43 protein-coding genes and 1 tRNA gene are annotated in these 48,069 nt (G+C 37.9%); 38 read left to right on the top strand and 6 right to left on the bottom strand.

All coding sequences use genetic code 11. From position 1 onward, the window contains the following. Nucleotides 1-127 precede the first annotated feature (127 nt). A tRNA-Thr gene (locus tag J3U50_RS04945) sits at nt 128-200 on the top strand. 44 nt (nt 201-244) lie between these two features. Here J3U50_RS04945 and helD read toward each other — a convergent pair. Beyond that, on the bottom strand, nt 245-2,551 hold the full coding sequence (gene helD / locus J3U50_RS04940) for an RNA polymerase recycling motor HelD (protein WP_301945703.1): 2,307 nt from the start codon (nt 2,549-2,551) through the stop codon (nt 245-247). Between the two features lie 330 nt (nt 2,552-2,881). Here helD and trpS point away from each other — a divergent pair, with 330 nt between their 5' ends. From trpS to J3U50_RS04860, 16 genes are all read left to right on the top strand, one after another. Then, on the top strand, nt 2,882-3,901 hold the full coding sequence (gene trpS, locus J3U50_RS04935; RefSeq protein ID WP_301945702.1) for a tryptophan--tRNA ligase: 1,020 nt from the start codon (nt 2,882-2,884) through the stop codon (nt 3,899-3,901). A gap of 30 nt (nt 3,902-3,931) precedes the next feature. Then, nucleotides 3,932-4,864 (top strand): Ppx/GppA family phosphatase, encoded by a 933-nt coding sequence (locus J3U50_RS04930; protein WP_034532451.1) that lies wholly within the window; start codon nt 3,932-3,934, stop codon nt 4,862-4,864. Between the two features lie 107 nt (nt 4,865-4,971). Beyond that, nucleotides 4,972-6,237, top strand: a complete 1,266-nt coding sequence (locus tag J3U50_RS04925) for a hydroxymethylglutaryl-CoA reductase, degradative (RefSeq protein WP_301945701.1) — start codon at nt 4,972-4,974, stop codon at nt 6,235-6,237. Continuing rightward, nucleotides 6,237-7,199 (top strand): hypothetical protein, encoded by a 963-nt coding sequence (locus J3U50_RS04920; protein ID WP_041152447.1) that lies wholly within the window; start codon nt 6,237-6,239, stop codon nt 7,197-7,199. Before J3U50_RS04925 ends, J3U50_RS04920 begins: the two co-directional genes overlap by 1 nt. Nucleotides 7,200-7,215: 16 nt before the next feature. Further along, a complete protein-coding gene (locus tag J3U50_RS04915; protein WP_301568701.1) occupies nt 7,216-7,920 on the top strand; it encodes an NAD-dependent protein deacylase in 705 nt (234 codons plus the stop codon). A 19-nt stretch (nt 7,921-7,939) separates the two neighbouring features. Beyond that, complete coding sequence (locus J3U50_RS04910) at nt 7,940-8,791, top strand: DUF72 domain-containing protein (protein WP_301945700.1); 852 nt, start codon at nt 7,940-7,942, stop codon at nt 8,789-8,791. A 74-nt stretch (nt 8,792-8,865) separates the two neighbouring features. Then, entirely contained in the window at nt 8,866-10,902 is a 2,037-nt protein-coding gene (metG, locus tag J3U50_RS04905) for a methionine--tRNA ligase (RefSeq protein WP_301945699.1), read from the top strand. A 77-nt stretch (nt 10,903-10,979) separates the two neighbouring features. Further along, on the top strand, nt 10,980-11,747 hold the full coding sequence (locus J3U50_RS04900; RefSeq protein ID WP_301945698.1) for a TatD family hydrolase: 768 nt from the start codon (nt 10,980-10,982) through the stop codon (nt 11,745-11,747). After that, complete coding sequence (gene rnmV, locus J3U50_RS04895) at nt 11,747-12,298, top strand: ribonuclease M5 (protein WP_034532461.1); 552 nt, start codon at nt 11,747-11,749, stop codon at nt 12,296-12,298. The genes J3U50_RS04900 and rnmV overlap by 1 nt, the downstream gene beginning before the upstream one ends. 3 nt (nt 12,299-12,301) lie before the next feature. Continuing rightward, entirely contained in the window at nt 12,302-13,189 is an 888-nt protein-coding gene (gene rsmA, locus J3U50_RS04890; protein WP_301945697.1) for a 16S rRNA (adenine(1518)-N(6)/adenine(1519)-N(6))-dimethyltransferase RsmA, read from the top strand. A gap of 89 nt (nt 13,190-13,278) precedes the next feature. After that, entirely contained in the window at nt 13,279-13,530 is a 252-nt protein-coding gene (locus J3U50_RS04885) for a Veg family protein (RefSeq protein WP_054607916.1), read from the top strand. A gap of 133 nt (nt 13,531-13,663) precedes the next feature. Next, nucleotides 13,664-14,512: a 4-(cytidine 5'-diphospho)-2-C-methyl-D-erythritol kinase gene (gene ispE / locus J3U50_RS04880; RefSeq protein WP_301945696.1), complete on the top strand. Its 849-nt coding sequence runs from the start codon at nt 13,664-13,666 to the stop codon at nt 14,510-14,512. 120 nt (nt 14,513-14,632) lie between these two features. Next, a complete protein-coding gene (gene purR / locus J3U50_RS04875; protein WP_054607918.1) occupies nt 14,633-15,478 on the top strand; it encodes a pur operon repressor in 846 nt (281 codons plus the stop codon). Next, the gene (gene glmU, locus J3U50_RS04870) at nt 15,478-16,851 is read left to right on the top strand and encodes a bifunctional UDP-N-acetylglucosamine diphosphorylase/glucosamine-1-phosphate N-acetyltransferase GlmU (protein ID WP_301945695.1); all 1,374 of its coding nucleotides are present in this window, start codon (nt 15,478-15,480) and stop codon (nt 16,849-16,851) included. Before purR ends, glmU begins: the two co-directional genes overlap by 1 nt. A 133-nt stretch (nt 16,852-16,984) precedes the next feature. Continuing rightward, a complete protein-coding gene (locus J3U50_RS04865) occupies nt 16,985-17,965 on the top strand; it encodes a ribose-phosphate diphosphokinase (RefSeq protein ID WP_034532467.1) in 981 nt (326 codons plus the stop codon). Beyond that, nucleotides 17,965-18,315, top strand: coding sequence for a DUF3899 domain-containing protein (locus J3U50_RS04860; protein ID WP_054607920.1), 351 nt, complete (start codon nt 17,965-17,967; stop codon nt 18,313-18,315). Before J3U50_RS04865 ends, J3U50_RS04860 begins: the two co-directional genes overlap by 1 nt. Before the next feature lie 47 nt (nt 18,316-18,362). Here J3U50_RS04860 and yidA read toward each other — a convergent pair whose 3' ends face one another. Further along, nucleotides 18,363-19,175 carry a sugar-phosphatase gene (gene yidA / locus J3U50_RS04855; protein ID WP_054607921.1) on the bottom strand — a complete coding sequence of 271 codons (813 nt, stop codon included), beginning with the start codon at nt 19,173-19,175 and terminating at the stop codon, nt 18,363-18,365. Nucleotides 19,176-19,188: 13 nt separating this feature from the next. After that, nucleotides 19,189-20,535, bottom strand: coding sequence for an HD domain-containing protein (locus J3U50_RS04850; RefSeq protein ID WP_301945694.1), 1,347 nt, complete (start codon nt 20,533-20,535; stop codon nt 19,189-19,191). A gap of 163 nt (nt 20,536-20,698) precedes the next feature. Here J3U50_RS04850 and J3U50_RS04845 point away from each other — a divergent pair, with 163 nt between their 5' ends. The 5 genes from J3U50_RS04845 to J3U50_RS04825 all read left to right on the top strand — a co-directional run bounded on the left by J3U50_RS04845 (nt 20,699) and on the right by J3U50_RS04825 (nt 25,355). Beyond that, nucleotides 20,699-21,139: a DUF1934 domain-containing protein gene (locus J3U50_RS04845; protein WP_051592206.1), complete on the top strand. Its 441-nt coding sequence runs from the start codon at nt 20,699-20,701 to the stop codon at nt 21,137-21,139. Between the two features lie 43 nt (nt 21,140-21,182). Further along, nucleotides 21,183-21,764, top strand: a complete 582-nt coding sequence (gene rpoE, locus J3U50_RS04840; RefSeq protein ID WP_301945693.1) for a DNA-directed RNA polymerase subunit delta — start codon at nt 21,183-21,185, stop codon at nt 21,762-21,764. 188 nt (nt 21,765-21,952) lie between these two features. Next, on the top strand, nt 21,953-23,569 hold the full coding sequence (locus J3U50_RS04835; RefSeq protein ID WP_053791506.1) for a CTP synthase: 1,617 nt from the start codon (nt 21,953-21,955) through the stop codon (nt 23,567-23,569). A gap of 163 nt (nt 23,570-23,732) precedes the next feature. Then, on the top strand, nt 23,733-25,007 hold the full coding sequence (locus tag J3U50_RS04830) for a UDP-N-acetylglucosamine 1-carboxyvinyltransferase (protein ID WP_053791507.1): 1,275 nt from the start codon (nt 23,733-23,735) through the stop codon (nt 25,005-25,007). Nucleotides 25,008-25,109: 102 nt separating this feature from the next. After that, nucleotides 25,110-25,355, top strand: a complete 246-nt coding sequence (locus J3U50_RS04825) for a type B 50S ribosomal protein L31 (protein ID WP_053791508.1) — start codon at nt 25,110-25,112, stop codon at nt 25,353-25,355. Between the two features lie 40 nt (nt 25,356-25,395). Here the strand turns inward: J3U50_RS04825 and J3U50_RS04820 are convergent, their stop codons facing one another. Beyond that, nucleotides 25,396-25,857 carry a low molecular weight protein-tyrosine-phosphatase gene (locus J3U50_RS04820; RefSeq protein ID WP_301945692.1) on the bottom strand — a complete coding sequence of 154 codons (462 nt, stop codon included), beginning with the start codon at nt 25,855-25,857 and terminating at the stop codon, nt 25,396-25,398. A 201-nt stretch (nt 25,858-26,058) separates the two neighbouring features. Here J3U50_RS04820 and murF point away from each other — a divergent pair, with 201 nt between their 5' ends. The 4 genes from murF to J3U50_RS04800 all read left to right on the top strand — a co-directional run bounded on the left by murF (nt 26,059) and on the right by J3U50_RS04800 (nt 31,014). Continuing rightward, nucleotides 26,059-27,429 (top strand): UDP-N-acetylmuramoyl-tripeptide--D-alanyl-D-alanine ligase, encoded by a 1,371-nt coding sequence (murF, locus tag J3U50_RS04815; protein ID WP_301945691.1) that lies wholly within the window; start codon nt 26,059-26,061, stop codon nt 27,427-27,429. A 168-nt stretch (nt 27,430-27,597) separates the two neighbouring features. Then, on the top strand, nt 27,598-29,124 hold the full coding sequence (locus J3U50_RS04810) for a DEAD/DEAH box helicase (protein ID WP_034532475.1): 1,527 nt from the start codon (nt 27,598-27,600) through the stop codon (nt 29,122-29,124). Between the two features lie 102 nt (nt 29,125-29,226). After that, a complete protein-coding gene (gene alr, locus J3U50_RS04805; RefSeq protein ID WP_301945690.1) occupies nt 29,227-30,345 on the top strand; it encodes an alanine racemase in 1,119 nt (372 codons plus the stop codon). A gap of 315 nt (nt 30,346-30,660) precedes the next feature. After that, nucleotides 30,661-31,014 (top strand): type II toxin-antitoxin system PemK/MazF family toxin, encoded by a 354-nt coding sequence (locus J3U50_RS04800; protein ID WP_034532478.1) that lies wholly within the window; start codon nt 30,661-30,663, stop codon nt 31,012-31,014. Between the two features lie 57 nt (nt 31,015-31,071). Here the strand turns inward: J3U50_RS04800 and cbpA are convergent, their stop codons facing one another. Both cbpA and J3U50_RS04790 read right to left on the bottom strand, forming a co-directional pair. Continuing rightward, nucleotides 31,072-31,713, bottom strand: a complete 642-nt coding sequence (gene cbpA, locus J3U50_RS04795; RefSeq protein ID WP_054607928.1) for a cyclic di-AMP binding protein CbpA — start codon at nt 31,711-31,713, stop codon at nt 31,072-31,074. A gap of 151 nt (nt 31,714-31,864) precedes the next feature. Continuing rightward, nucleotides 31,865-32,815, bottom strand: a complete 951-nt coding sequence (locus tag J3U50_RS04790) for an L-lactate dehydrogenase (protein WP_053791515.1) — start codon at nt 32,813-32,815, stop codon at nt 31,865-31,867. A 190-nt stretch (nt 32,816-33,005) separates the two neighbouring features. Between J3U50_RS04790 and pth the strand changes: the two genes are divergently transcribed. The 12 genes from pth (at nt 33,006) to lysS (ending at nt 47,699) form a co-directional block, all read left to right on the top strand. Continuing rightward, nucleotides 33,006-33,563: an aminoacyl-tRNA hydrolase gene (pth, locus tag J3U50_RS04785; protein WP_034532481.1), complete on the top strand. Its 558-nt coding sequence runs from the start codon at nt 33,006-33,008 to the stop codon at nt 33,561-33,563. A 21-nt stretch (nt 33,564-33,584) separates the two neighbouring features. After that, nucleotides 33,585-37,112, top strand: a complete 3,528-nt coding sequence (gene mfd / locus J3U50_RS04780; RefSeq protein WP_301945689.1) for a transcription-repair coupling factor — start codon at nt 33,585-33,587, stop codon at nt 37,110-37,112. After that, nucleotides 37,102-38,679: an oligosaccharide flippase family protein gene (locus tag J3U50_RS04775; RefSeq protein WP_301945688.1), complete on the top strand. Its 1,578-nt coding sequence runs from the start codon at nt 37,102-37,104 to the stop codon at nt 38,677-38,679. The genes mfd and J3U50_RS04775 overlap by 11 nt, the downstream gene beginning before the upstream one ends. Beyond that, complete coding sequence (locus tag J3U50_RS04770) at nt 38,676-38,948, top strand: RNA-binding S4 domain-containing protein (RefSeq protein ID WP_041152425.1); 273 nt, start codon at nt 38,676-38,678, stop codon at nt 38,946-38,948. The genes J3U50_RS04775 and J3U50_RS04770 overlap by 4 nt, the downstream gene beginning before the upstream one ends. Nucleotides 38,949-39,035: 87 nt before the next feature. After that, nucleotides 39,036-39,413 (top strand): septum formation initiator family protein, encoded by a 378-nt coding sequence (locus tag J3U50_RS04765; RefSeq protein ID WP_054607930.1) that lies wholly within the window; start codon nt 39,036-39,038, stop codon nt 39,411-39,413. 95 nt (nt 39,414-39,508) lie between these two features. After that, complete coding sequence (locus J3U50_RS04760; protein WP_041152424.1) at nt 39,509-39,967, top strand: S1 domain-containing RNA-binding protein; 459 nt, start codon at nt 39,509-39,511, stop codon at nt 39,965-39,967. A 79-nt stretch (nt 39,968-40,046) separates the two neighbouring features. Continuing rightward, nucleotides 40,047-41,414: a tRNA lysidine(34) synthetase TilS gene (gene tilS, locus J3U50_RS04755; RefSeq protein WP_301945687.1), complete on the top strand. Its 1,368-nt coding sequence runs from the start codon at nt 40,047-40,049 to the stop codon at nt 41,412-41,414. A gap of 21 nt (nt 41,415-41,435) precedes the next feature. Then, nucleotides 41,436-41,978: a hypoxanthine phosphoribosyltransferase gene (gene hpt / locus J3U50_RS04750; protein WP_041152423.1), complete on the top strand. Its 543-nt coding sequence runs from the start codon at nt 41,436-41,438 to the stop codon at nt 41,976-41,978. 117 nt (nt 41,979-42,095) lie between these two features. Beyond that, nucleotides 42,096-44,084: an ATP-dependent zinc metalloprotease FtsH gene (ftsH, locus tag J3U50_RS04745; protein WP_301945686.1), complete on the top strand. Its 1,989-nt coding sequence runs from the start codon at nt 42,096-42,098 to the stop codon at nt 44,082-44,084. Nucleotides 44,085-44,149: 65 nt separating this feature from the next. Beyond that, nucleotides 44,150-45,040: an Hsp33 family molecular chaperone HslO gene (hslO, locus tag J3U50_RS04740; protein WP_054607932.1), complete on the top strand. Its 891-nt coding sequence runs from the start codon at nt 44,150-44,152 to the stop codon at nt 45,038-45,040. Between the two features lie 75 nt (nt 45,041-45,115). Beyond that, complete coding sequence (dusB, locus tag J3U50_RS04735; RefSeq protein ID WP_301945685.1) at nt 45,116-46,126, top strand: tRNA dihydrouridine synthase DusB; 1,011 nt, start codon at nt 45,116-45,118, stop codon at nt 46,124-46,126. A gap of 64 nt (nt 46,127-46,190) precedes the next feature. Further along, on the top strand, nt 46,191-47,699 hold the full coding sequence (lysS, locus tag J3U50_RS04730) for a lysine--tRNA ligase (RefSeq protein WP_034532490.1): 1,509 nt from the start codon (nt 46,191-46,193) through the stop codon (nt 47,697-47,699). Nucleotides 47,700-48,069 lie beyond the last annotated feature (370 nt).

Below are 48,069 nucleotides of genomic sequence, written 5' to 3'. Positions count from 1 at the left end.
ATGCCGAACACAGAAGTTAAGCTTCTAAACGCCGATAGTAGTTGAGGGATCGCCCTCTGCAAGGGTAGGAAGTCGCCGCGCGAATAAAAAAGTCTTCGATGTAAATCGAAGGCTTTTTGTTAATATTGCCGTTTTAGCTCAGGAGGTAGAGCGTTTCCATGGTAAGGAAGAGGTCCCGGGTTCAAATCCCGGAAACGGCTTATATAAAAAGACCAATCAATTTCGATTGGTCTTTTTTTGTTTGTTATTTAATTTTTCTATCAATCTTAACTTCATTAATTGGTAGGTTGGCGTTTGCGATAATTGGTGAAACAGTACCATTACTAATTAATGTTAGGTGGTGCATTGCACGAGTGGCAATTGTGTAAAGTGTTCCAACATAATCATCGTTTGGATAATTATCTTTAGAAACGTTCCAAGCAATGACAGAATCAAATTCTAGTCCCTTAGCTAAATAGATTGGCATAATCACGACGCCCTTTGGAAGTGATCTATCTGTATCAGCTAATAGGGTTGGATTAAGTTGGTTGTAGGTATGTTGATGAAGTTGTTTGGCCTCAATTAGGTTTTTGGTAACAATCGCAACAGTTCCTTCATCCTTTAACTCTTGTTTAGCGCAATTAATTAAAGCATCAATACATTCTTGTTCATTATGACGAATGAAAATCTCAGGTGATTTACCTGGACGGTTGAATGCTTCAATCTCATCACCGTTTGGTAATAGTGATTTAGCAAAGTTAGTGATTGGATAAGTTGAACGATATGATCGGTTCAAAGTAATCAATCTTGATTTCTTAGTAGCAAATGCTTGGTTTAACTTATTTAGTAGTTCTTGAGGTGCTTCAACTGCCTTGAACAATGCCTGTTCACTGTCACCGATTAAGTTAATCTTGGTTTGTGGAAATGCATGCTTGATGTAAATCAATTGGGCAATTGAGTAATCCTGCATTTCATCGACGAAGAGGTATTGCATTGTTTGGTTTTGACCGCCACCAATCATTAAATCACGCATATATAGAAGTGGGGCAGCATCATCCAAACGAACTTGATGCAATTCGATTGAATCGGAAAAACCATCGACGTCATCGTTCCATGCATCAACATTGACGTCCTTAGGTAGGACCACTTGTTGCATGAAGCGTTGGTATTGAAGGTATGAATCAAAGAAAGAACCATTATACAAAGCATCGTATATTTTCCTGAAGTGTTCGGTCACGATTTTTTTAGCGATGAAGTATCTTTCATCATCCTCATCTTGGAAGCTACCTAATTGATGGCCTTCCATGAAATCGTGATATTGTTCAGAGTTAAGTTGATCGATGGCATCATCAACCCATGGTTTATATACTTCGACCTCAATACGTTTCTTCAAGATTTCAATCAAACGGTTTTTAGTCTTTAAGAACTTATCAGCCGGTTTCATTTGTTTAGGTTGAGAAGCATAGATATCTTTAATCACATCAGCATCGAAGAAGACCTTGCCATCGATCAAGATGCTTTGAAAGGCAATGTCATCATTGAAAACGTTATTGATATAGTTCTCAATTGATGTCATATATTGATGACTACGTTTAAATGATTGAATTGTTTTTTCGTCATCGGTGTAAGCTTGTTCGGTTTCATATTGGTCGAATAAACTTTGAACCTTTACACCTTCAAGTCGGTGATCGATGAATTCTTGTAAGGTAACCTGTCTCATATTGCGTTCACCTAAACTAGGTAAAACGTCAGAAATATAATGTGAGAATAAACGGTTAGGGGAGAACAAAATAATTTGATCAGCTTGAAGTGAACTTCTACTGTGGTACAACAAGAATGCGATTCGTTGAAGAATTGCAGAAGTCTTACCAGAACCGGCAACCCCTTGAACAACAAGTAGGTCGCTGTTGGTATCTCTGATGATATCGTTTTGTTCTTTTTGAATTGTTGAAACGATGTTTTGCATCACTTCATCATGTTGTTGCCCCAACACAGATTGAAGCATTTCATCACCCACGGTTTCATTGGTATCAAACATGTTGTTGATTTCACCGTGACTAATTTGAAACTGGCGCTTCTTTTCCAAGTCGGTGCTTTGTTTACCGGCTGGGGTTTGATATGAAACTTTTCCCAACGTTCCGTTGTAATAGATACTAGAGATTGGTGCACGCCAATCGTAGACTAGGAAGTTTTCATCATCGTCAACGAATGAGGCGGTACCGATGTATAAGCTTTCGGTATCATCATCTCCGTCATCCTTGATATCAATTCGTCCAAAGTATGGAGAATCAGCTAATTTCTTGTATGTTTCAAGTTGGTTTTTAATGATTGCTTCGCTTTGGACTACCTTATTAACTAGTCCTCTTTGTTGTTGGAGGTCAGCGGAAGTTTCAATTCTATCATCGACTTCGACGTAGTTAACGGAAGTATTATTACCGTAGTTTTGTTGGACACGCTTTGTTTCATTATGTGCCTTTTGGTATTCAGCTTCTGTCTTATCGATTCGTTTGTGTAATTTGGCGACAACTTTATCGACACGATTTTGTTCATTTGTAAGATCGTTATTAGCCATTTTTACCTCCTAATTTATTGTTAAATCCGTTCATTTATGCTCAATAATTCTAATTAGATTTGGCCGTCATGTCAATTAATATCCTTTTTGACATGTCAATTTAAATCCAGTAAAATATAGTTAATATTAAAGTAAGTAGCGATGTCATTTACAGAGAGATTATGTAGTACTGAAAGTAATCACGACTAGCGAAATGGATGAATTTATGGGATTGCACCCTTATCGCAGAGTGGCAAATGATTATACATTTGCAAGTTAGGTGGTACCGCGCTCAAGCGTCCTATTGTTTTTTTAACAATGGGGCGCTTTTTTTGGAAAGGAAGTAACAAAATGGCAGATAAAAAAGTAATTCTAACTGGTGATCGACCAACTGGTAAACTACATATCGGACACTACGTTGGATCATTAAAGAACAGAGTTGCATTACAAAACTCAGGTGAATACGACACCAATATCATGATTGCGGACATGCAAGCATTAACTGATAATGCACGTGACCCAGAAAAAATCAGGAACTCACTATTACAAGTAGCTTTGGATTACTTAGCTGTCGGAATTGACCCAGAAAAATCAACAATCTTGGTTCAATCACAAATTCCTGCACTAAACGAATTAACAATGCACTACTTGAACTTAGTTTCAGTTAACCGTTTGAAGAGAAACCCAACTGTTAAGACTGAAATCCAACAAAAGAAGTTTGGTGAAAGTGTTCCTGCTGGATTCTTCATTTACCCAGTCAGTCAAGCTGCAGATATCACTGCATTTAAGGCCGACACTGTTCCAGTTGGTGAAGACCAAGAACCAATGCTAGAACAAACTAGAGAAATCGTTAGAAGTATTAACGGTATCTACGGTAAGGATGTATTAGTTGAACCAGAAGGCTACTTCCCACCAAAGGGAATGGGTAGAATCCCTGGTTTAGATGGAAACGCTAAGATGAGTAAATCATTGAACAACGCCATCTACTTAGCAGACGATGCAGATACCATTCAAAAGAAAGTAATGTCAATGTACACTGACCCTAACCACATTCACGTGGAAGATCCTGGTCAAGTTGAAGGAAACACTGTATTTACTTACCTAGACATCTTTGCTGACGACAAGAAAAAGGTTGCCGAATTAAAGGAACAATACAGACACGGTGGTCTAGGTGATGTGAAGATCAAACGTTACTTAAACGAAGTATTACAAGCTGAATTGGCACCAATCAGAGAACGTCGTGAACAATTCGAAAAGGATCCACAAGCTGTTTATGACATTCTAAAGGCTGGTAGTGACAAAGCGAATAAGGTAGCCAACCAAACCCTAGATGAAGTAAGGGATGCTATTGGTATTAATTACTTTAAATAAAAACTATTTTAGGAGTTTAGGGTGAATCGGATGGAGAACTTAGTAATTGTTGACATCGGTTCGAATTCTGCTCGAATGTCCATCTATCGGATTGAAAATGACGGTTATTGCGTTGAGCTAAAACGTAGTAAGAGCGATAGTCGTCTATCCGAAGGGATGGGGAAAGAAAAGATTCTACAACCGGTTGCAATTAATCGGACAATTAATGCTTTAAAGTCTTTCAAAAGAATTTATAGCTCAATGAATAATGCCACTGTGATTACCATTGCAACTGCTGCGGTTCGACAAGCTGAAAACCAAAAAGCTTTTATTCGCAAGGTAAGAAAGAAAGTTGGCTTAGACGTTAGAGTCCTATCAGGTCGTGAAGAAGCTTATTACGATTATTTAGGTGTCGTAAATAAGATTAAGATGAACGACTACATGGTGATGGATATTGGTGGTGCTAGTATCGAATTGGTCCGCGTTCAAGGTAAGAAACGTCGTGACTTAATTAGTTTACCAATTGGTGCCGTTAATATTTCAGAACGTTTTAAATTGAATAACTCAGTTCATGCAGCTGACTTATTCAACGCGCAACGTTTCTTAAAGGAAAACATACATCGTGTTCCTTGGCTTAAAAAAGCTGATCACTATCAATTAGTTGTGTTGGGAGGAGCTGCTAGAAGTTTAGCGAGAATTAATCGCAGTCATCAACACTTCAAGAACTCTGATAACCTAAATGGCTATCACCTAAATCAACGCCAAGTGATGGGAACGTATGAATTACTTTTACGTAAGAACTTACACAATCGAAAAGAAATTCACGGATTAGAAAACGAGCGAGCTGATATTATACTAGGTGGTCTATTACCTCTTATTACAGTCATTGATGAAATTGATTCAAGAAGAATCGTATTTTCAGAAGGTGGCGTAAGAGAAGGACTTATTGCTGAATATATAAAGAAGCACTATCGAAACTATTAAAGAGGTTTTTAATCCATTGACGGGTTAAAAACCTTTTTAAATGATTGAATTTTAAATAATGTTATTATAAATATCAGATATAAATACCGCATCCGGGGGGACTAATAATGGGAACTTTCAAACATTTCTACCATCGTAATTATGATGATAGAATGAAACTAATCAGTGAATTTGCTGGATTAAACATGAATCAAAAACATGAAATGACTAGCGACTATCACCAATCAAGCGATAGTTTAGTTGAAAACTATGTAACTGATTACTCCATTCCAGAAGGAGTGGCCGTTAATTTTATGATTAATGGTAATGAAAAAATTGTTCCAATGGTAACAGAAGAACCATCCGTGATTGCGGCGGCTAGTAATGGTGCCCGTTTATTTGCCAAGGGTGCCGGGATTACTGCTGAAGTATTGGGTCGTAATCTAATGGGCCAAATCGTTGTTAAAACACACGATATTAACCTATTGATTGGAATAGTCAATACACATCAAGAACATATCATTGATATCGCAAACCAATCACATCCATCGATTCTAGAATACGGTGGCGGTGCTAAGAAGGTGCGCGTCAGAAAATTAGATGATGACTATGCATCAGTTGACTTGTTTGTGAACGTTGGTGAAGCGATGGGTGCAAACATCATTAACTCAATGCTCGAAGCTACTTCTGAGTTTATCGAAGAACGCTTCAGTGGGGATGTTTTGATGAGCATCCTATCTAACTACGGTGAAGATAACCTGGTGAAGGTATTCGGATCCATTCCAGTTAGCCAACTGGGTAATCCTGATACCAACGGCATGGATGTTGCAAACAGAATTGTTGAAGCATCACACATCGCTCAAATCGATCCGTATCGTGCTGCTACTCATAACAAGGGCATCTTGAATGGAATCGATGCTGTGGTAATGGCAATGGGTAATGATTGGCGTGCGGTTGAAGCTGGCATTCATTCCTACGCCAGCAAAGATGGTCAATACAAGGGATTATCCAACTGGTCAATTGATGGTGACAAGTTAATTGGTGAGATGACAATTCCGTTGTCATTAGGTTTTATCGGTGGTGCCGTTAAGATATTACCAAAGGTTAAAATCAACCAACAACTATCGCAAGTAACCTCAAAGGAAGAGTTAAGCCAAGTGGTTGCATCAGTTGGGTTAGCCCAAAACCTAGCTGCTCTAAAGGCGTTAGTTACCGATGGAATTCAAAAGGGGCACATGAACCTTCAATTGAATTCATTAGTGATGAGTGCCGGAGCCAAGGGCAAAGAAGTAAAACAAGTGGTTTCAGAAATGAGAGCCAACCATTTAAATGACTTAAAGTCAGCACAAAAAATCTTAAACCAAATTAGAAATAATAATGAAGGTGAATTTTAATGGAAATCGAATTAAATCAAGACACACAAAGTTTAATTAACGTTGTAAACAAATTTTTCCCAGGTAAAATTGAAGTTCAATTTATCGGCCAACTTCAATCTGGATACGTTAGACATGATCAAGCACAAGTGGTGCAAGACGGTAAGAACCTATTTGTTCAAATCTCAGACATGTCAGCTCCTAACTACACTGCTTCACACGAACTAATTCACTTGTTGATGACACTACGTGGTTTCCCACAAGTGTTCTTCTCACTATCAACTGGTCAAGACGAATTAGACGAACAACTAGAAGTAATGGGAACTGAACTATTTGATATCGTTGCCCACTTTGTGGTTGTTTCAGAACAAAGAAAACACGGCCTAATTAACGAAGACATCGAAAAGATGTACCTAAAGGGAATTCAAAACACTATCGAACCTGAACCAGAAGAATTAGATAACGCCATGGAATTACGTCTATTGACCCTAATCGACGCTCACGTATTCTACGGTGACAAGTTCGATTCATTTGCACGTCCAACCCTTGAAAAAGATTACCCAGTTGCCCTAAAGGCTGCTGATGAAATCTACAAGATTATCACTGAAAAGCCAACTGACTCACCATTTGGTTTCAGAAGAAACGTTGTTAAGTTATTCAAGGCCTTTGATGAACAACTAAAGAAGTGGGGACTACCTGCATTGCATAACTCAGAATTTGCAACTATCTCCAGTGTTGTTTCAGAAAGACAACTAAACTTAAACGTAAAACAACAATTTGAAATCTTCCATTCAGAATTACATGATAAGGAAACTGGTCGTCGTGCATACGTTGGTTTCAACAAGTCAGATGATCAAAACTCATTCGTCATTCCTGCACCAACAGGTATGGATGACAGTCCAGAATACTTCAAGAAGTTATACGCGATGACTGTTCAAGAATTGTTTAAAGAACTAAAAATGCCATATATCATTAGAAAATAAGGCAGGAGGCAATCTGATGGATAAGGAAATTCAATCATTATTTGATAATGCAAAAAACATTGTATTTTTGACAGGAGCCGGGGTATCGACAGCTTCCAACATTCCAGACTATCGTTCTAAGAATGGACTATATGCAACTGATACAACTGGAAAACCAGCTGAATATTATTTAAGTCATGCATGTTTAGTTAATGAGCCAGATGTGTTCTACACATTTGTGAAGGAAAATATGTACTATCCAGATGCCAAACCCAATGTAATTCACGAAAAACAAGCTGAACTTACTAGGGAAGGTAGAGCCAGTGTGATCACTCAAAACGTTGATGGATTATACGGTGCTGCCGACACCAAGAACTTAATTGAATTTCATGGCAATCTATACGACGTATATTGCCAAAAGTGCCATCAAAGAGTTGATTGGCATGAATATATGCAAAGCGACAAGCACGCTGATTGCGGCGGAACGCTTCGTCCAGGGATCGTTTTATACGATGAAGGACTTAACCAAGCCAAAGTGGTTAACAGTGTTCAACTAATGGAAAAGGCGGACTTGGTAGTGATCGTTGGAACTTCCATGCGTGTCTACCCATTTGCCGGACTATTGGATTACAGAAATCCGGGTGCCAAAGTAATTGCGGTTAACCAAGAAAAGTTAAACTTAGGAATCGATTTTAAGATGATTCAAGAGGACGCAACGAAATTCTTTAGTGAATTGAAATAAGAAGGAAGATGATGGTTTAATGATAACTTTAGGAGTAACGACTTGGAGTGAGCATCCAGCTTTGATTAATGGTGAGAAACGTCCTGTTAAGTTAAACGAGTATGCGGCCCATTTTCCAGTCGTGGAAGTCGATAATCCTTTTTACGGCATTCCACAGGAAAAAACAGTTCGCCAATGGATGCGCCAAGTGCCAGAATCATTCCAATTTATCTTAAAAGCCAATCAATTGATGACCAAGCATGACATGCGTTCACAAATGGCTGCCGACGATGATCAAAGAAGACAGGCGTTTAGTGATTACGTCAAAATGCTTCAACCATTAATTCAGACCAATCAATTAAAGACGGTCTTATTTCAATTCCCACCATATTTCCAACGTAACAATGACAACATTCGCTATCTAATGACCATCCGTGAATTGATGGGAAGAAAGGTGCCAATTGCAGTCGAGTTTAGAAATCCGACATGGACAGAAAAGTCGATGCAAAACTCAATTCAAAATTATTTGAAACGTTTAGGGATGACCTTTGTGATTGCTGATGAACCTCATAACCTAAACGATGGAATTGAGTTATTACCAATGGTGACTACTTCTAAGATGGCGATGTTAAGACTACACGGACGAAATGCCCAAGGATGGTTTAACCAGGACAAGAACTGGCGTAGTCAAAGAACGTTGTATAAATATAGTGAGGACGAATTAAAGCAATTCGCCGACATCGTCACTAAGTTAAACAAAGAAGTCGATGAGGTGTGTGTGATCTTTAACAACAACTCTGGTAGGGATGCCGCACCGAATGCACTACAATTAAAAGAGATGTTGCACGTATCATTTAACGATTTGGCACCAATGCAATTAGATTTGTTCTAAGAGCAATATTATTGACAATTCAAGTATGATATACTAATAGTTAATATTAATTACTGGTTGAAAGGATGATTAACATGGCTGATAACAATACTTTTTATGTTACAACGCCTATCTACTACCCATCAGGACGTTTACATATCGGGAACTCATACACAACTATTGCGTGTGATGCGTTAGCTCGTTACAAACGTGCTGAAGGTTTTGACGTGTTCTTCCTAACAGGAACAGATGAACACGGACTAAAAATCGAAGAAAAGGCAGAATCATTAAACACTACTCCACAAGCATATGTGGATAAGATGGCTGCTCAAATTAAAGACTTATGGAAGAAATTGGACATCTCAAACGACAAGTTCATCAGAACCACTGATGCGCAACACAGAGAAGTTGTTCAAAAGATTTTCCAACAATTATTAGATCAAGGTGATATTTACCTAGGTGAATACTCTGGTTGGTACTCAGTATCTGACGAAGAATACTTCACCGAATCACAATTAGCCGAAGTATACAAAGACGATAATGGCAACGTTATTGGTGGAAAGGCTCCATCAGGACACGAAGTTGAACTAGTGAACGAAAAGTCATACTTCTTCAAGATGAGCAAGTACGCTGATTGGTTATTACAATACTACAAGGATCATCCTGATTTTATTCAACCAGAATCAAGAATGAACGAAATGATTAATAACTTCATCAAACCAGGTCTAGAAGACTTAGCTGTTTCTAGAACATCATTTAGTTGGGGAATTCCTGTTAAATCAAATCCAGAACACGTTGTTTACGTATGGATTGATGCGCTATCAAACTATATTAGTGCGTTAGGATACGATACTGATGATGATTCACTATTCCAAAAATTCTGGCCTGCTGATGTTCACATGGTTGGTAAGGAAATCGTTAGATTCCATACTATCTACTGGCCAATTATCCTACATGCTTTAGGTTTACCATTACCAAAACATGTTATCGGTCACGGTTGGTTAACCATGAAAGACGGTAAGATGTCTAAGTCAAAGGGTAACGTTATTTATCCAGAAGTCTTAGCCGAAAGATACGGTTTGGATGCAGTAAGATACTACTTACTAAAGGCCGTTCCATTTGGTAACGACGGTGTGTTCACACCAGAAGACTTCGTAGATCGTATCAACTACGACCTAGCAAACGACTTAGGAAACTTATTAAACCGTACCGTTTCAATGATTAACAAGTACGAAGACGGTGTGATTCCAGAATTCAAGTCAAACTTCTTAGAACCTGACAAGGAACTAGAAGCACTAAGCAAGGATGTTATTGCTGAATATAAGACTAAGATGGATGAATCACGCTTCTCAGATGCTTTAGCTGCTGTTTGGCAATTAGTTTCTCAAACTAACAAGTACATCGACCAAACTACACCATGGATTCTAGCTAAAAATGAAAACGATGGTGACGCTGAAAAGCTTGCTGATGTAATGGCTCATTTAGCTGCCAGTTTACGTGTAATTGGTCTATTAATTAGCCCAATTATGACTAATGCACCAAAACAAATCTTCACTCAATTAGGTTTAGACGATCAAGCAATTGATTTAACTAACATTGCGATTGAAGACTTACCAACAGGTGGTAAAGTGGTTGCTAAGGGAACTCCAATCTTCCCACGTCTAGACAAGGAAGAAGAAGTTGACTTTATCAAGAACCAAATGACTAAGTCAGACAAGAAAAAGGGTCGTGCAGCCAAAGAAGAAGCGAAGAAACAAGCTCAAGTTGCCCAAGAGGGCGCTGAAAGTGCTGCTGATAAGAAAGAAATCAAGTTCGATACCTTTGAAAAAGTAGAACTAAAAGTTGCCGAAGTTAAGAACGTTGAACGTGTTGAAGGGGCAGACAAGTTATTGAAGTTCACCCTAGATGCAGGTAAGGAAGAAACTACTCAAATCCTTTCAGGAATTGCTAAGTGGTATCCTGACTTCGAAAAACTAATCGGTAAGAAAGTAATCATAGTTTCCAATTTGAAACCTAGAAAGATGCGTGGCCAATTGAGCCAAGGAATGTTACTATCTGTTGAACATGACGATGGCAACATTGAATTAGTTACAATTGGTAGCCAATTTGAAAATGGTGCCACTTTGGAATAATGGTGAGATAACAAACTAAAAAATAGCCATTAATTCAAAATGAATTGATGGCTATTTTTACGATAGGAGCAAATATAATGCAAATTTTTGATTCACATACGCATTTAAACGATGATGCTTTTAGAGGACAAGTGCCAGAATACATCGAACACGCTAAAAAACTAGGTGTTACCAAGATGGCAATTGTTGGATCAAACCGTCAAATGAACGAAGAAGCGATTGAACTAGCTCATCAATACGATAACCTATACGCAATCGTTGGTTTTCATCCAGAAGATGCTTTGAACTATAACGATGAAGAAGAAGCCATCCTATACAAGCAACTACAAGATGACAAGGTGGTTGCCTTAGGCGAAATTGGTCTTGATTACAATCAAAGTACTGCCCCTAAGAAGGCTCAATTCAATGTGTTCAAACGCCAAATCGATATTGCCAAAGAACTTGGGATGCCAATCTCTGTTCATAACCGAGATGCCTTTGAAGATACCTACGCTATTTTAAAGGAAAAAGGAGTTAACAACGGAATAATTCATAGTTTCAATGGTGATGCGCAATGGTTAAACAAGATTATGGATTTAGGGATGTACGTCTCATATTCTGGTGTTGCCAGTTTCAAAAAGACCAAGGAAATCCACGATTCCGTTTCTAAGACACCAATCGATAGAATGCTAGTGGAAACAGATGCACCTTATTTAGCACCTGAACCATTACGTGGTCACCAAAACGAACCGGGTTATACTTTATACACTGTCGAAGCAGTCGCTCGTTTTAGAGATACCACACCAGATAAGATTGCCGATGCAACTTATCAAAACGCACTACGAATTTTTGGATTGGATGAATAATGGAAAAAATCAAAGAAGTAATCGTGGTAGAAGGCCGCGACGATACCAAAAGAATTAAAATGGCGGTCGACTGTGACACCATCGAAACCAGAGGATCAGCGATTGATGACAAGACACTTGCGTTGATTAAGAAGCTAGATAAGCAACGCGGGGTAATCGTCTTCACTGACCCGGACTTTTCTGGTGAACGCATCAGAAAGATTATTACTCAGGAGGTACCAAACGCTAAGCACGCGTTTGTCGATCGTAAAAAGTCGGTACCAACCAAGAGTGATGGATCACTAGGTGTTGAACACGCCAGCGTCGAAACCATCAGAGAGGCGCTAAAAAACGTCTATACAGCAGACACTAATCATGAGAGTGAAATTTCAGTTGCTGATTTAAATGCTGCCAGGGTCATTAATGATTCTGAGGCTAAAATTAGACGTACTCAACTATGTAATGAATTAAAGATTGGATACGTGAATGGGAAACAGCTATTGAAACGACTATCCATGTTTGGAATTACTAAAGAACAATTTAACGAAGCACTAAGTCATATTAAGGAGTAAACAATGCCAAATAATCCAGAAATCGCTAGCCCAGCTAGAACACAAGCAATCTTAAATCGTTTCCATTTATCAGCTAAGAAGAGTTTAGGTCAAAACTTTTTAACTGACTTAAACGTTTTAAACAAGATTGTCGATGCTGCGCATTTAACAGATACAGATAATGTCATCGAAATTGGACCAGGTATCGGTGGTTTAACTGAATTCCTAGCACGTAGTTCAAAACGTGTCCTAGCTTTTGAAATTGACCAAAATTTATTGCCTGTATTGGATGAAACACTAAGTCCCTATGATAATGTCGAAGTGATTAACCAAGACATCCTACAAGCTAATTTACCAGCTATTATCGAAGAAAAATTCAACAACGAACGTCCAATTAAGGTTGTTGCCAACTTACCTTACTACATCACAACTCCAATCATCTTGGATCTATTGAAGGGGAATGCTGAATTCGACAACATTACCGTTATGATGCAAAAAGAAGTTGCTCAAAGACTAGAAGCAAAACCAGGTAGCAAGGATTACGGTTCACTATCAGTGATTATCCAATACCTAAATGATGTTAAGTTAGCATTTGAAGTATCAAGAAAATCATTTATCCCTGCACCAAATGTCGATTCAGCAATCGTGACTTTGGAAAGAAAAGAATCCATTCAAAACGAAGTCTTTGATGAAAAGGCATTTGCTAGTTTTGTAAGGGGATGCTTTGCTCACCGTCGAAAGACCTTATGGAATAACCTACAAGGATTATTCGGTAAGGACGCTGAAACTAAGGAAAAGGTCAAAAACGTCCTAGATGAATTCGACATTCAACCAAGCATTCGTCCTGAAAAACTAACAGTTGATCAATACGTCGATTTAACAAATAAGTTCCATTCTATAAAATTGGTATAATATTATTTGATTATTAAAAAACACTGTGATATAATTTTGATTTTTAATATTTTCCGTGGTATAATGAACCTACTAGAGAGGTGAATATTATGCCAACCAGTTTGACTGACATTAAGAGCCACTTGGACACTCGCCTAGGCGAAAAAGTTGTTGTAACTGTTCAAGTAGGAAGAAACAAAACATTAGAACGACATGGGATGTTAGCAGAAACATTCCCTGCAGTGTTTGTTGTTGAGTTAGAGGAAGATGAAAATCTTAAGAGAGTATCTTACAGCTACACTGATATTCTAACCAAGAACATCGAAATGGATTTTGCCGACGAAGTAAGTGAAGAAGCTTAAAACTAAGAGCTAATAATATTTATTAGCTCTTTTTATTTTGCACTTTTGACAAAATCCGAAAGTTTCACTGACTTTTCATTTTAACTTTAGTATAATGTTATTAAATAATTTAGTTAAATTGGGGGTGTGATACTTGAGAACCGTAGAGAAAGCATGCGCCAAACTTAACCTAGGCTTGGATACGCCGTATCGTCATAAAGACGGCAAAATTGAGTGGAATATGATAATGACCTCGATTGAATTATCTGATTACGTCGAGATTGTTACCGAAAAGGGAAACGGGATTTCCGTTCACTGTAATCGTGTGTTTTTACCACAAGATCATCGCAACTTAGCATATCAAGCAGCATTTCTACTTAAAAAGAAATTTGGAATCCAACAAAAAGTGGATATCCATATCAGAAAGAATATTCCTGTTGCTGCCGGAATGGGTGGAGGATCATCTGATGCTGCAGCTGTTATTCGAGGTCTGAATCGTCTCTGGAACCTACATATGACCGATCAAGAAATGGCAACATTCGGATTGCAACTTGATTCAGACGTTCCTTATTGTGTTTACAGTCAGACTGCGATGGTTACCGGTAAGGGTGATAACATTGAATTAATGCCAAAACTGCCAAAGATGTATTTCGTAATTGTGAAACCAAAGGTTAGTGTTTCAACACCAGAAATCTTAAACAAGATTGATTACGATAAATTAGAACATGTGAATGTTAACGAATTGGCAGAAGCGGTTGAAAAGCAAGACTATGATCAAATCGTTTCTCACATGGGAAATGTATTGGAACCATTGTCTTCAAAGCATCACAGTGAGATTAAAAAGATTAAAGAGAAGTTCGAGAAATACGGTGCTGACAGTGCCCAAATGAGCGGAACTGGACCGACTGTCTTCGGGATTTGTAAGACGGAAAGCCAAGCAAAGCACATTTTTAACAGCATTCGTGGTTTCTGTTCTGAGGTATATATTGTAAGACCTATATAAAAATATCCGTTTAGGTGAAAGTTTAAACGGATATTTTTTTATTATTTCGTTTAAAAAGTATCTTAAATCCGAACATTATGATAAAATTTAGATGTAGTTTTTACTTAATGAGGTGAAAGAATGAAAGCAAAGCGTAGTGCGCGTCTAGTAGATATGACTCGCTACTTAATGGAGAATCCTAATACGGTAGTACCATTGACTTTTTTTGCAAATCGTTATGATTCTGCTAAGTCATCTATTAGTGAAGACCTAACCATTTTACGAAAAACATTTATGGAAACAGGAACTGGTGTATTAGAAACCATTCCCGGTGCCGCTGGTGGAAGTATGTTCATGCCCGGCATTCAAAAACAAGAAGCTAGTCAATTTATTGACGAAGTTCAATCAGCATTAGCTGACAATTCAAGAGTTTTACCTGGTGGATACGTATATATGAACGACCTACTTAACCGTCCATCAATTTTGAGACAAATTGGTCGAATTATTGCGACATTGTACAGTCACAAGAAGATTGATGCTGTATTAACTGTTGCCACTAAGGGTATTCCGGTTGCACAAAGTGTTGCAACCTTATTAAACGTTCCATTCGTGATTGCTAGACATGATTCTAGAATTACTGATGGTTCAACTATCAGTGTGAACTATATTTCTGGTTCTCAAAAGAGAATCGAAAAGATGGTTCTATCAAAACGTAGTTTACCTGCTAATTCCAACGTCTTAATCGTAGATGATTTTCTACGTGGTGGGGGATCAGCCGATGGACTATGTAGTTTAATCAAAGAATTTGATAGTGAAGTTGCCGGAATTGCATTCGTTGCCGAACGTGATTACGAAGGCCAACGTAAGATTAGCGAAGATGATTACACTTCATTATTCAAGATTGATACTAATAACGGTGATATTAAAGTTGATTTAGGTAATTTTACCTACGATAACTTTAGCGACGTCACCAAGGAGGAAGAATAATGACGACTAGAAATACAATTATTTTAGCTGCCGGTAAAGGTACGCGAATGAAGTCAAAACTATACAAAGTTTTGCATCAAGTTTGTGGTCGTACAATGGTTGATTGTGTATTAACACAAGTTGAAAAAATTCATATGGATAACATTGTTACTGTTGTTGGTTTTGGTGCAGAAGACGTTAAAACTCAACTAGGTGACAGAAGCCAATATGCATTACAAGAAAAACAACTAGGAACAGGGGACGCAGTTAAAAAGACTGCCGACATTCTAGAAGATGTTGATGGATCAACAATGGTTGTTAGTGGAGATACTCCATTATTTACAGCTGAAACTTTTAATCACTTGTTTACTCAACACGAAGAAAGCGGTGCAGTTGCGACTGTACTAACTTCAAAAGCACCTAACCCATTTGGTTACGGTCGTATCGTTAGAGATGACAAGGGTAATGTTAACAAGATTGTTGAACAAAAGGATGCCTCAGTTGCCGAACAAAACATCGATGAAATCAACACTGGTGTTTACGTTTTCGATAACCATGAATTATTCGAAGCTCTAAAGAAGGTTAAAAACGATAACGCACAAGGCGAATACTACCTACCAGACGTTATTGGTATCTTCAAAGAAGAAGGTAAGAACGTTGGTGCTTACCAAATGAAGGACTTTGATGAATCAATGGGTGTAAACGATCGTATTGCACTTTCAAAGGCTAACCAAGTAATGCAACAACGCATTAACGAATACCACATGTCAAACGGTGTTACTATGCCAAACCCTAATGACACATATATCGACTTTGGTGTTGAAATTGGTCAAGATACAATCGTAGAACCTGGTGTTCACATTAGTGGTCATACCAAGATTGGTAGTGACTGTAAGATTGGTGCTAACTCAGAAATTAGAGACTGCATCATTCATGACAACGTTACTGTAACTTCATCATTACTTGAAGAATCAGAAATGATGGAAGGCTCAAACATTGGACCATACTCACATCTTCGTCCAGAAGCTAAGATTGGTGAAAATGTTCACCTTGGAAACTTCGTCGAAGTTAAAAAGGCCCAAATTGATGAAGGTACTAAGGTAGGTCACTTAACTTACGTTGGTAACGCTCATCTAGGCAAGAACATCAACGTTGGTTGTGGTGTTATCTTTGCTAACTACGATGGTAAGAACAAGCACAACACCGAAGTGGGTGATAACTCATTTATCGGAAGCAATGCTAACTTGATTGCGCCATTACACATTGATGACCACACATTTATCGCTGCTGGTTCAACTATTACTGATGACGTAAAACAATACGATATGGCGATTGCAAGACAACGTCAAACCAACAAACCAGGATATTTCAAAAAGCTTCCATATGCTGATTAAGAGATAATCCAATGATATTTTATTTATTATTTGTATAATTTTTGAATGAAAAATTATCAATTATAGTGTAAAATTAACTGTGAATTAAGAATATAGTTACGAATTATAGAATTTATTGTTAGGTGGAGGACTTATGGCTGAAAGATATTCTGATCCTAAATTGAAGATTTTCGCTTTAAACTCTAACATTCCTTTGGCAGAAAAAATTGCTGATCGTGTTGGTGTTGATTTAGGTGAAACATCCGTTGACAGATTTAGCGATGGCGAAATTAGAATTAACATTGAAGAAAGTATCCGTGGGGATAACTGTTATATCATTCAATCTACATCAGCTCCCGTTAATGATAATTTAATGGAATTAATGATTATGATTGATGCTCTTAGACGTGCAAGTGCTAAGACAATTAATGTGGTAATCCCATATTATGGTTACGCTAGACAAGACCGTAAGGCTCGTTCTAGAGAACCAATTACTGCAAAGCTAGTTGCTAACATGCTAGAAACTGCTGGAATTGACCGTGTAGTTGCATTGGACCTACATGCTGCTCAAATCCAAGGTTTCTTCGATGTTCCAGTTGATCACATGATGGGTGCACCACTATTAGCTGATCACTTTATTAACCACGGCTGGGACTCAAACGCAGTCGTAGTTTCACCTGACCATGGTGGTGTAGTTCGTGCCCGTGCATTGGCCGAATTCCTAAAGGCACCAATTGCCATCATCGACAAGCGTCGTCCTAAGGCAAACGTTGCTGAAATCATGAACATCATTGGTGATGTTAAAGGTAAGTCATGCTTGATGGTTGATGACATGATTGATACTGCTGGTACTATCACTTTAGGTGCTCAAGCATTGATGGATGCTGGTGCTAAAGAAGTATACGCATGTTGTACACACCCTGTATTATCAGGTCCTGCAATTGATCGTATCCAACAATCACCAATCAAGAAGCTTGTTGTTACTGATACAATTCGCTTACCAAAAGAAAAGCAAATTGATAAGATTGAACAAATCTCAGTTGCTCCATTAATTGGGGACGCAATTAAGCGTATTAACGAAGATCGTGCCGTTAGTCCATTATTCAGCAACCGTTTCAGAAGTAACGCAGAATAATGAATAAACCAAAAAGATTAGGACTGCTAATAGCGTTAGTTGGAATCGTCGTTGCTTTAATAGCAATGGTGTTTAAAGTTAGTGCTATTACGATTAGTAACTATCTATTCTTGATAGGGTTACTATTCACAGTCATTGGCTTGATTGGAGTATTATCCAAGGGACATCTTTTCACTGGATGGCGTATTTTTCACCGTAAGGGTGATGATGAACGTTTTGAAAACGAAAAGATTCCGGCCGATAAAATTGGCGGCATTAAGAATGCCAAAATCGTGGTACGTCCATTTGCACAGTTAACGTTGATAATTGGAATTATCTGGATTGCGTTTGCAATCATTATCACACTATAAAAAAAGAACTCACTTCATTGAAGCGAGTTCTTTTTGTTTATGATTGATTATTTTAAAGCAAAGTTTCTAATGGCGTATGCAACACCGTTTTCCTTATTTGTCTTAGTAACCTTGTCGGCAACTTTCTTTAAGTCGTCAGCAGCATTACCCATGGCAACACCAGTACCTGCGTAAGTAACCATGCTAATGTCGTTACCTTGATCACCGATTGCCATTACGTTTTCAGCGGTGAAGCCTAAACGAGTAGCAAGTTTGCTTAGGGCAGCACCCTTTGAAGCCTTTTGGTTAACGAATTCTAGAAATACGGGTTCACTTCTAACCATTGTTAGGTGGTCTAAGAAGTTTTCTGGAATGTTTGGAATAGCCTTATCGATGATATCTGGATCAGCGATTAGCATTGCCTTAACGATTTCAGTATCGTCAGTAATTTCTTGTGGTTCACGAACACGAATTGGCATTCTCACAAGATAACTTTCAGCCACACTGTATGGACTTAGGTCACGGTTAGTGGTGTAGATATAGTCGGTAGTTTCGATTTGGAAGTTAGTGTTTAACTTGTGGCTTAGTTTTTCTAGTCCGACGAAGTCGTTGTAATCTAAATCAAACTTTTCGATGATGTTAGCATCTGCATCTTGTACTTGAGCACCGTTGAAAGTAATGGCGTATTCGTCATTACCAGAAATGTTTAGTTTCTTTAGGTATGGTTTAACACCAGTCAAAGGACGACCAGTACATAGAACAACTTTGACACCGCTGTTTCTGGCTTCAGTAACAGCATCGATTGTTTCTTGAGCTAAAATGTTTTCTTCGTTTAAAAGGGTACCATCGATATCGATGGCGATTAATTTGATTTCACTCATGGAGAAATCCTCCTTACTTAATTAATTCATCGTTTTTAATGTGTTTTTGAAACTCTTGATAAACTGGTTCGAATAAATCGATGTCACTATCTTTAGATAACATTTCCTTAGGGAAGAAGAAGCGTTCATCACCTAAGTGCTTACCAGTAACGGCACTAACTAGTTGAGATATCTTTGATAGTTCAATCATTGTACCATCGTTTCTTCTAAGTTCAATTTGCGTAGCATGATGTTTTTTGTTTGGATCATAAGCATCATATGGTAAATCAAAACTGTTGTTAACGGCGGTGTAGTAGGTGGTTTCGAAACCAGCTTCTTGAATCCATTTTTGCATGGTTGGAATCAATGATTCAGTTTCATTATTGTATTCTACAGATTTAAGTGGCTTTCTGTTAATAAAACGATCGGCTAAATCAGATAGAATCTTGTCGTCTGAATCAATCCAGTTAATGAAGTAGGTGTTTAGAACACCGTCATCTAGTTTCAAATAGTCATCGATAGTAAAGTCGTTCTTGAAGAATGGCATTAATAGATGTGGAGTTAGGCGGTCATTTTTATCCAATTGACTCGCTAGTTCCTTGGCTCTTTGAAGTAGGTGACTTAGGATAACTTCCATAGAACGTGATACTGGATGGAAGTACACTTGCATGTACATTTGCAAACGAGAGATGATGTAGTCTTCAACGGCATGCATCCCATTGATTTCAAAACAGATACCACCTTCGTAAGGTCTCATCACACGTAAGATTCTAGTTAAGTCAAAGTTACCGTAGTTGGCACCGGTGTTGTACGCATCCCTTAGTAGGTAATCCATTCTATCGGCGTCACATTGACTAGAAATCATTTGAACGACTTGTTGGTTTGGATAAGTATGGTCGATTACGCTAGCAACTTCCTTTGGAAAACTAGGGCTAATCTTGCTTAATACTTGGTTAACCTCGGTCTTTTCAGAAGTGATGATTTCTTGGGTGATTGCTTCGTGATTGGTACCAAAGATGTGTTCAAATGTATGTGAGTAAGCACCGTGTCCGATGTCATGAAGCAATGCTGCACATAGTGCAACTAATCTTTGAGAGTCATCCCAAAGGCCATCTCCATCAACTTTGCTAGGATAGTTTCTAAGGAAACCATCACAGATGCGACGGGTGATTTCGTACACTCCTAAACTGTGGGTGAATCTCGAATGTTCTGCACCATGGAATGTGTATGAAGCAGGACCTAATTGTTTTATTCGTCTTAATCGTTGGAATTCTTTAGTATTAATCAAGTCTAAGATGACTTGGTGTTGTACGTAAATGTAGTTAAGAACCGGATCTCGAAAAACCTTTTCTCGAGGCAGTAGTTTTTCTTGGTATTCCAAATTCTTACCTCCTTACTATTTATATATAAGTTATTTATGCTTATTATAACAAAGTTTTAAATGAAATAATTAATTTTCCGACCATTAATTAATGCATTTATGGACATGTCCGTATATAATATTAGTTTGTGATATATGAAATGAGGGAAGGTGAGTCAGTGTGATGGATAAAAATGAAAATGCTCAAAAGGTTGTTGTGAACTTAAAGACAACTATTTTCCAAGATGCAGAGCGCGAAGACTTTATATTTGAAGAAGTGGGTAGCCTGGTTCAAATGAACAACGGCCTATACCTTCGCTTCACCGAACATCAAGATAATCAAGCGGTAGCAAACGTTACTTTGAAAATTACCGATGAACATGTTCAATTAACTCGCCAAGCCAATGGTGGACATCACTCTAGAATGATTTTTGATGAAAACAAAGATCACGACACAATTTACCAAACTGAGTATGGTCCAATAAAAATTTTGGTCAAAACAAAAGAGTTAAACTATGATTATAATGAAGATATAATGAATGGTAAGCTCGGTATTGACTATGAATTACACTCTGGCGGAATGATTGTAGGAGAATACAATCTTACATTGCAATTTTCTGCTTAAAAAGGTATGATATTAATAGTATTTTGAAAGGACGTGCACCGATTTGAAATTACAAGCCTTAGAAGGTAAAGACAAAAAAGAATTATCAATGGTCGAAGTTGCTCACGCAATTCTTTCTGAACGTGGGGAAGTAATGGCCTTTGCTGATATCGCCAACGAAATCCAAAAATACTTGGGTGATTCTGATGAAGAAATTCGTAAACGATTGGTACAGTTCTACACAGATATGAACGTTGATGGTAGTTTTATTTCTTTAGGTGATAATCTTTGGGGACTAAGAACTTGGTATCCATATGATTCAATCGATGAAGCTACAGTTCATCCTGAAGACGAAGATATCGATCGTCCTAGAAAGAAAAAGCGTCGTAAGGTTAACGCATTCTTAGCTGATGCTTCTGACGATGATGACGTTATCGATTACGATGATGATGATCCAGAAGACCAAGACGACGAATTTGAAGATGCCGATGAAGGTGTCGACGAAACCGACAAGTATCACAAAGATTTAGATGAAATTGACGAAGAGAACGATGTTGACGACGATAACATCCCTGATGGTATCGAAGGCGAATTGTCAGAATTAAACGATGATGACGATGACATCGACGATGATTCTAAAGATTAATTTTTCCTAGAAATAATAATTATATTTCTTGACTATAAACCTAGAACAATGTAATATTATTTTTGGGCTCCTTACAAAAGAGTTTGTAAGGACAATTGATCGATTATAGTAATCAATGACTCCCTATTCTCAATGAATAGGGAGTTTTTAATTTTTACCCTAATAGATTTTATGAGGAGTTTTTTCACATGACTAAATATGTTTTTGTTACTGGTGGGGTTGTTTCTTCACTAGGAAAAGGAATTGTTTCTGCATCACTAGGACGTTTATTAAAAAACCGTGGAATCAACATTACTATTCAAAAGTTTGATCCATACGTTAACGTCGACCCAGGTACTATGAGCCCATACCAACACGGTGAAGTGTTTGTTACTAATGATGGTACTGAAACTGACCTTGATTTAGGTCACTATGAACGTTTCATTGATAATGACTTAAATAAATACTCAAATGTAACTACTGGTAAAATTTATTCAGAAGTATTGAGAAAAGAACGCCGCGGTGACTACTTAGGTGCAACTGTTCAAGTTATTCCTCATATCACTGGTATGATTAAAGAAAAAATCATGCGTGCAGCTAAGGTATCAAACGCTGATATCGTAATTACTGAAATTGGTGGTACTGTTGGTGATATCGAATCACTACCATTCCTAGAAGCTATTCGTCAAATGAAGAGCGAAGTAGGGGATGAAAATGTATTCTACATCCACACCACTTTAATTCCTTACTTACGTGCTGCTGGCGAAATGAAGACTAAGCCAACACAACACTCAGTTAAAGAACTACGTGGTTTAGGTATTCAACCAAACCTATTAGTTGTTAGAACTGAACAAGACGTTACTGATGCAATGAAGAGAAAGATTGCTCTATTCTGTGACGTTAAGCCAGAAGCTGTTGTTGAATCAAAAGATGCTCCAACACTTTACACTGTTCCATTGATGCTAGAAGCTCAAGGTATGGATCAACAAGTTGTTGACCACTTTGGTATTGATGCTCCTAAGGCTGACATGACTGAATGGAAGGCTCTAGAACAAAAAGTACAAAACTTAAAGAATGTTGTTAACATTACTTTAGTTGGTAAATACGTAAAACTAAAGGATGCTTACATTTCAATTACTGAATCATTACGTCATGCTGGTTACCCAGTTGATGCAAAGATTAACCTAAAGATGTTAAATTCAGAACTAGTTACTGAAGATAACGTTGAAGAATTACTTGGCGATGCTGATGGTATTATCGTTCCTGGTGGTTTCGGTGATCGTGGTATCGAAGGTATGATTACTGCAGTTAAGTACGCTCGTGAAAACGACGTGCCTTACCTAGGTGTATGTTTAGGTATGCAAATTGCAAGTATCGAATTCGCTCGTGATGTATTAGGTTACAAAGATGCTAACACTACTGAAATTGACCCAGAAACTCCACACAAGATCATTGACTTAATGGCTGATCAAGCTGATATCGATGGTATGGGTGGTACTCAACGTCTAGGTGCTTACCCATGTAAGCTAAAACCTGGTACTGTAACTGCTGCAGCTTACGGTAACAAGGCTGAAATTTCAGAACGTCACAGACACCGTTACGAATACAACAACGAATACAGAGAAGAAATGGAAGCTCACGGTCTAGTTATTGCCGGTACTTCTCCAGATGATCACTTGGTAGAAGTTGTTGAAATTCCTACTAACAAGTTCTTCGTTGCTGCTCAATACCACCCAGAATTCCTATCACGTCCAACAAGACCTGAAGGATTATTCAAGGCATTCGTTGCAGCTGCACACGAACAACATGAAGAAAACAACAAATAATATGTTTTAAATAAAAGGCCAGGAAGTTTTTCCGGCCTTTTTTTGTTGTTTTTATTAAATGTATGTTTAATTTAGCTGAAACTATTGTATTTTTAATACTTATTATTTAATATTGTTATTGTTCACTATTATTTAGTGAAACTGTAAGCGAGGAATTTAAACAATGAATAAAATGATAATAAAGGGTGGCCATCGTTTATCTGGTAACGTAACCATTGGTGGAGCTAAGAATAGTACTGTTGCATTAATCCCAGCAGCTATTCTAGCCGACACACCAGTGCAATTTGACATGGTGCCAAACATCTTAGATGTACACAATCTAATGGTGATTTTGGAATCAATGAATGTCTCATCAGATTTTGCCGATGGAATATTAAACGTCGACCCAACAACAATAAATGAAAGTGCCTTGCCAAGTAAGGCAATTAAAAGTTTAAGAGCATCATACTACTTCATGGGAGCACTATTAGGACGCTTTGGCCGTGCTAAGATTACTTTCCCTGGTGGAGATAACATCGGTCCTAGACCAATTGACCAACACATCAAGGCTTTCGAAGCAATGGGGGCAAAGGTTGAAAATGATGGGGATGAAATCATCATCACAACCGACGAAGATGGTTTACACGGAGCACAAATCTTTTTAGATGTCGTGTCAGTAGGGGCAACCATCAATGCAATTTTAGCTGCCGTTAAAGCCAAGGGTTCAACTGTCATCAGAAATGCTGCCAAGGAACCAGAAATTATTGATGTCGTTACATTCTTGAATAACATGGGTGCCAAGGTTAGGGGAGCCGGTACAGATGTGATTAGAATCGAAGGGGTTGAATCACTTCGTGCCAAGAACACTCACATCATTATCCCTGATAGAATCGAAGCAGGTACATACCTATCCATGGCTGCTGCATATGGTGACGGTGTGAAGATTCAAAACGTGATTCCAGAACATTTGGAATCATTCATTGCCAAGTTACAAGAAATGGGTATTGATCTACAAATTAACGAAGATAGTATCTACGTTCCAAAGACTGAAGAACTTAAGAACATCGAAATTAAGACAATGCCATATCCTGGATTTGCCACTGATTTACAACAACCAATTACGCCACTACTACTAATGGCTGCTGGCGATAGTACAATCATTGACACTATTTATCCAAAGAGAACCAAGCACATCTCCGAACTAAAGAAGATGGGTGCCAAGATTAGATACGATGAAGGTAACGGTACCATCATCGTAAGTCATACTGACGGACTTGTTGGCTCAAAGATTGAAGCAGGGGAAATTCGTGCCGGAGCATCAGAAATGATTGCCGGTTTAATGGCACAAGGAACAACTGTGATTGATAATGCTGACAACATTTTACGTGGCTATGACAACATCATTGATAAGCTAACTAATCTAAATGCTGTCGTTGAATTAGTTAACGACGAAAGTTAATTTTCGTGTTGAATTAACTTCTATTTAGTGTTACTATAATCAAGTCGACTAAACGATAATCTCTGAATCAACATATGATACAGGGCAAAGGAGCGATTTATAATGAAACAAGGAATTCATCCAGAATACCGCCAAGTGGTATTCCAAGATACAAGTACTGGTTTTAAATTCATGGCTGGTTCAACTATGAACTCAGCTGAAACTATCACTATGGATGATGGTAATGAATACCCATTAGTACGTCTTGAAATTTCTTCAGATTCTCATCCATTCTACACTGGCCGTGAAAAGTTCACTCAAGCCGATGGTGCTGTGGATCGTTTCAACAAGAAATACGGTTTCAAGTAAAGATAAAAAAAGACATATCCGTTTCGGGTATGTCTTTTTTTTACATATTTAACACATAGTCAATCCATTTTGGCATCGCTTCGTTAATTTGATTAAATGTTAAATCAAAATTACCGGTATACCAAGGATCTGCGATTTCTTCACCTTGCATTCCATCGATAACATCTAAGCAAAGATGAATCTTGTGGGCTTGGTCCTTTGGTGCCCAGTGAAGCAGGTTGTTCATGTTTTCGTAATCCATTCCAATGATTAAATCGTATTTTTTGAAATCAGATGATTCGATTTGTCTTGAATGTTGACCCGCATAGCTAATTTGTTTTTGGTCCAACAATTTACGAACTTCTGGGTGTGGCGGATTACCGATTTCTTCGGTACTTGTTGCAGCTGAATCAACTGCAATTTCATTTTCCAATCCACGCTCTTTTACGATCTTGCTAAAAATGGCCTGAGCCATTGCAGAACGACAAACGTTTCCATGGCACACAAATAAGACTTTTTTCAAAGTAGTCACGTCCCCATTAATTATTATCCATTAAACATATTAACAGTGTTTTGACAATTAGTTAATAGTTTTTATAAGACCTCATTAAAAATAAAGGATTGTCTCATAAAGGATTGAAAAATCGCATTTAAAATAATTTCTCGTTTCATGTTATAATATGTGTAACACTTATCGAACTGATGAAATGGAGATTTATTAGATATGAAAATGTCACTTACAGAAGTTGCTCGTGCAGTTTCTGCGCAAAACGATATTAGCGAATATGAAGATATTGATATTACTAGTGTTGCTTTTGATAGCAGGGAACTAACAGACGGGGCACTATTTGTGCCACTTGTTAGTCAAAACGATGGTCACGACTACATTCAAAGTGCAATTGATAATGGTGCAGTAGCAACTTTCTGGCAAAAAGGCCACGGAAATGCTCCAACAGATTTTCCAATTATCGTTGTAGATAATACATTAGAAGCACTACAAAGATTAAGCCAATATTACTTGGCTAAGATTAATCCTAAGGTTGTCGCAATTACTGGAAGTAATGGAAAGACTACTACTAAGGATATGGTTGCTTCGGTATTATCCACTCAATTCAATGTTACTAAGACTCATGCTAACTTCAATAACGAAATTGGTGTGCCAATGACCATTTTGGATATGGAACCAAACACTGAAGTATTGGTTGTTGAAATGGGAATGGATCGTCCAGGCCAATTAGATTTCTTGAGTCACTTAGTTGAACCAGACGTTGCTGCCATCACAATGATTGGTGAAGCCCACATTGAATTCTTTGGTACTCGTGACAAGATTGCCGATGCCAAGATGGAAATCGTAAACGGACTAAAAGAAGATGGTATTTTCGTTTATAACGGTGACGAACCACTACTAGAAAGTCGTAGTGAATCACTACCATTCAAACGTACTTTTGGTTTGACCGAAGATGATGATTTTTATGCTTACGACATTTCTGGAACAGAAGTGCAGACCACATTCAAGGTTAATAAGTACTCAGATGTTGAATTCAAGATTCCAATGATTGGTGAATATAATGTTAACAACGCATTGGTAGCAATCACCATCGGTGACCTATACAGAATCAGAGAAGAAAACATCCAAAAGGCATTATTGAATGTTAATTTGACTAATAATCGTACCGAATGGATTGAAGGAAGTAAACACGAAATGATCCTTTCAGACGTATATAATTCAAATCCTACTGCTGTTAAAGAAGTAGTGAACGCATTTACTCAAGAAAAGATTGAGGGCCGTAAAATTGCCGTTTTAGGTGATATGTTAGAACTAGGTGATCAATCAATCGAATTGCACGAATCACTAGCCGAAGTATTAGATCCAAAAGAAGTCCAAAGCGTGTACTTAATTGGTCCTGATATGAAGTACTTGTACGACAAGCTAAGTTCAGTTTATCCATCAGAAAATCTTTTCTACTTTAAGGCAGACCAATTGGATGATTTATACGACCAATTAAATGCTGAAATTTATGAAGGTGACCAAGTACTATTGAAAGCTAGTCACGGAATTCATTTAGAAAAACTATTAGATAAACTAACAAATTAATATAGGTAATTCATTTGCTAATTTGACCCAAAAGGGTTATATTAGTCTAGTTACATTTTTTAGAACACGGAATTTTTATAATCAAGTGATTAGCGCATTAACGGGAACGGACTCTTCCTTAGCTAATGACGGTATTATATTGAATGTTTCGTTTAGGAGGAAACATATTTGAAGTTTAGAGAATTAGGTCTTTCAGAAGATCTATTAAAAGCGATTGAAGACAAGGGTTTTAAGGAAGCCACTCCAATCCAAGCAGAAACAATTCCTTTATCCCTACAAGGTAAGGATGTTTTAGGACAAGCACAAACAGGTACAGGTAAGACAGCTGCTTTTGCTCTTCCTATTATTGAACACGTTGATTTAGACAATCCAAACGTGCAAGCATTAGTTATTTCACCAACTCGTGAACTAGCTATTCAAACTCAAGGCGAAATTAGTCGTTTTGGAAAAGAAAAGGGCGTTAAGGCTGTATCAGTTTTTGGTGGTTCTGACATCAGAAGACAAATCCAAAGCTTAAAGCGTAAACCACAAGTTGTTGTGGGTACTCCTGGACGTTTATTGGATCATATCAACAGACGTACATTAAAATTAGACCATGTTAAGACATTGGTTCTAGATGAAGCCGATGACATGTTGGACATGGGATTCCTAGATGATATTGAAAGTATCGTAAAACAAGTTCCAGAAGAAAGACAAACATTGTTATTCTCTGCAACTATGCCACCACAAATCAAGCGTGTTGGTGTTCAATTCATGAAGGACCCTCAACAAGTTACTATCAAGGCTAAAGAATTAACTACTGATTTAGTAGATCAATACTACATTAGAGTAAAACAATTTGAAAAGTTTGATATCATGACTAGATTCTTTGATATCCAAGCACCTAAGGTAACTATCGTATTCTGTCGTACTAAGCGTCGTGTAGACGAAGTTTCTAAGGGACTTCTACTACGCGGATACCGTGCAGCAGGAATTCATGGTGACTTAACTCAAAACCGTCGTTCACAAATCATGAAGGACTTCAAGCATGATAAGGTTGACGTTTTAGTTGCAACCGACGTTGCTGCTAGAGGTATTGATATCTCAAGTGTTACTCACGTATACAACTACGATATCCCTCAAGATTCAGAAAGTTACGTTCACAGAATTGGTCGTACCGGTCGTGCCGGACGTCATGGTGTTTCAATGACTTTTGTTGAACCAAACGAAACTAGTTACTTAAGAGACATTGAAAAGCTAACTAAGGTTAGAATGTTACCTCTTAAGCCACCTTCAGCTGATGAAGCATTGAAGGGTCAACTAGAAGTAGCTACTAAGGAAATTGGTTCATTAATCGAAAAGACTAAGATGGAACCATTCTCAGAAGCTTCTGACGAATTGTTAGAAAAATACGATGCTAAGGAATTAGTATCAGTGCTATTAAGCAAGATGACTAGAAACCAAGTTAAGGTTCACATCACTGCTGAAAAGCCACTTCCTAACAAGAACAAGCGCGGTCATGGTGGTGGATATCACCGTGGCGGTGGTAACCGTCGTGGTGGTTTCAAGCGTGGCGGTAACAGAAATGGTGGCGGAAACCGTCGTCGTTACAATGGTAATGGCGGAGGCAACCACCGTGATGATCACAAGAAGGGTAACCGTTCATCAAACCACAAGCGCCCAAACAAGTCATTTACAATTAAAAACAAAGATTAATAACAAAAAAGCTGTTGATATGAAAATTTGTCAATAGCTTTTTTTTACATAAAGAACTACAATAAAAGGAAATGCCCATTATTAATTGGAGGAAAGATTAATATGGTAGTAGGAACTCATAGAAATGCACAAATACTAATTAGTAAGAGTGCTTTATATCATAATATTAGTAACGAAAAGAAACGTTTAAAAAATAACGAATACTTATTCATGGTCGTAAAGGCCAATGGATACGGCCACGGGGCAGTCGCAGTAGCACACGAAGCGAAGAAGGCTGGCGCCGATGGTTTTTGTGTGGCCATTTTAGATGAAGCATTACAACTAAGGGATGCTGGTTTTGACGAACCAATCCTAGTGTTAGGGATTACCGATGTGAAACATGCATCATTAATGGCAGAAAAAAACATTTCAGCAACCATCTCATCCATTGATTGGTTGAGAGCAGCCGATGAACAACTAGCTCAAAAGAATCTACCAAAGCTAAATGTTCATGTCGGTTTGGATACTGGAATGGGTAGAATTGGTTTTCAAGACAAAAATTCACTTAAAGAAGCGGTCGATTTCTTGAATCAATCTGATACCTTGAACTTTGAGGGGATTTTTACACACTTCTCAACCGCTGATACACATAACGTAAAGTATTTTAATTTGCAAGTTGAACGATTTAATGATTTAATTTCAGTTATAGATACATTACCAAAATATGTACATGTGTCTAATTCAGCTACTAGCTTGTGGCATAGTGAATTTAACTGCAACATGATCAGATTTGGTGTTGCTGGTTATGGTTTAAATCCATCTGGTGGGGAACTAGACCTACCATATGAATTAAAACCAGCACTTAGTTTAACAACAGAAGTTGTCTACTGTAAGAAAATTGATGCAGGTCGTTCAGTTGGATATGGCGCGACATACACATCCAATCAACCTGAATGGATTGCCACAGTTCCAGTTGGTTATGCCGATGGAATTGTGCGAGCATTACAAGGTTTCTCACTACTAGTTAATGGCAAGTTCTGCCCAATCGTCGGTAGAGTATGCATGGATCAACTAATGATTAAACTAGATGAACCAGTGAAGCCAGGCACAAAAGTTACAATTGTGGGTCAAGACGGTAAAGAAAAGATTACTTTACAAGACATTGCGTCATATTGTGATACAATTCATTATGAAGTGGCTTGCTTACTCACTGATAGACTACCACGCATTGTGGTAGAATAACCCGTTTTAAGAGGATTAATCAATGCAATCTAAGAATCGATATGTTTATTCACTTCTAAGCACAGCTACATCAAGTAACAAAGCAGAAATATCACATCCTAGAATGAATGTTTCCATTGATACACATACTAGGATTGTGGTTAATCCATGTTTTAACGATTATTTGATAGTCCAGAATTTAATTGCTGGGTACACTGAGATGACCGATATCAATCGTGCTATTTCAAAGGAATTCACTTTTTGTGAAGCCTCAAGTGTGCATCACATTACGTTTTCAGAATTCAGATGAATTCATTATAGATAGGGGATGTTAGAATGGCTAACGTTGAAATCAAACGTGGCGACGTTTTTTATGCTGACCTATCACCAGTTGTTGGTTCCGAACAGGGTGGAATGAGACCGGTATTAATCATCCAGAACAATATCGGGAATCACTATAGTCCTACCGTGATTGTTGCCGCAATTACTGCTAGAATTTCAAAGCCAAAGATGCCTACTCACGTAGCTATTAGTGCTGATAAGACCCGAATCGAAAAAGATTCAGTTATCCTATTAGAACAAATTAGAACAATTGATAAACAACGATTACATGATCGAGTAGATCACTTAAGTGATAAGTTTATGAAACGAGTGGACGAGTCATTGAAATTAAGTATTGGTGTACAGTAAAACATACATAAAAAAAGGATGCGAATTTAATTCGCATCCTTTTTTGTTTCGATAATGTTATTTCTCGTCCGCTAAATCTTCAATTTCTGCAATTTTAAAGCCTTTACGTTCTAATGCAGCAGTGATTCGTTTTAACAATTTCTTATCTACTTCTTCGGGAAGGGTGAACATAACTCTATGTACCAATTCACCTTCTTGACCATCTAGACTGATAACACTGGCAATTGCAGTGTATTTAGTGATGATTCTAGACATTGATTCTAGATCACCACGATTACCAGGAGCTAGAACAGTTAGAACATAGCTGCCTACGTTTACGTTCCATGATTGTGAAAGCATGTCCAATAAACGAGTGTGGGTCAAGATACCGTAGAAACGATTATTATCATCCAATACAGCGATATAAGGTAAATCCTTAATCGAAAAGAAAATGTGGAAGAAGGCTGAATTAACATTGATGAACTTAGTGGCATTCTTTAATAGGGTAGTAACAGGTTGTGACATATCACCACCGTTAGATTTGTGACGGTAGATATGCATCTTGTAGATGTTACCTCTAAAGATCGTACCAGTTTCGTCTAAGATAGGAATACATCTGTAACCAGATTCTTCCAAGGTTTCAAGAGCTTGTTCTAATGAAACGTTTTCTGAAACTGTGACTAAGCTGCCTTTAGGTTTAACCAATGACTTCAATAGCATAACATAACCTCCTTTTGAATTATTAGAATTTTTCTCATAATCTAATTTTAACATAAATTGATGACTTTGTGGCGATAAATCAACAATTGCCCAAAATAAAAAGCCGGGGAGCAAAGTGCACCTCGACTTAATATCTAATCAAGTTAATCGATTATTTTAAAGCTTCCATACCTTTTTCGGCAGTTTCCTTTAAGGTCTTACCTGAAGCTTCCATCTTAGCTTTTTCTTCATCGCTTAGAGGAACTTCGATAACTTGCTTAATACCTGATGCGTTAACAACAGCTGGAGTACCGATGTAGATATCGTTTAAACCATATTCGCCGTTAACTGGAGCACCAACAGGTAGTACTGAGTTTTCGTCACGTAAGATTGCACGTGAAATTCTCATTAGGGCAGTTGCAACACCGTAGAAAGTAGCACCTTTCTTGTTGATGATTGTGTATGCCTTGTTTCTAGTTTCATCTTCTAATTGTAGTAAGTCATCTTTGCTTACGCCAGCATCTTTAGCTACGTCTAATAGAGGACGTGAACCAACAGTTGCTTCGTCAATAGCAGCAAATTCTGAGTCACCATGTTCACCCATGATGTATGCGTTAACGTCAGCAGGGTTAACACCTAACTTCTTAGCAACAGCAACTTGGAAACGAGTAGTATCCAATGAAGTACCTGAACCTACAACCTTTTCCTTTGGCCAACCTGAAAGTTTTTGAACACCGTAAGTTAAGATGTCAACTGGGTTAGCAGCAACTAAGAAAATACCCTTAAATCCTGACTTAACAACTTCAGGAACGATTGATGAAAGAATCTTTAGGTTCTTTCCAACTAGATCTAGTCTAGTTTCACCTGGTTTTTGAGGTGCACCGGCAGTGATAACAACTAAGTCAGCATCTGCACAGTCACTGTAATCACCAGCGTAAATGTTCTTAGGAGCAGTAAATACTTGAGCATCTTCTAAGTCAAGTGCGTCTCCTTCGATACGATCTCTAATAATATCAACGATGACGAATTCTTCGCCTAGTCCTTGTTGCATCATAGCAAATGCGTATGAAGAACCAACGGCACCGTCACCAACTAAAACAACTTTTTGATGTTTTAAAGCCACAATAATCATCCCTTCAAAAACATATTTAAATCTACAACTGAATTATATCATTAATTTGGAAATTAGTAATTACAAAGCGCTAAAAAAACGAATAGTTTTCTATATTTCTATAAGCGACGGGATAAATATTGGATTGCATACTATGATATAATTTACATATTAATTGAGCGAAAAAAGGAGCGGATTTTTTATGAAGATGATTGTGGGATTAGGAAACGTGGGACCACAATATAAGGAAACCAGACACAACACTGGTTTTATGGTAGTAGACGAGTTTGCCGACAAGCATGGCGTTGAATTATCAACACAAAAGATGGAAGCAAAGATTGGATCAACTAACATTAACGGTGAAAAGGTTATGTTAGTCGAGCCACTAACATTTATGAACGAATCAGGTCGTTCAGTTGGACCTTTAATGAAGTTCTTTAAGTTAGATTTAAGCGATTTAATAGTAATATATGATGATATGGATTTACCGATTGGAAAAATTAGATTGAGAAACCATGGATCAGCCGGTGGTCATAATGGAATTAAGAGTTTAATTGCTCATTTAGGCACCGACAAGTTTAACCGTATCAAGGTGGGAACAGACCACCCAACCAAAGAAAGCGTCGTTAACTATGTATTAGGTCACTTTACAGACGACCAAAAACCAGGATTAAACCAAGCAATTGACAACAGTGTTTCAGCACTAGAAGAATTTATCGATGGGGAAGAATTCAACAAGCTAGAAAACAAGTACAACTAATATTTAGAGGGGATAACTATTTTGGAATTAAGTCAATTTTTCACACAACTGCCACAATACGATGAGATTGTTAATGATTTAGCACCCAAACATCGTCAGTTAGTGACTGGTTTATCAGGTTCTGCGAAGACAATGATGATTGCTGCATTGTTCAAATCAACAAAGAAAAACTTCTTGATTGTGACTGATACTTTATCCAGATGTGATGATATTGTTGAAGATTTACAAAATGTTGTCTCCGAAGATGATGTATTAGAATTTCCAGTCGAAGAAGTTTTAGCCGCAGAAGTTGCCACCAGTTCACCTGAATACAAGGCCACTCGTGTGCAAGCTTTATCAAAACTATTAAGCGATGAACCTAAGATTATCGTAACGTCTGTTTCCGGTACTAAGCGTATTTTGCCGGAACCAGACGATTTTTCTGATGCTAAATTAACCATCTCAATCGACGATGAAGTTAATTTAGATGAACTAAGAAACAAACTATTTCAAATGGGATACACACCTGAAAAGATGGTGGCAGCACCAGGTGAATTTTCACTTCGTGGATCAATTATCGATATTTATCCATTGAATTCAGAGTATCCAGTTCGAATTGATTTATTCGATACCGATGTCGATTCGTTGAGATATTTTGACGTATCTAATCAAAGAAGTTTGGAAAATATTGAAACCATCTCAGTACTACCAGCGACTGATATGGTATTAAACGAATCACAAAGACAACAAGCAGTTGCTAATTTAACGCAACTACGTGATAAACGTTTAGCAAAACTAGATAACGATGAACTAAAGCAACGTTTAAGCGATGCGGTTTCAACCATGATTGATGATGCCAATGAAGGAATCATTGATCCGGATTGGATAATGTATGCTAAAGCGATGTATGAAAACGAAACGACCATCTTTGACTACTTGGACGATGATGGTGTCGTCTTATTCGATGACTACAGTCGTATTTTAGAAAACAGTCAACAACTAGTCGAAGAAGAACAATCGTGGGCTAATGATAAGTTTGACCATGGTGAAATTGCATCAACTGATTTGTTTAGCGTGGACTTTAGAGAACACTTCCACAAAATTAATCAGGCCGAAATTTTAATGTCATTGTTCCAAAAGGGGATTGGGAACCTTAAGTTGACCCAATTAAATGATATTAAGGTGCGTCCAATGCAAAAGTTCTTCGGACAAATGCCGCTATTGAAGACTGAAATCGATAGATGGCACAAACAGGATGACACCGTTGTAATCTTGGTGAAGGACAAGGCCAGAATGCAAAAGGTATCGCAAACATTGACTGACTTTGAAATTGAATCGGTTCAAACCACCAGTGATAACATCTTGGAACACCAAGTCCAAGTCGTCAGTGAACGTTTAAAGAATGGGTTCGAACTACCAATTAAACAATTGGCGGTAATTACCGAATCAGAAATGTTTACGACCGTTCACAAGAAGAGACCACGTCGTCAAACCTTCTCCAATGCGGAACGAATCAAGAGTTATGCTGATTTGAAACCGGGCGACTATGTTGTTCATGCTAACCACGGGATTGGTAAGTATGAAGGGATGAAGACCATGGAAGTCGACGGTAAGCACCAAGACTACATGACCATCGCTTACCAAAAGAACGCGAAGTTGTTCATTCCGGTGACGCAATTAAACTTAATTCAAAAGTACGTTTCATCCGAAGACAAACACCCACGTGTTAACAAATTGGGTGGCAGTGAATGGCAAAAGACGAAGTCAAAGGTCCAAGGAAAGATTGAAGATATCGCCGATGACCTAATTGACTTATACGCTAAGCGTTCCAACCAGGTTGGATATGCCTTCCCAGAAGATGACGAATACCAAGAAGAGTTTGAAGGAGCATTCCCATACCAACCAACCCCTGATCAGGTGAAGAGTTCCGAAGAAATTAAAAAGGATATGGAACAACCACATCCAATGGACCGTTTGCTGGTTGGGGATGTTGGTTACGGTAAGACCGAAGTAGCATTACACGCAGCCTTTAAGGCGGTCGAAGCAGGTAAACAGGTTGCTTTTTTGGTACCAACTACCGTATTGGCACAACAACACTACGAAACAATGGTGAACCGTTTTGAAGGCTTCCCAGTATCAGTAGCCGTGCTATCTCGTTTCAGAACCAAGAAGCAGGTCGAAGAGACCAAAAAAGGTTTACTAGATGGGTCAATCGATATCGTTGTCGGAACCCATCGTTTGCTATCTGATGACATCAAGTTCGCCGACTTAGGATTATTGATGGTCGATGAGGAACAACGATTTGGTGTTAAGCACAAGGAAAAGATTAAGCAACTAAAATCTAATGTTGATGTTTTGACACTAACTGCAACCCCAATTCCTCGAACTTTGAACATGTCGATGATGGGAGTTCGTGACCTATCAGTTATCGAAACTCCACCAGCAAACCGTTATCCAATTCAAACATACGTAATGGAAGAAAATGCCGGCGCAATCCGTGAGGGGATTACCCGTGAAATGCATCGGGGAGGCCAAGTCTTCTTCATGCACAACCGTGTTTCAGACATTGAAGACACCGTCATGAAGTTACAAACATTGGTACCGGATGCTAGAATTGCTTACATTCACGGTCAAATGACCGAAAATCAATTGGAAACCATCCTATATGATTTCGTTAACGGTGAATACGATGTGTTAGTAACCACAACAATCATCGAAACCGGGGTCGACATTCCAAACGCCAATACGTTATTTGTCGAAGATGCCGATCACATGGGACTATCCCAGTTGTACCAAATTCGTGGAAGAATTGGTCGTTCCAACCGTGTCGCTTATGCGTACTTTATGTATAAACCAAACAAGGTGTTGACCGAAGTATCCGAAAACCGTTTGGAAGCCATTAGGGACTTTACCGAACTAGGTTCTGGTTTCAAGATTGCCATGCGTGACTTATCACTTCGTGGTGCCGGGAACCTATTAGGTAAGCAACAATCTGGATTTGTCGATTCTGTTGGTTATGATATGTATACTCAAATGTTGGCGGATGCGGTGGCAACTAAACGTGGTCGTCGTGCTGAACAAAGAGTTGACACAACCGTCGAAATGGACGTGGAAGCATACTTGCCTAGCGAATATATTCAAGATGAAAAGCAAAAGATTGAATTGTATAAACGAATTAGACAAATGCAAAACGATGATCAATATCGTGAACTACAGTCTGATTTAATTGACCGTTTCGGTGATTATCCAACCGCGGTTGAAAACCTTTTAACAATCAGTCGCATTAAGATGTACGCCGACTCATCGTTAATTGAAAAGATTAGACAAACACCAAAACAAATCACAGTCACTCTATCAACGATTGGAACTCAATTCTATGACAGCAAGCAAGTGCTAAAGGCAATTGCACAAACTGAATTCAGATCAATGGTTGGTACTGCTAACGGCAAGATGCAAATTACCTTAATCATTCAACCTAATATGGATGAACAAAAGTGGTTAGGTGAATTGAGTAAGTTTGTCGAAGCATTGGATAAAGAACACACAGGAAACTTAACAAATGAAAAATGACAATAAACTATCAGTGATAATGAAGGGTGCGATGATTTTATCAATCGCCTCTTTGATTAGTAAGGTTTTAAGTGCCGTTTATCGTGTACCATTTCAAAACTTGGTGGGAAACATTGGATTCTACGTTTTCCAACAGGTTTATCCAATCTATGGAATTGGGATGGTATTAGCTTTAAGTGGGATGCCAATTATTATTTCACGTGTTATCGCTGAACAGGAAACAACATTGCAGAAAAAAGCCCTTTTAAGACAGCTGTTTATCATGCTTTCAATCTTTGGTGGTTTGATATTTATCATCTTCCAGATTAAGGCAACATCGATTGCTGCTCTAATGGGTGACATCAGATTAGATAGTTTGATTCGCGCAGTCAGCTGGATGTTTTTAATGATGCCAATACTGGCCTGTTTAAGAGGGTACTTCCAAGCAACCTTGATTATGAAACCAACCGCTTATTCGCAGGTCGTAGAACAGGTGATTCGAGTTGGGTTAATCATTGCAGCCGCATACGTTGGCGTTAGACACCACGTGGATCCATACACAATTGGAACCTATGCGATGGTGGCAACACCGGTAGCTGAAATTTTCTCTGTAGCTATCCTAATTCGATATTATGCGGTGGATATTAAACGACTACCTAGTCAAAAGGTGATGTCGTATCAATCATTATTGAAGCGATTATTGTTTGAAGGTGGCACAATCTGCATGCTTTCATCTTTAATGGTATTAATGCAATTAGTCGATTCGTTTACCGTCCGAAAAGGATTGTTATTAAACGGATTGAACTTGATTGATTCACAGGCTGTCAAAGGAATTTACGATCGTGGCCAACCACTGGTTCAATTAGGTTTGGTAATTGCGACATCGTTTGCTTCTGCCATCTTGCCATCATTAAGTTTGGCCTATTCCAAGAAACAAATGAAGTCGTTTCATAACCTAGCATCTGAAATGCTTAGGGTTAGCATGTTTATGACCGTAGGTGTTGCAGTAGGGATGATTAGCTTGATGCCACTAATTAACCGCTTGCTATTTAACAGTGGTCAACAAAACACCACAATTAGTATTTTTATGATTAGTGTGGTTTTAACAACGATGATTACGATTTATAGTAGTATTTTGCAGAGTGCAAATCACTTTAAAATTACCATTATCGCGATTATATTAGGGTTAGCCTCTAAGATATTGATTACTAAAGAAATGGTTGCCCATATGGGAATAGCGGGTGCAAGTATCTCCACCGTAATTAGTTTGTTATTAATGCTAATCGTGGAAGTGAAGTTCGCACCAACTGACATCGTTAAAATTGAACATAAGTGGAGCTTCTTATGGAAGTTAACAGTGATTGCTTTGGTGATGTTGTTCATCGAAATGATCTTGATGAACCTATTTGGATCAATTCACTTGGTTCACAGTCAAAGATTAAGTGCCATCATCTCACTATGTTTCTTAGTTCCAATCGGGGCATCCGTCTTCGGTGTCTTAGCAATTAAGTGGAAACTATTAACATATCAAGAATGGCAATCAGTGCCAGTAGTAAATAAGTTTATAGATAGGTGGATGTCGAAATGAGATTAGACAAGTTTTTAAAGATTTCAAGAATTATCAAAAGAAGAACAGTAGCAAAGGATATTGCTGATCAAGGTCGCATTACCATTAATGACCGTGTGGCAAAATCATCATCAGACGTTAAGTCAAACGATAAACTAGTGATTAAGTTTGGTAACAAGACATTAACTGTTCAAGTTAACCAATTGTTCGAAACCACTAAAAAGGCTGATGCAGATAGAATGTACACAGTTTTGGATGAACAATACGAAAGAGATTTCAACGCCGAATAATTAAAATTTAGTTACAAAATTAATTATCTATTTATTTTTTTTAAGAATCATCTATACTATTAAGTAGCAAATTGAGGAGGGGATACCATGGATGTTGATAAGGTTCATCAATTGAATAATCAATACACGAAGATCAAGCAATCTCGACATCAAGAAATTTTACGCAGTCGAAAAAAACGTGGAATTATCCTGGTAAGCTTCTTCCTCGTCGTTATCTTAATGTTGGTTGCACAAATCTTTATAACTAAATCTAAGATTAGCAACGTTTCTGAACAACAATTTCAAACCAAGAAGGAACTTAAGAAGAGTAAAATTGATAATCAAAAGCTAAAGCAAAATATTAAGCAGTTACATGACAAGGACTACATCCAAAAAGTAATTCGTGAAAAATACTATTACACCAAGCCAGGAGAGACGGTTTACAGTCTTCCAGGGGATGTTTCAAAGGATGTAACTCAAAATTAAAATGGTATGAAAAAATACCATTTTTTTTATACAATTATCATTTAAATGGTGCTATACTAAAGTTACTAATCATTATTAGGAGGACAAATTTTTTTATGGCAATTGAAGTTGGAGCAAAAGTTTCCGGCAAAGTATCAGGAATCACTAATTTTGGTGCTTTTGTTGATCTAGGCGAACACAAAACAGGATTGGTTCACATTAGTGAAATTTCTGATGGCTATATCAAAGATATCAAAGATGTATTAAAAGTTGGCGATGACGTTAAAGTTAAGGTTCTAAGTGTTGGTGACGATGGTAAGATTGCTTTATCAATCAGAAAAGCAGTTGATAAGCCTGCCGAACCACAAAGAAGAGAACAACCAAAGATGGCCCATGGACATTCAAATCATGGTAAGTTTGGTGATAACCGTCATCACAATGATAACCATAAAAATAACAAGGCTAGTTTCGATGACTTAATGGACAGTTTCCTAAAGGAAAGTGAAAGCAGACTAGCTACAATCAAGAAAAATACTGAAGGTAAGCGTGGAGGCCGTGGCGGTCGCCGTAGTTAACCAAATAAAAAATGATTGGGGTAGATTACCTTAATCATTTTATTTTTACCAAAAATGTGACTAAAAGGGGACGGTATTAATGCCGGAACAAAATATTACCCAGCAAAAATTTAATCGATTGATTGAGAGTAAGGATTGGTTTAACCAGTCAGATTCTGTGGTTATCGCAGTATCTGCAGGCGTTGATTCAATGGCGTTACTTAACCTAATGATGAACTTGCCCAAAAAGAATCGACCTGAATTGATTGTTGCTCACGTTAATCACCATTTACGAGCTCAGAGCGCAGAGGAAGAACAATATATCAGAAATTTCTGTCAAAGCCACAACATCAAAATTGAAGTTGGTAATTGGGAAGAACAGTTCCATCCAAGTAATGGAATTGAGATGGCAGCCAGAAAATATAGGTATGACTTTTTTTCAAAGGTCGTCAAAGACAATAATTCACGTATATTATTAACAGCACATCATGCTAATGACCAAGCTGAGACGGTCTTAATGCGACTAATTCGTGGAGCGTTTGTAAAGGATCTAGTCGGGATTAAGGAAAGTCGTAAGTTTAATGATGGTCGATTGATTCGTCCACTACTAGGGTTTAGCAAGAAAGAACTAACTCAATACATGCAAACCCTATCAATTAAATGGTATGAAGATGACACTAATCAAAAACTAGATGTCACTAGAAACAGAATTAGGCATCGATTGATTCCGTTTGTTGAAGAAGAAAACAGTCGTGGAATTGAACATGTGAATGACTTTTCACACCAACTGAACTCAATGAAGAAACAAAATGATTTCTTCTTTGAGAAGTTAACAAAAGATATTGGTGTTGATACCAATACTTTTGAGTTAAGTGCATTCTTGGAATTGCCTGACTACGTTCAAGCCGGATTGATTGATTATTTAATTGATCAATATGTGGTTGATGGTATAAACGTCGATATCGTACATCAGGTGACCTCACTACTTAATAATGATGAAAAGCCACAGGGTGTTGTTGAGTTATCGAATGATTTGAGCATAAAAAAGGAATATAATAAATTTTTATTAGAAAATATCAATCAAAACCAAATAACTGGATTTAAAAACGATTATTTTGTGGTAACATTGAATAAATGGTATTTCGAAGATGATATCCAGTGGATGATTACGGATCATTTTGATGTTTCAGATGACGAAGCGAAACGAGTTTCTCGTTTTAATCTATTGGATTCAGAATTCCCATTGATTGTACAAAAGACGCAAAATCGTGATAGAATAACGCTTAAAAATGGTGGCCATCAAACGGCTAAGCGACTGTTTATTAACAAGAAGATACCTGTTGATAAGAGGCAATCTGCCAATAGCTTGATGACTGATCAGGGAAGGCTATTAGCCGTTTTAGGCTACAGTGAATCTGTATCTATCGATAACTCTAAAGCTAGAGTTTATACATTAATCATTAAATAAAGTATGTGGAAGGAGAAACTAATGAACAACGACATTCTAAAAACCTTATACAGTAAGGAAGACATCACAGACGCTTGTCGCAGATTAGGTCAACAAATTACAACTGATTACAAAGACAGAAAACCAGTGGTAGTTGGTGTATTGAAAGGTGCTATTTTCTTCATGACAGATATTGTCAGAGAAATGGACCTATACATGGACATCGATTTTATTGACGTTTCAAGTTACCATGGAGGTACTGCATCAAGCGGAACCATTGAATTAATGAAAGATATTGATGTGGATGTTAACGGTAGGGATGTTATTTTCATTGAAGATATTATCGATACTGGTAGAACATTGAAATATTTAGAAGACCTATTAGCTGAACGCGGTGCTAGATCAATTAAGGTATGTACTTTAATGGACAAGCCTGAAGGAAGAGTAGTCGAAGCCAAGGCCGATTACGTTGGTTTAGAAGTACCAAACGAATTCGTTGTTGGATATGGTTTAGATTACCAAGGCAAGTATCGTAACCTTCCATATGTTGGAGTATTAAAACCAGAGGTTTATTCAGACAAATAAATGGTTAATTCTTCTGAAAAATGATAATATATGCTTCGTGTTATGTATTGAAAAAATGGCGGGTCTCACCATGTTATTTTTAATACATAAACAAGCATTGAACACAGGAGGCAATTGATGCGTAATAACAATAATAAAGGATTATTCAAGAACAGCCTGTTCTACATAGTGTGCTTCTTGATTGTCTTGGGAGTTACTTTCTTTGTCACATCAAAGAACGGTCAACCTCAAAACAAGGAATTGCAATCTAGTCAGTTTGTTCAAGAACTAAAAGATAACAAAATTAAGAGCTTTTCAATTCAACCAGAAAATGGTGTTTACACTGTTTCTGGTGAATACAGAAAAGCCCAAAGCGTTAAATCAAACAATTCTGGTAGCATTTTATTCAGTAATACCAAGAGTGAAACTAAGGTTTCATCATTCAAGACTAAGGTTTTGAAGAACAACGGTACTATTAATGAAATTACAAACTACGCTAAGAAGAATAACGTTAAGATGGGTGCCAAGGATGCCGACACAGACGGTGGCTTCTGGTCAAACCTAATCTTCTCATTACTACCAATGCTGATTATCATTATTTTCTTCTTCGTTATGATGAACCAAATGGGTGGTAAGAATGGTAGCAAGGGCGGCATCATGGGTGTTGGCAAGTCAAAGGCTAAACCAACCAAGAGTGATGTTCGTTTTACAGATGTTGCTGGTGAAGAAGAAGAAAAGCAAGAACTTGTTGAAATCGTTGAATTCTTAAAGGATCCAAAGAAGTTCACCAAGTTAGGTGCTAAGATTCCTCATGGTGTCCTATTAGAAGGACCTCCAGGAACTGGTAAAACTTTACTAGCTAAAGCCGTATCAGGTGAAGCTGGTGTTCCATTCTACTCAATTTCAGGTTCTGATTTCGTTGAAATGTTTGTTGGGGTTGGAGCTAGTCGTGTTCGTGACTTATTCACACAGGCTAAAAAAGAAGCTCCAGCAATCATTTTCATTGATGAAATTGATGCTGTTGGTAGAAAACGTGGTAACGGCATGGGCGGTGGCCATGATGAAAGAGAACAAACCTTGAACCAACTATTGGTTGAAATGGATGGTTTCTCAGGTAATGATGGTGTTATCGTTATTGCTGCAACTAACCGTGCTGACGTATTGGATCCTGCCTTGACTCGTCCAGGTCGTTTTGACCGTAAGGTACTAGTTGGTAGACCAGACGTTAAGGGTAGAGAAGCAATCTTAAAGGTACATGCTAAGAACAAGCCAATCGCTGATAACGTTGACTTGCATGAAATTGCTAAACAAACTCCTGGTTTTGTTGGTGCCGATTTAGCTAACTTGTTAAACGAAGCTGCTTTATTAGCTGCTAGAAGAAACAAGTCAGAAATTGGTCCATCAGAATTGGATGAAGCTGAAGACCGTGTAATTGCTGGTCCAGCTAAGAAAGATAAAGTTGTTAGTCAAAAAGAACAAAACATTGTTGCCAACCACGAAGCTGGTCACACAATTGTTGGTTTAGTTCTAAACGATGCTCGTGTCGTTCACAAGGTAACTATCGTTCCTCGTGGACGTGCTGGGGGATACGCAATTATGCTTCCAAGAGAAGATCAACAATTGCTATCTAAGAAGAACGCAATGGAACAACTTGCTGGTCTAATGGGTGGTAGAACTGCCGAAGAAATTATCTTCGACTCATTGTCTTCAGGTGCTTCTAATGATTTCGAACAAGCTACTAACTTAGCTCGTGCTATGGTTACTCAATATGGTATGAGTGAAAAGCTAGGAACTGTTCAATTGGAAAGTCCAAACGATGACCCATACGCAAGAAGATATTCTGAAAAGACTGCTTCAGTTATTGATGAAGAAGTAAGAAGATTAATTGATGAAGCTCATGGTCAAGCTCATGATATTATTGAGCAACACCGTGAACAACATAAGGTAATCGCTGACGCATTGCTTAAGTACGAAACATTAGACGAAAAGGAAATCTTGAGTCTATACCGTACTGGTAAGATGCCAGAAGGAAACACTTCAAGTGATAACGAAGATGCTTCTTTTGAAGAAAGCAAAGAACAACTAGAACAAAAAGAAAATCAACATCAAGATAATGATGAAGACTAACTAATAGAGCGTGGGTTGAATTTATTTGACTCACGCTTTTTTAGGTGATTATGGAGGAATAAAAAATGGCAGACTATTTAACAAAGAGTGTCACTAAAGACGGTATGTTTAGAGCATACGCAATGGAAGCTACTGGCGTAGTTGACGAAGCACAAAAAGATCATAAAACATGGCCTGTATCTTCAGCGGTATTAGGTCGTTCATTGGTAGCTAGTTTATTATTAGCTACATCAGTATTAAAGGGTAAGGAAACAATGACTGTAAAGGTATTGGGTGATGGCCCTGCCGGCCCAGTATTGGTTGACGTCGACGCAAATGGTCACGTTAAGGGATACATTCACAATCCACACGTTGATTTACCATTAAACAAGCACCACAAGCTAGATGTTGGTGGCGCCGTTGGGCAAGGTAGCCTAGAAGTAATGAAAAATCTAGGTGGCGATGAACCATACGTAAGTAACGTTCAACTAGTTTCAGGTGAAATTGGTGATGACTTTACTTTCTACCTAGCTCAATCAGAACAAATTCCATCAGCTGTTGGTGTATCTGTATACGTAAATGAAGATGGAACCATTGGTGCTGCCGGTGGATACTTAATTCAAGTACTACCTGGCGCATCAGATGATGCAATCAGCAAACTAGAAGAACGTTTGAAGTCAATTCCAATGATTTCAGAACTATTCCTATCAAAACAAAAGCCAGAAGACATCTTGAAACTGATTTTTGGTGAAGACAACATCGATATCCTACAAAACATGCCTGTAGAATTTAAGTGTGATTGTTCAAAAGAAAAGTTCGGTGAAAAGATTGCCGGTTTAAACGATAAGGAAATCCAAGCCATGATTGATGAAGACCATGGAGCAAAGGTTATCTGTAACTTCTGTGAAACCGAATATAACTACAGTGAAGACGACTTGAGAGCATTGTTGTCCGATAATTCAGATTCAAAAGAATAGTAAGTATGCAGTTTTAATTTTAGTGTGATATTATATTTATCATGCTAAACGTGTTTAATATTGAGGTGAATATAAATGGAATGGAAAATCGGAGATGTTACAATCCCCAATCAAGTAGTTGTTGCTCCAATGGCTGGGGTTACTAACACTGCTTTTAGAATGATTTGTAAAGAATCAGGAGCCGGACTTGTTGTCTGTGAAATGATTTCTGATCGTGGTTTAATGTACAAGAACAAGAAGACGCTAAGTATGTTGGATATCGATCCAAAGGAACATCCAATGAGTATTCAAATTTTTGGTGGAACTAAGGAAACCCTTGTTGAAGGGGCTAAGTTTATCGACCAAGAAACTGATGCCGATATCATTGATATCAACATGGGCTGCCCTGTAAATAAGGTTATTAAGACTGACGCTGGTTCAAAATGGCTATTGGATCCTAACAAGGTATATGAAATGGTTTCATACGTTACTGACGCTGTTAAGAAACCAGTTACTGTTAAGATGAGAACTGGATGGGATGAAGACCACGTATACGCAGTTCAAAATGCATTGATGGCAGAAAAGGCCGGTGCTTCAGCGATTGCAATGCACGGTAGAACTAGAAAACAAATGTACACTGGTAGCGCCGACTGGGATGTTTTAAAACAAGTTGCTGATGCTTTGACAATTCCATTTATGGGTAATGGGGATGTTAGAACTCCTCAAGAAGCTAAGAAGATGTTAGACGAAGTTGGAGCAGACGCCGTAATGATTGGTCGTGCCGCTGAAGGTAACCCATGGATGCTACAACAAACCAGACACTATCTAGAAACTGGTGAACTATTGAAAGAACCTACAGTTGATGAAAAGATTGCAACTGCTAAGGAACATCTACACCGTTTAGTTGGTGTTAAGGGTGAATTTACTGGTCCTCGTGAATTTAGAGGCCAAGCTGCATACTACCTAAAGGGTATTTCTCACTCAGCTAGAGCTAAGGTAGCTTTGAACAATGCAGAGACTGAAGAAGAAATGGACGATATTTTCGACAATTTCCTTGAAAAGACTCATAAAAGAGCAGCAAAAAATGCGGATTTAAGTGAAATGTAATTTTTTAAATTATTTTATGGTATTATGTTAATATAAAATAATTTATTCTGATGGAGGTTTTACTGTGGCACAAGAAAAGCAAATGAATGACCAATTGCGAGTTCGTCGCCAAAAGATGAATGAATTACGAGAAGAAGGGGTCGACCCATTCGGTAGCCGTTTTGAACGTACTCATTTAGCTAAACAATTACACGATAAGTACAACGATAGTACTAAAGAAGAACTAGAGGAAGAAAATCTAAAAGTTGTTATCGCTGGACGTATGGTTGCAAAACGTGGAAAAGGTAAGGTAGGTTTTGGTGATTTACAAGATCGTACCGGTAGAATTCAACTATACGTAAGAAAAGATGAAGTAGGTGAAGACAACTACCATTTCTTCAAGCGTGCCGACTTAGGTGACCATTTAGGTATCGAAGGTGAACTAATTAAGACAGACATGGGTGAATTAACTGTTAAGGCTACTCATGTAACTTTCTTATCAAAGGCTTTGCGTCCATTGCCAGACAAGTACCATGGTCTACAAAACAAGGAACAAAAATACCGTCAAAGATATCTTGATTTGATTTCAAACCGTGATAGTTTTGACCGTTTCCAAAAACGTAGCAAGATTATTTCTGCAATCAGAAACTACCTTGACAATGAAATGGATTGTACTGAAGTAGAAACACCTGTACTACACAACCAAGCTGGTGGTGCTAGTGCACGTCCATTTATTACTCACCACAATGCATTAGACATCGACTTATACCTACGTATCGCACTAGAACTACACTTAAAACGTCTAATCGTTGGTGGTATGGAACGTGTATACGAAATCGGTCGTGTATTCAGAAATGAAGGTATGGATCAAAACCATAATCCAGAATTTACTGAATTAGAATCATACATTGCATACTTCGACTTCCATGATGTTATGGATGAAACTGAAGGTATTTTCAAGGCAGCTGCTAAGGTTGTTACTGACAACGGTATTATTAACTACCGTGGTGAAGAAGTAGACTTTAACAAGCCATTTGAACGTTTACACATGGTAGACGCAATCAAAGAATTTACTGGAATTGATTTCTGGAAAGAAATGAGTCTAGAAGAAGCTAGAAAACTTGCTGACAAGAACAACATTGAATACCAAGATTTCTGGACTGTTGGCCACATTATCAACGAATTCTTCGAAGAAAAGGTTCAACCAGAAATTAAGAACCCAACATTCATCTACGGTCACCCGGTAGAAATCTCACCATTAGCTAAGAAGAACGCTGATGATCCAAGATTTACTGACCGTTTTGAACTATATGTTGAAGGTATGGAATACGCTAACGCATTCTCTGAATTAAATGATCCAATCGATCAAAAGGAAAGATTCCAAGCTCAAGCTGCTGAAAAGGCTAACGGTAACGATGAAGCACAACCGGTCGACTTAGACTACGTTGAAGCTCTAGAATACGGTATGCCACCAACAGGGGGACTAGGTATCGGTATTGACCGTCTGGTTATGTTATTAACTGACGCTGAATCAATCAGAGATGTTCTACTATTCCCAACAATGAGACCAGAAGATAACTCAGAACAAGACTAAGATCTACAACTAAGCGTAAAGAATTGATTAATTTCAATTCTTTACGCTTTTTTTGTTGAAAGTGGTTGACGATGTTCCACAAACTTGATAATATATTAAATGTTGTTTGAAAGACGAACAGCTAGAAAAAATAAATATAAAAAGTTGTTGACATAACAACGATTGCATGGCATAATATTTATTGTTGTCGTTAAGAGATAACGTTAATAAATTTGATTGCTTGAAAAAAGTTGTTGACATTGTTTCACAACTTTGATATAATTAAGAAGTCGTAATTTAGACATATAAATGGTAGATCTTTGAAAACTGAACAAGATTGATAATCGATGATGTGTAAGGAACTTACAACTTGGTTGTAAGAATTAAACAT

Source organism: Lactobacillus sp. B3795, from assembly GCF_026535805.1.
Classification (GTDB): Bacteria; Bacillota; Bacilli; order Lactobacillales; family Lactobacillaceae; genus Apilactobacillus; species Apilactobacillus kunkeei_C.
The sequence above is the reverse complement of the archived record's forward strand: the minus strand, read 5'-3'. Positions and strand labels throughout refer to the sequence as shown.

Bases quoted from the DNA above. Each gene is read 5' to 3' on its own strand.
- helD (WP_301945703.1), bottom strand. From the start codon at position 2,551: ATGGCTAATAACGATCTTACAAATGAACAAAATCGTGTCGATAAAGTT.
- trpS (WP_301945702.1), top strand. From the start codon at position 2,882: ATGGCAGATAAAAAAGTAATTCTAACTGGTGATCGACCAACTGGTAAA.
- J3U50_RS04930 (WP_034532451.1), top strand. From the start codon at position 3,932: ATGGAGAACTTAGTAATTGTTGACATCGGTTCGAATTCTGCTCGAATG.
- J3U50_RS04925 (WP_301945701.1), top strand. From the start codon at position 4,972: ATGGGAACTTTCAAACATTTCTACCATCGTAATTATGATGATAGAATG.
- J3U50_RS04920 (WP_041152447.1), top strand. From the start codon at position 6,237: ATGGAAATCGAATTAAATCAAGACACACAAAGTTTAATTAACGTTGTA.
- J3U50_RS04915 (WP_301568701.1), top strand. From the start codon at position 7,216: ATGGATAAGGAAATTCAATCATTATTTGATAATGCAAAAAACATTGTA.
- J3U50_RS04910 (WP_301945700.1), top strand. From the start codon at position 7,940: ATGATAACTTTAGGAGTAACGACTTGGAGTGAGCATCCAGCTTTGATT.
- metG (WP_301945699.1), top strand. From the start codon at position 8,866: ATGGCTGATAACAATACTTTTTATGTTACAACGCCTATCTACTACCCA.
- J3U50_RS04900 (WP_301945698.1), top strand. From the start codon at position 10,980: ATGCAAATTTTTGATTCACATACGCATTTAAACGATGATGCTTTTAGA.
- rnmV (WP_034532461.1), top strand. From the start codon at position 11,747: ATGGAAAAAATCAAAGAAGTAATCGTGGTAGAAGGCCGCGACGATACC.
- rsmA (WP_301945697.1), top strand. From the start codon at position 12,302: ATGCCAAATAATCCAGAAATCGCTAGCCCAGCTAGAACACAAGCAATC.
- J3U50_RS04885 (WP_054607916.1), top strand. From the start codon at position 13,279: ATGCCAACCAGTTTGACTGACATTAAGAGCCACTTGGACACTCGCCTA.
- purR (WP_054607918.1), top strand. From the start codon at position 14,633: ATGAAAGCAAAGCGTAGTGCGCGTCTAGTAGATATGACTCGCTACTTA.
- glmU (WP_301945695.1), top strand. From the start codon at position 15,478: ATGACGACTAGAAATACAATTATTTTAGCTGCCGGTAAAGGTACGCGA.
- J3U50_RS04865 (WP_034532467.1), top strand. From the start codon at position 16,985: ATGGCTGAAAGATATTCTGATCCTAAATTGAAGATTTTCGCTTTAAAC.
- J3U50_RS04860 (WP_054607920.1), top strand. From the start codon at position 17,965: ATGAATAAACCAAAAAGATTAGGACTGCTAATAGCGTTAGTTGGAATC.
- yidA (WP_054607921.1), bottom strand. From the start codon at position 19,175: ATGAGTGAAATCAAATTAATCGCCATCGATATCGATGGTACCCTTTTA.
- J3U50_RS04845 (WP_051592206.1), top strand. From the start codon at position 20,699: ATGGATAAAAATGAAAATGCTCAAAAGGTTGTTGTGAACTTAAAGACA.
- J3U50_RS04835 (WP_053791506.1), top strand. From the start codon at position 21,953: ATGACTAAATATGTTTTTGTTACTGGTGGGGTTGTTTCTTCACTAGGA.
- J3U50_RS04830 (WP_053791507.1), top strand. From the start codon at position 23,733: ATGAATAAAATGATAATAAAGGGTGGCCATCGTTTATCTGGTAACGTA.
- J3U50_RS04825 (WP_053791508.1), top strand. From the start codon at position 25,110: ATGAAACAAGGAATTCATCCAGAATACCGCCAAGTGGTATTCCAAGAT.
- murF (WP_301945691.1), top strand. From the start codon at position 26,059: ATGAAAATGTCACTTACAGAAGTTGCTCGTGCAGTTTCTGCGCAAAAC.
- alr (WP_301945690.1), top strand. From the start codon at position 29,227: ATGGTAGTAGGAACTCATAGAAATGCACAAATACTAATTAGTAAGAGT.
- J3U50_RS04800 (WP_034532478.1), top strand. From the start codon at position 30,661: ATGGCTAACGTTGAAATCAAACGTGGCGACGTTTTTTATGCTGACCTA.
- cbpA (WP_054607928.1), bottom strand. From the start codon at position 31,713: ATGCTATTGAAGTCATTGGTTAAACCTAAAGGCAGCTTAGTCACAGTT.
- pth (WP_034532481.1), top strand. From the start codon at position 33,006: ATGAAGATGATTGTGGGATTAGGAAACGTGGGACCACAATATAAGGAA.
- J3U50_RS04775 (WP_301945688.1), top strand. From the start codon at position 37,102: ATGAAAAATGACAATAAACTATCAGTGATAATGAAGGGTGCGATGATT.
- J3U50_RS04770 (WP_041152425.1), top strand. From the start codon at position 38,676: ATGAGATTAGACAAGTTTTTAAAGATTTCAAGAATTATCAAAAGAAGA.
- J3U50_RS04765 (WP_054607930.1), top strand. From the start codon at position 39,036: ATGGATGTTGATAAGGTTCATCAATTGAATAATCAATACACGAAGATC.
- J3U50_RS04760 (WP_041152424.1), top strand. From the start codon at position 39,509: ATGGCAATTGAAGTTGGAGCAAAAGTTTCCGGCAAAGTATCAGGAATC.
- tilS (WP_301945687.1), top strand. From the start codon at position 40,047: ATGCCGGAACAAAATATTACCCAGCAAAAATTTAATCGATTGATTGAG.
- hpt (WP_041152423.1), top strand. From the start codon at position 41,436: ATGAACAACGACATTCTAAAAACCTTATACAGTAAGGAAGACATCACA.
- ftsH (WP_301945686.1), top strand. From the start codon at position 42,096: ATGCGTAATAACAATAATAAAGGATTATTCAAGAACAGCCTGTTCTAC.
- hslO (WP_054607932.1), top strand. From the start codon at position 44,150: ATGGCAGACTATTTAACAAAGAGTGTCACTAAAGACGGTATGTTTAGA.
- dusB (WP_301945685.1), top strand. From the start codon at position 45,116: ATGGAATGGAAAATCGGAGATGTTACAATCCCCAATCAAGTAGTTGTT.